The following is a 55,698-nucleotide window of genomic DNA, read 5'->3' on the forward strand; positions in this document are numbered from 1 at the left end:
GATCTGGCGATGGCGTCTTCAAAATCGCCATCGCCAGCAAGCCGGCTCCTACAAGGTGGTGGTGTTACTTCTTCAGGTGTTGCTTGAGTTCTTCGGAGGCTTGCAACATCGCGGAGCGTACTGCTGGAACCTGGCTCACCACATTCAACAAACCATAATCGTGAATCATGCCGTTGTAGCGCACCGACGTAACCGGCACACCGGCCTCGTCGAGTTTGCGGGCGTAGGCTTCACCCTCATCGCGCAACACATCGGCACCGGCCGTCTGCACCAGCGCAGGAGGCAAGCCCTTCAGTTGCGCAGTGGTAGCCCGCAGCGGTGAGGCGTAGATCTCGTTACGCTGCTTGGCATCGGTGGTGTAGTTGTCCCAGAACCACTTCATCATGTTTTTGGTGAGGAAGTGCCCCTCGGCAAACTGGTTGTAGGACGCGGTTTCGAAGTTGGCATCCGTCACCGGCCACAGCAGCACCTGGAACTTGATCGCCGGCGTGCCTTTGTCTTTGGCCATCAGCGCAACCACCGCCGCCATGTTGCCACCGACACTGTTGCCGGCCACGGCCAGGCGCTTGCCATCGACGTTGATCTCTTTACCGTGCTCGGCCACCCATTGGGTTGCGGCGTAAGCCTGGTTGATCGCCACCGGGTAATGCGCTTCCGGCGACGGGGTGTAATTGACGAACACAGCCGCCGCACCTGAACCCGTTACCAGGTCACGAACCAGGCGTTCGTGGGTCGGGAAGTCCCCGAGCACCCAGCCACCGCCGTGGAAGAACATGAACACCGGCAGCTCGCCTTTGACCCCGGCCGGCCGGACGATGGTCAGGCTGAGCGGTTGGCCGTCGACTTGAATGGTCTTCTCGCTGACATCGGCTTTTGGCAGTGTCAGTTTCACCGAGGATTGCGCACCCACCAGCACCGCACGGGCTTCTTTGGGGGTGAGTTGTTCCATCGGTTTGCCGGTGCCGGCATTCAGCACATCGAGGAACGCCTGGGTGTTGTGTTCAACCCCATCGCCTGCAAACGCGTTGCTAATGGACAAGGCGAGAAGGGTACCGGTCAATACTTTGCTGAAAGTGTTCATGTTCGTTTCCTGTTCGGGCCTGGAAGTCAGCTTAGACGGTCACGTGCAGACGCACATCGACATTGCCACGGGTCGCGTTCGAGTACGGGCAGACCTGGTGGGCAGCCTCGACCAGGCTTTGCGCGTCGGCTTGTTCATGACCCGGCAGGCTGATGTGCAAGTCGATGTCCAGACCGAAACCACCAGGAATCTGGCCGATGCCGACATGGGCGGTGATCGACGCATCGTTCGGGATGCTGCGTTTGGTCTGGCTGGCAACGAACTTCAGCGCGCCGATGAAGCAGGCGGAGTAGCCAGCGGCGAACAGTTGTTCAGGGTTGGACGCTGCGCCGCCGGCACCACCGAGTTCTTTTGGGGTAGCGAGTTTGACGTCGAGGATGTTGTCACTGGAAACCGCACGACCGTCACGGCCGCCGGTGGAGGTTGCGATTGCGGTGTAGAGAGTTTGCATGGTGTGAGCCTCGTGTGGATGTGATTGGTTCGCGCTAAATGTTTGCGCGCTAAGTAAGTGCGAGGTGAATGTATCGCGCAAATATTTAGTGCGCAAGATAAATTTTTGAGAAAGTCTTGGCTTGGACGTGGGCGTTGATTGGATGTGTTGAGTTAGAGCGGTCGCGGCAGGGTTTTTTAGGAGGGAAATTTTCGAGGGGGGGGGACGAGGTCGGCAGGGGCACCACAAAACAAATGTGGGAGCGAGCCTGCTCGCGATGACGGAGTGTCAGTCAGTATCAATGCTGAATGACACACTGCAATCGCGAGCAGGCTCGCTCCCACAGGGATTTGGGGTGGATTGAGGGATTAGAGGCTTTCTTGGAGGTTGGTGCGCAGCACTTGCAGCTCCGCTTGCAGTTTCTGCAATCGTTCAAGCGTCATGCCGCTGGCGCCGAGAATGCACTGGGGTACGCTGCGCGCCTTTTCTCGCAACGCGCGTCCCTGCTCGGTCAACTCGACAATCACCACCCGTTCATCCTCGCGGCTGCGGGTGCGGCTGAGCAGTCCTTCGACCTCCAGCCGTTTCAGCAAAGGTGTCAGTGAGCCGGGGTCGGTCAGCAGTCGCGTGCTGATTTCGCCGACGGTCAAGCCATCCCGTTCCCACAACACCATCATCGCCAGATACTGCGGATAGGTCAGGCCCAACGCTTGCAGCAGCGGCTTGTACACCTTGGTCATCAGCAGCGAGGTGGAATGCAGGGCAAAGCAAGCCTGATTGTCCAGCAGCAACTGGTCGCAGTTATCCTGGGTATTGCGCTCGGTGGTCATTTCAAAGCCTTGATCAGTGATCGTCATGAATCTAGCGGACGAATCTTTAATGCACCAGACAATTCTGGACTAGTGGCGGTCGAGGGTGTTTTGCAGTGCCAGATCCCACGGCGGAATTGGGCTAAAGCGGGTTTTCAGGTATTCCAGCAACAAGCGACTGCGGGAGTTGGGTTGCTGCGACAGGCGCAGCGCATAGATGCCGGTGGATTCCGCAGGTGGCAGGCCGTGTTCACAAAACAACGGCAGTAATTCGCCGCGCAACAGGTACTCGCTGGCCAGCCAGGTTGGCAAATGCGCGATGCCCAATCCCGCCAACGCACCACAGACCAGCGCCTCGGCATTGTTGGCGCTCATGCGGATGCGCGCAGGGCGATGCAGGTGCATGTGCCCGTCGCGTTCAAAGCGCCAGGCGAACGGTGGGGCCAGGCCGTCCCAGTCGAGACCGTCATGCTCGATCAATTGCGCCGGCTCGGTCGGGATGCCGCGACGTTTCAGGTATTCAGGGCTGGCACAGGCAATGCGCACCATACTCGCCAGCGGCGTGGCTACCAGCCGAGTGTCGGCCATTTGCCCGGCGCGCAGCACTAGGTCCACCTTGCCGAGGTTCAGCCCCTGCATGTCGACAAAGCTATCGATCAAGTGCAATTGCACATCGAGCCCGGGGTAGAGCATCAGAAAGTCGGCAATCACCGGCGCCAGGTGCCGTCGGCCGAATGCCGCTGGCGCATCGATGCGGATCAAGCCTTCCGGCGCGCTGCTCAGGGACACGGCTTCAGCCCGGGCCAGGCGCAATTCCGCCACGATTCGCCGCGCCCGTTCGGCGAACGCCAGGCCTGCCGGCGTTGCGCGCACAGCGTGGGTGCTGCGGATGAACAGCTGGCTACCGACGGCATTTTCCAGGCTGTCGATGCGCCGTGCTACCGCCGAAGGGGTCAATGGATGTCGTCGGGAGGCGGCGGAAAAGCTCCCGCTTTCCAACACATCAAGGAACAGACCGAGTTGTTCGGTCAATTGATTGGGGTTCATGTTCAGTCAGCGCTTGTGCGAAGTTGGCACAGCCATTGTGCGTTGCTTTGCGTTTCCCCGCCAGCGTCGACTGCGTAGGATGAATCACCTGAAAAAAGGAAATTCGCTTGTGATTGAGTTCGTGATGTATCTGGTCTTCGGCGCGGCCCTGGGAACCCTCGGCGGGCTATTCGGCATCGGCGGTGGCTTGATCGCGATTCCGTTGTTAGGCGTGCTGTTCGGTCTTGATCAGCAAATCGCCCAAGGCACGGCGTTGGTCATGGTCGTGCCCAATGTGATGCTGGCGCTGTGGCGTTATCACCAGCGCAACCGCATCGAAATGCGCCACGCGTTGCCATTGGCGGCGATGGGGTTTTGCTTTGCCTGGATCGGATCGATTTGGGCGGTGGGCATCGACGCGCAAACCATGCGTGTGGGATTTGTCGCATTCCTGATTGCCCTGTCGGCCTACAACCTGGTGCGCATGTTCACCGTTAATGCACCGGTCTCTGCACAGATGCGGTATTCCTGGCCATGGCTGGGCGTACTCGGTGCGGCATCCGGCACCATGGGCGGGTTGTTCGGAGTGGGCGGGGCTGTGGTGGCGACGCCGGTGTTGACCAGCCTGTTCGGCACTACTCAAGTGGTGGCCCAAGGCTTGTCGCTGGCCCTGGCATTGCCCAGCACCGGCGTCACACTGGTGACGTACGCGGTGCATCATCAAGTGGACTGGATGATCGGGTTGCCGTTGGCCGTCGGCGGGTTGATGAGCATCAGCTGGGGCGTGAAGATCGCCCACGCCATGCCTGAGCGACTATTGCGCGGGTTGTTCTGCGGTTTCCTGGTGCTGTGCGCGGTGATGCTCGCGTTTAAAGTTTGAAGCCTTCGACGATGTGCTCGGCCAGGCATTCGGTAATCGGGGAAGGGTTGTGCAGGTTGCGCACCAGCATGATGCTGGCTTCCGGCAACAGCGGCAGGTCTTCGGCGGCCCCGAGGATGCGCATGTCCGGTGTGATCAGGCTTTCCAGCTGCGCGGTCACCGCGAGGCCCGCACTGACCACCGCCATCAACGCCGACAGGCTCGAACTGTTGTAGGCAATGCGGTAATCGCGGCCCATGGCGTCCAGCGCATTGCACGCCCACAGCCTGCAGAAACAATCACTGTTGAACATTGCCAGTGGCAGCGGCGTCTGTTCGTGGGCGCTGTAGCACTGTGCTTCGGCCCAGACGAAGCGTTCCTTGCGCAACAACTGGCCGATCTCGCTGCCCGGCTCGCGGGTGACGATGGACAAGTCCAGGTCCTGGCGTTGCAACAATTGTTTTGATGATTCGCAGTGAACCTCGATCTGGATCAGCGGGTAAAACTTGGCGAAACGCGACAGGATTCCCGGCAGAAAACGCATCACGTAGTCATCGGGCGTGCCGATGCGCACGGTACCAACCATGTGCGGCTCGCGCAGGGTATTGAAGACTTCGCTGTGGAGTTTGAGGATGCGCCGCGCGTAACCCAGCAAAACCTGGCCTTCGGCGGTCAGCTTGACCTGGCGTCCGTCACGCTCGAACAGCTGGCGCTGCAACACGTCTTCTTCCAGACGCTTCATCTGCATGCTCACCGCTGACTGCGTGCGGTTGACCATTTCACCGGCACGGGTAAACCCGCCCTGGTCGGCGATGGCGACGAAGGTGCGCAGCACGTCAGTATCGATACTTGGGTACGCCGACATCCATCAATCTCCGAGATGGTTACCATCAGAAACATTCGTTGGATTGATCTTAGCGCTGAGGCGAGACTTGAGCCATCCCTAAGGAGGGCAACAAGATGAAAGGTCATAACGAGCATGTAACGGAAGAAAAATTCTCAATCCACGCGGTATCCGATCTGCTGCACAAGTTTAGTCGCTGGTACGAACTTCACCGTGAACGTGAGCTGCTGGCCAGCTTGAGCGACGAAGCACTGAAAGACATCGGCGTGAGTCGTGCGGATGTGGAACATGAATCGGTCAGGCCGTTCTGGGATGATCCGATGCATAAATGATGAGGCCATCGCTACACAACTCCCTTCCCGGTGAGGTAGGTTGCGAGCAGACAAGGAGATGCTCATGCCCGCAACAGTGTCCTTTACCCTCAAACAGGCTCGACGTCTGGCGCTGGCCGCCCAAGGGTTCAACGGGCGGCAACCGCCAGCGGCGATCAAACCGGTTCAGCTCAACCGGCTGATCGAACGCCTGGGCATCCTGCAGATCGATTCGGTCAATGCGTTGGTGCGTTCGCACTACCTTCCCTTGTTTTCCCGCCTCGGTAATTACTCACCCGACTTGCTCGATCAGGCTGCCTGGAGTCAGGGCCGGCGACGCACGTTGTTCGAATATTGGGGCCATGAAGCTTCGTTATTGCCCCTGTCGATGTACCCCTTGATGCGTTGGCGTATGCAGCGTGCGACGCGCGGCGAAGACATCTATCAACAATTGGCGCGATTCGGTCGCGAGCAGCAGGACACGATTCGCCGAGTGCTGGCCTCGGTTCAGACACTCGGCGCACTGGGTGCCGGAAGCTTGTCGACCCGTCAGGAACGGGCCGGGCCATGGTGGGACTGGAGCGCTGAAAAACATGCGCTGGAATGGTTGTTCGCCGCCGGTGAAGTGACGGTCGCCGGCCGCCGTGGATTCGAGCGACTTTATGACCTGCCTGAACGAGTGATTCCTTCGGCGATCCTGCAACAGCCTTTGCTCAGTGAGGCCGAGGCCCAGCGCGGGTTGTTGCTGCATGCCGCGACGGCATTGGGTGTCGGCACGGAAAAGGATCTGCGCGATTATTTTCGCTTGAACCCGGCAGACAGCCGGCCGCGTCTGGCGGAACTGGTAGAGGCGGGCGAATTGCTGGCTTGCGAGGTTCAGGGCTGGCGGCAACCGGCCTATTGCTTGCCCGAGCCGAAAGTGCCGCGCAAAGTCGAATCCAGTGCGCTGCTGTCACCGTTTGATTCGTTGATCTGGGAACGCAGCCGCACCGAGCGGTTGTTCGATTTTCGCTATCGGCTGGAGATTTATACGCCGCAGGACAAGCGGGTCTACGGCTATTACGTGTTGCCGTTTTTGCACAATGAGCGGATTGCCGCGCGGGTGGATTTGCGCGCCGAGCGAGCGTTGGGCCGGCTGGCGGTGCATGCCGTGCATGAAGAGGAACCGGGGCTGGACGAGGCGGGGATGCTGGCGTTGGCGGTCAATCTGCGGCAGATGGCGGATTGGCTCGGGCTTGAGCAGGTTCAGCTGAATTGCCCGCGGGCGAGTGCGGCGCGGTTGCGGGTGGCGTTGGCACAAGTTGGCGCTGACTGACCTGACGCCATCGCGAGCAAGCTCGCTCCCACAGGGCTCGCGCCGTTCACAAAATCTGTGATCAGCGCGGTTCTTGTGGGAGCGGGCTTGCCCGCGAAGAGGCCGGTTCAAACGATAAAGAGGTTACAGACCTCAGCGTCGGACTTGCTTCAAGGTCTCGGCAATCAGAAACGCCAACTCCAGCGACTGATCAGCATTCATCCGCGGATCGCAGTGGGTGTGATACCGATCCGACAACCCGTCTTCAGTAATCGGCCGCGCGCCACCAATGCACTCGGTCACGTTCTGCCCGGTCATCTCGATGTGGATACCGCCGGCATAAGTGCCTTCCGCTTCATGAACCTGGAAGAACTGCTTCACCTCACCGAGGATCTGCGCGAAGTCGCGGGTTTTGTAGCCGCTGCTGGCCTTGATGGTATTGCCGTGCATCGGGTCGGAACTCCAGAGCACCTGCTTGCCTTCACGCTGCACGGCGCGGATCAGCGCCGGCAAATGATCGCCGACCTTGTTTGCACCCATCCGCGCAATCAGGTTCAAGCGGCCCGGATCGTTATCCGGGTTGAGCACGTCGATCAGGCGAATCAGGTCTTCAGGGTTCATGCTCGGGCCGACCTTGACCCCGATCGGGTTGTTCACGCCACGCAGGAACTCGACGTGAGCGCCATCGAGCTGACGGGTGCGATCACCGATCCACAGCATGTGCGCCGAGCAATCGTAGTAATCGTTGGTCAGGCTGTCGCGGCGCACAAAGGCTTCTTCGTAATTCAGCAGCAATGCTTCGTGGGCGGTGAAGAAGCTGGTTTCGCGCAGTTGCGGCGAACTGTCCATGCCGCAGGCGCGCATGAAGGCCAGGGTTTCGTCGATGCGATCAGCCAGGTGGCTGTATTTCTCGGCCAGTGCCGAGTTGGCGATGAAATCCAGGTTCCACTTGTGCACTTGATGCAGGTCGGCGAATCCGCCTTGGGCGAAAGCTCGCAGCAGGTTCAGGGTCGCGGTGGACTGGTGGTAGGACTGGAGCAAGCGCTCCGGGTCCGGCACGCGGCTTTTTTCGTCGAAACCGATGCCGTTGACGATGTCGCCACGGTAGGCGGGCAGGGTCACGCCGTCGATGGTTTCGTCGTTGGCCGAGCGCGGCTTGGCGAACTGGCCGGCCATGCGCCCGACCTTGACCACCGGACAACCGGCGGCGAAGGTCATGACGATCGCCATTTGCAGCAGGACTTTAAAGGTGTCGCGAATTTTCGCGGCGGAGAACTCGGCGAAGCTTTCGGCGCAATCGCCACCTTGCAACAGAAACGCGCGGCCCTCAGTGACCTGGGCAAACTGACGGCGCAACTCTCGGGCCTCACCGGCAAACACCAGGGGCGGATAGCTCGCCAGGGTTTGCTCGACCTGCTGCAAATGCGCAGCGTCGGGGTAGTGGGGTTGTTGCTGGATCGGCAGGGCGCGCCAGCTGTCAGGGCTCCAGGGTTGGCTCATCACGGTCTCGGTTGTTTTACGCTCGGACGTTCATGTTATCAGCAAATTAGTGCGTGACCTGTTCCGCTTGCTTCGCGGACAATCGCGCCTTTGCCGCTTCATGTTGCGGCGGGCCGGCAACAATCTGGAGACGAAATGACTGAGGAGCGCGTCGAGCATCTGCTCGCCGAGGTACAGGATGAGTTCGGCGTGATTCGCGTGCTGGAAGTGGCCGATTACCGTTTTCTCGAGTTCGGTGATGCCATCGAGCAGAGTTGCGTGTTCACGGCTGACCCCAGCTGGCTCGAGTACGATTACACCCGCGCGATGCTGATTGGCGCGCTGTGCCACGAACAGCCTGAAAGCGCTCTGTTTCTTGGCCTTGGCGCCGGCACGCTGACCCAGGCGTGCCTCAAGTTCCTGCCGCTTGAAGATGTCGAAGCCATTGAACTGCGCCCTGACGTGCCGCGTCTGGCCATCGAATACCTGGGGCTGGATGACGATCCACGGCTGTATATCCGTGTCGGTGATGCGCTGGAATTGCTCGATACCGCTGAACCGGCGGACCTGATTTTCGTCGACCTTTACACCGATGTCGGGCCGGGCGTCGGGCATCTGGCGTGGAATTTCCTGGAAAACTGTCAGAAACGCCTGAATCCGGGCGGCTGGCTGGTGATCAATCAATGGGCGACCGACGACGGCAAGCCGTTGGGCGCTGCGTTGTTGCGTGGCCTCTATCACCGTCATTACTGGGAGCTGCCGGTGAAAGAGGGCAACGTGATTTTGCTCGTGCCTTCGGAGCTGGATCAGGAACTGGACATGGACGGGCTGATTACCCGGGCCGAAGGGCTGGCACCGCGGTTGGGGTATTCGTTGCAGTCGTTGATCAAGGCGATCCGCCCGGCGACCTGATGCGATGAGGTCTTGTGGCGAGGGAGCTTGCTCCCGTTTGAGTGCGCAGCACTTACAAGATTTGCATTGATTGCGAAGATTGTGGGGCCGCTTCGCAGCCCAGCGGGAGCAAGCTCCCTCGCCACAAAAGCAATTCTTTCAGCAGCCCTTGAAGATGCCCGGCCGCTTCTCGATCATCGACCGCACGCCTTCCTTTGCATCCTCACTCGCCAGCAACTTCTTCGCCAATGCCGGCAATCCCTGCGCCGCCGCCGTTTCCCCTTCGTAACGCGCCTGCCGGGCCGACATCAACGTTGCCTGAACCCCCAGCGGTGCCTGCCGGGCAATCCGTTCAGCCAATTCAATCGCGCGCGGCAGCAAATCCTCGCTGGCCATGACTTCCTGCACCAACCCCAGGTGCAACGCGTCATGCGCATCGAATTCATCGCCGGTCAGCAGCCAGCGCATGGCGTTGCCCCAGCCGGCGACTTGATGCAGACGCAACGTGGCGCCACCGAACGGGAAGATCCCACGCTGCACTTCCTTCTGGGCAAAACGGGTGTTGCTGGCGCAGAGGTTGATGTCGGCGGCCAGCATCAGCTCGATGCCGATGGTCAGGCAGTAGCCTTGCGCGGCGACGATCACCGGTTTGCTTACCCTCGGCCCGGCAAACACGCCCCACGGATCGCAACCGCCGGGCGGTGCCTGCCAGCCTTCGGCCAGGGCCGCGCTGGCATTGATCAAGTCGAGCCCGGCGGTGAAATGCTCACCATGAGCGAACACCACCGCCACCCGCGCTTCACTGTCGGCCTCGAACTCGCCGTAGGCCAGGCTCAGTTCGTTGAGCAGGTCAAGATCGAAGGCGTTGCGCTTGGCCACCCGATCCAGGCCAATCAGCAGGACATGGCCGTGTTTTTCACGGGTGACACGACTGGAGCCGGGCTGATTCATGGAGCATTTCCTCGGGCGGGAAGGGTGTGCCAGACCGAAGGTCTGCGTCACAGGGATGAACCGTTTTAGCGCCATCGCCAGCAGGGCCGGGCCTTTGAAAAATAGACCGTTGCACGATTATCCGCAAAGCCTGTGACACAACGGCGTTTACGTCAGTTTTCCGACAAATAATGCTCCCTTTTTGGGCGAATTCCGGTATAGTGCGCGCCGGCCTTTAACCGGGCCGCGTTTAGGTAGCGCAATTTCCCGAAGTCAGCTTCGGCTGCACGTCCGCACAGCGGACTCTCCCTTGACGAATCTTTTTCATTCATTCGTTTTCGCAAATCCCCGCCGACAAAGCAGCCAGGGCGACTCTTGAGTCTTACACGGCATGCGCAGCTTTGGAGCATGGGTCTTTGCGGATGCACTTAGAGGCAGACCCATGACCCAGGAAACCGGCGGCTTCGCCGCTTTTAATCTTAATCCGAATATTCTTGCAGCCGTCATTGCGACTGGCTACGAAGAGCCTTCGGCTATTCAGCAGCAATCGATCCCGATCATCATGGCCGGTCACGACATGATTGGTCAGGCGCAAACCGGTACGGGTAAAACCGCTGCGTTCGCCCTGCCGATCCTGCACCGCATCGATCCTGCCAAGCGCGAGCCGCAAGCCCTGATCCTGGCGCCAACCCGTGAGTTGGCGCTGCAAGTAGCAACCGCTTTCGAAACCTACGCCAAGCAAATGCCGGGCGTTACCGTTGTGGCCGTTTACGGCGGCGCCCCGATGGGCCCACAACTGAAAGCAATCCGTAATGGCGCACAGATCGTTGTCGCCACGCCGGGCCGTCTGTGCGACCACTTGCGTCGTGACGAAAAAGTCCTGTCGACCGTGAACCACCTGGTTCTCGACGAAGCGGACGAAATGCTCAAACTGGGTTTCATGGACGACCTCGAAGTTATCTTCAAGGCTCTGCCACCAACCCGTCAGACCGTATTGTTCTCGGCCACCCTGCCACAGTCGATCCGTGCCATTGCCGAACGCCATCTGCGCGATCCGCAACACGTGAAGATCCAGACCAAGACTCAGACCGTTACCGCGATCGAACAGGCTCACCTGTTGGTTCACGCTGACCAGAAGACCTCGGCTGTATTGAGCCTGCTGGAAGTGGAAGACTTCGACGCCCTGATCATGTTCGTGCGCACCAAACAAGCGACCCTGGACCTGGCCAGTGCCCTGGAAGCCAAAGGCTACAAAGCCGCTGCGCTGAACGGTGACATTGCTCAGAACCAGCGTGAGCGCGTAATCGAATCCCTCAAGGATGGCCGTCTGGACATCGTTGTGGCGACCGACGTTGCTGCTCGTGGCCTGGACGTTCCGCGTATCACTCACGTGTTCAACGTTGATATGCCTTACGATCCAGAGTCCTACGTTCACCGTATCGGCCGTACTGGCCGTGCCGGTCGCGAAGGTCGTGCATTGTTGCTGGTGACTCCACGTGAGCGCCGCATGCTGCAAGTGATCGAGCGTGTAACTGGTCAGAAAGTTGCCGAAGTCCGCCTGCCGGATGCTCAGGCTGTTCTCGATGCCCGCATCAAGAAACTGACCAACAGTCTGTCGCCGCTGGTGGCTGATGCCGAATCGACTCACGGTGATCTGCTGGATCGTCTGACCGCCGACATCGGTTGCACTCCGCGTGCACTGGCCGCTGCTCTGCTGCGCAAGGCAACCAACGCTCAGGCGTTGACCCTGGCTGCCATCGAGAAAGAACGTCCGCTGGTGCCGAACAATGCACCGCGTGGCGATCGTCCAGAGCGTACCGGTGATCGTCCGGACCGTGGTGATCGTGAGCGTCGTGCTCCGGTTCCATTGGCCGAAGGTCGTGCTCGTTGCCGTACCGCGCTGGGCGCGCGTGATGGTATCGCTGCCAAGAACCTGCTGGGCGCCATCCTCAACGAAGGTGGTCTGGCTCGCGAAGCAATCGGTCGCATCCAGGTGCGTGACAGCTTCAGCCTCGTCGAGCTGCCGGAAGATGGTCTGGAGCGTCTGCTGACCAAGCTGAAGGACACTCGCGTTGCCGGTAAGCAGTTGAAGCTGCGTCGCTATCGCGAAGATTGATCCGCTCTCGGGCTGATTGATCGAACATAAAAAATCCCCGACTGGTTCGGGGATTTTTTTGGCCTGCTGTTTGTGCCTGGCTTTTGGGTCGTGTCGCGGCTAATCGCGAGCAGGCTCGCTTCCACACTTGATCTTCAGTGAACACAATATTCGTGTATTTCACAGATCCTCTGTGGGAGCGAGCCTGCTCGCGATGGGGGCGACTCGGTCTTCTGTCAGCCAAAACGATAAATGTCCATGCCCAGCGCACCCATCGTAAATCCCTGGTGCGCAACACTGAACTCACCCCCAGCCCCGCGAGCAAAGTACAACGGCAGCAAATGCTCATCGCTGGGATGGTTGCGCACAGCGTTCGGCGCCTGCTGGCGATAGTCGTGCAGCGCGGCTTCATCGTTGACCGCGAGTTTTTCAATCATCCAGTCGCGGAAAGATCTGGCCCACGGCTCGACGCTTTCCGGGCCAGCGTGCCAGTCCAGTTCTCGCAGGTTGTGGGTGATGCTGCCAGAACCGATCAACAACACGCCGTGTTCGCGCAGGCTGGCCAGGGCACGACCGACCCGGGTTTGCAGGGCAGGACCGCCACGGGTGGGCAGCGAGACCTGCACCACCGGGATGTCGGCCTGCGGATACATCAATGACAACGGCACCCAGACCCCGTGATCGAACGGCCGCTTGGCATCGAGGCGCGAAGGCAGGCCATCGGCCTTCAGCAACTCGACAACCTCTGCCGCCAGCTGTGGGTCGCCAGGCGCCGGGTATTGCACCTCGAACAGGGCCTTGGGAAAGCCGCCGAAGTCATGCCAGGTTTCAGGCCGGGGATTGCCGCTGACCAGCAGTTCGTTGCTTTCCCAGTGCGCCGACACCATCACGATGGCTTTCGGCTTCGGCAATTCGGCGGCCAGGCGAGCGAGGGCGGGTCCGCTGGCGCCCGGTTCCAGTGCCAACATGGGTGAGCCATGGGATATGTACAGGCTGGGGAACATGAATGACCTCCTGAGGGGTAAGATGGCAGCATCTTCAGTCAGATCATTGATCTAAATCTAATATAAGTTTTAGAGTCTTTTGATCGAATTTTCGGGATTAATTATGCAGCCGGAGTTTTGGCACAAGCGGTGGACGTCGAATCAGATCGGCTTTCACCTGCCGGAAGTGAATCCATATCTGCAACGTTATTGGCCGCAGCTCGGCCTGGAGGAGGGCGCGCGCGTACTGGTGCCGTTATGTGGGAAAAGCCTGGATTTGCTGTGGCTGGCCAAATGCGGTCACGAGGTGCTGGGCATCGAGTTGTCGGAAAAGGCGGTGGAGGACTTTTTCCATGAGCATCAATTTGACCCGGACGTCAGCGATCAGGGTCCTTTCACGGTCTATCGGGCGGGTTCGATCGAGGTCTGGTGCGGCGACTTTTTCGCGCTGACAGCCGGCGATGTCGCCGATTGCAGCGCGCTGTACGACCGCGCAGCGTTGATTGCCTTGCCGCCGAAGATGCGTGAGCAATACGCCGAACATCTGAAGCGGATTCTGCCGAAGGATTCGCTTGGGCTTTTGATTACCCTGGATTATGACCAGTCGCAAATGGACGGCCCGCCTTTCTCCGTGCTGGACGACGAAGTGCAGCGCTTGTTCGGGGCGACCTGGGGGCTGAAGGTTCTGGAAGACCAGGACGTGTTGAGCGAGAGCGGGAAGTTCCTGGAGGCGGGAGTGACTCGGCTTGAGGAGCGGGTGTATCGGGTTTCCAGTCATTAAGGTGTGTTGATTTGCTGGCCCCATCGTCGGAACGCGGCCCGGAGCCAGCTCACTCCCACATTGGGTCTATGTCGATCATAAAATTGTGATTTAACTCGATCACCTGTGGGAGTGAGCCTGCTCGCGATGAGGGCCGAAAGAACACCGCATCAATCAGCAAGCCAAAAAAAGGCCCGCATTCACTGCGGGCCTTTTCTATTAGTGCGGAACCTCTCAGCCCCGACGACGCAACGCGTCAATACGCTCTTCCAGCGGCGGGTGGCTCATGAACATGCGAGCGAACCCTTGTTTGATGCCACCGTTGATGCCAAAGGCATTCAGCGTATCCGGCATGTGCACCGGCAGACCCTGTTCCGCGCGAAGGCGTTGCAAGGCGCCGATCATCGCGCTGGTACCCGCCAGGCGTGCACCGGCTTCGTCGGCACGGAACTCACGTTTGCGCGAGAACCACATGACGATGGAGCTGGCCAGGATGCCCAGGACCAGTTCGGCGAAGATGGTCGCCACGTAGTAGGCGATGCCTTGGCCTTCTTCGTTCTTGAAGATCACCTTGTCGACAAAGTTGCCGATGATCCGTGCGAAGAACATCACGAAGGTGTTCACCACGCCCTGGATCAACGCCAGGGTGACCATGTCGCCGTTGGCCACGTGGCCGATTTCGTGGGCCAGGACAGCCTTCACTTCGTCCGGCGAGAAACGCTCGAGCAAACCCTGGCTGACCGCAACCAGTGCGTCGTTCTTGTTCCAGCCCGTGGCGAACGCGTTGGCCTCGTAGGCGGGGAAAATCCCGACTTCGGGCATCTTGATCCCGGCTTCGCGGGACAGTTGCTCGACGGTTTGCAGCAGCCATTGCTCGTGACGTGTGCGCGGCTGGCTGATGATTTGGGTGCTGGTGCTCATCTTCGCCATCCATTTGGAGATGAACAGCGAGAACAGGGAACCGGCGAAACCAAAGACCGCACAGAATATCAGCAGCTGATTGAGGTTGAGATCAACCCCGTTGGCCGCCATGAACCCGTTGAAGCCAAAAAGGCTCAGGGTGATGCTGGCAATCAGCACGACCGCCAGGTTAGTGGCCAAAAACAGCAGGATGCGCATCATGGTTGTAGAAATCTCCTCATGCTAAAGATGTAGCGTACTGCGGGGTATATAAGGTGCTGCACCGGGCTATTCAACCGAGTGACTATTTCAAACTGTGTCCTACGGCAACAGTCTAGCTGCTTGCAGGGCATTTCCGACGGGGATGCAGGAAGCGTTTGACAGTCAATTCGCGTCGCAGGCCCCGTCGTTGTTAGGCGCGGCCACGAAGCGGGGCATCAATCAGCGCTAAGCGCAGTGATGTCTGGCGAGGTGCAAAGATATGTTGCTGAATTAATCACCGTGCGACAGATGCACACATCGCACGGTGATTATCAGTTTACTGGCGGTAGGATTTGAGGAAGTTGCCAATGCGGCCGATGGCCATGTCCAGGTCGTCGATCCGTGGCAAGGTCACGACACGGAAGTGATCCGGCCAAGGCCAGTTGAAGGCCGTGCCTTGTACCACCAGCAGCTTCTCGGAGAGCAGCAGGTCGAGCACGAACTTCTCGTCGTTGTGGATCGGGCAGACTTTCGGGTCGATCCGCGGGAACGCATACAGCGCGCCCATCGGCTTGACGCAGCTCACGCCCGGAATATCGTTGAGCAGTTCCCAGGTGCGATTGCGTTGTTCCAGCAAGCGACCTTGCGGTAACACCAGGTCATTGATGCTCTGGTAACCGCCCAGTGCGGTCTGGATCGCGTGTTGGCTCGGCACGTTGGCACACAGGCGCATGTTGGCCAGCATGTCGATGCCTTCGATGTAGCTCTGGGCGTGGTGTTTCGGGCCGGAAATGACGATCCAGCCGGAACGGAAACCGGCGACGCGATAGGACTTGGACAGACCATTGAACGTCAGGCACAGCAAGTCTGGCGCCAGGGATGCGGTGCAGATGTGCACGGCGTCGTCGTACAGGATCTTGTCGTAGATCTCGTCGGAGAACACCACCAGATTGTGCTGGCGAGCCAGTTCCAGCATGCCCAGCAGCACTTCTTTGGAGTACACGGCGCCTGTCGGGTTGTTCGGGTTGATGATCACCAGCGCCTTGGTGTTCGGGGTGATCTTGGCCTTGATATCGGCCAGGTCCGGCCACCAGTTGGCCTGCTCGTCGCACAGATAATGCACCGGGTTGCCGCCGGACAGGCTCACCGCGGCAGTCCACAGCGGATAGTCAGGCGCAGGTACCAACACTTCGTCGCCATTGTTCAGCAATGCCTGCATCGACATCACGATCAGCTCGGAAACACCGTTGCCCAGGTAGATGTCTTCAATGCCGACGCCTTCCACCTGCTTTTGCTGGTAGTACTGCATGACGGCCTTGCGCGCACTGAACAGGCCTTTGGAGTCGCTATAGCCTTGAGCGGTCGGCAGGTTGCGGATCACGTCCTGGAGGATTTCGTCCGGCGCTTCGAAACCAAAAGGCGCCGGATTGCCGATGTTCAGCTTGAGGATGCGATGACCTTCCTCTTCCAGGCGTTTGGCGTGCTTGAGCACTGGGCCGCGAATGTCGTAGCAGACGTTGGCGAGCTTGTTCGATTTGCTGACCTGCATGGCGATGTGTTCCCGAAAATGAACGATCCAGGCGGCGTATGAGCTACCGTACTGGGAATCCTGCGTATTCACACAGGCCTGACGCCTTGAGAGGCAGCACCCATAAATCCGTTTGAATGCGCGTGGTCTGGCTGCCAGACTGGCGTTTGACGAGGCGCAATCATACGTGCCGCCCGATCCGTGGAAAAGGTACAGATCGGGCTTTTTCAGCCGCTGAGGTGTGATGATGGAAAAGTTGGAAAAAACCCTGGAAGAATGGAAGGCGATGCTCGATCCAGAGCAGTACAACGTGTGCCGCCTCAAAGGCACCGAACGACCGTTTTCCGGCAAATACAACGACACCAAAACTGACGGCGTCTACAACTGCATCTGCTGCAGCGAGCCGCTGTTCGACTCCAGGACAAAATTCGACTCCGGCTGCGGCTGGCCGAGCTTCTACGCGCCAATCGGCGACAGCGCCATGGTCGAGATCCGAGATGTCAGCCACGGCATGATCCGCACCGAAGTGGTCTGCGCCAAATGCGAGGCGCACCTGGGGCACGTGTTCCCGGATGGCCCGCCGCCGACCGGCCTGCGCTATTGCATCAACTCGGTGTGCCTGGACCTGGTGCCGCGCGAGTAAGATTACCTCGATCCTCTGTAGGAGCCGGCTTGCTGGTGATAGCGGTGAGTTTGACACACCGCGCAGCGACGATCGCCAGCAAGCCGGCTCCTACAGGTTCAGGTTGCGCGTCAGGTGACTGAATTAAATTGCACACAATTCAATTGCTCGCTATGTTTGGTGCTTGATCCTTCATTGCGAGCCCGCCCCCATGAGCGACAACCTGCTGACCATCCCGGTGACCACCATCAAGGGTGAACAAAAGACCCTGGCCGATTTCGCCGGCAAAGCCGTGTTGGTGGTCAACACCGCCAGCAAATGCGGTTTCACCCCGCAATACAAAGGTCTCGAGGAGCTGTGGCAGACCTACAAGGATCAAGGCCTGGTGGTGCTCGGCTTTCCCTGCAATCAGTTCGGCAAGCAGGAGCCGGGTAACGAAGGGGCGATTTCCGAGTTTTGCGAATTGAACTTCGGTGTCAGCTTTCCGTTGTTCAAGAAGATCGACGTCAACGGTGCCGGCGCCCATCCGCTGTTCGTGCAGTTGAAAAAACGTGCACCGGGCGTGCTGGGCTCCCAGGGCATCAAGTGGAACTTCACCAAGTTCCTGATCGGCAAGGACGGTCAGTTGGTCAAGCGCTTCGCACCGGCGACCAAGCCGCAGGACCTGAGCCGCGAGATCGAAGCCCTGCTCAAATGAACACCTTGTCAGTCGATTCCCTGAAGCTCGACAGCCAGTTGTGCTTCAAGCTGTACGCCGCTTCCCGAGCGGTGATCCGCGCCTACAAGCCGATGCTTGATCAACTTGGCCTGACCTATCCGCAATATCTGGCGATGCTGGTGCTGTGGGAATGGCAGGAGGCGGAGCCGGAGCAGCCGACGGTCAAGGCGCTGGGCGAACGCCTGGCGCTGGATTCCGGCACCCTGACGCCGTTGCTCAAGCGCCTTGAGCAGCTGCAACTGGTGCAGCGCCAGCGGTCGGCGCGGGATGAACGTGAGGTTCACCTGAGCCTTTCGCCAACCGGCAAGGCTTTGCGTGATCAGGTCGGGCCGCTCAAGGCCCGGTTGCTGTGCGACAGCGGCGTCGATCTGGATCGCCTGAGTGATCTGCGCGAGGGGCTGGACCACCTGTTGGGACAAATCAAAGCGTTGTCGTAGTCGGTATCCACAGGTCGAGCAGGGCGGCCAGCTCTTCGCGACGAAAGGGCTTGGCCAGATAGTCGCTCATGCCCGCCACACGACAGCGTTCGCGTTCCTCGGACATTGCGTTGGCGGTCAAGGCAACGATAGGCAATTGTGGCCAGCGCCCACTGCGGCGGATTTGCCGGCTGGCTTCATAGCCATCCATCACCGGCATGTTGCAGTCCATCAACACCAGATCGAATTCGCTGTGCTCAAGCTGATCCAGGGCTTCGGCACCGTGAGCGGCGACGATCACCTCGCAACCGAGTTTGCCGAGCATACCCTTGGCCACCAATTGATTGACCGGGTTGTCTTCGACCAGCAGGACACGTCCACGCCGTTGGGGGGTAAGGGCTTCGACCCGGGCGCCGTTGATCATGTTGCTTTCAGGCTGCAGCACCCGACGCAACGTCTGGTAAAGCGCATTGCGCGCCAGCGGTCGTGCCTGTTGTTGCAGAGGCGCCAGGGCGCTCGCTTCTTCGCTGGGCATGAAGCTGCCATAGGCGGTCACCAGCAGAATAGGAGCGTCGAGGGTCGGGCGCAGGCCAAACAGGCATTCGGGGCAGTCGGTGATCAACACATCCGGGTCGAGACCGATCAATGAGTCATCGATAGAGCGTTGCTGATAATCGAGGCCCCAACCAGGCAACAGGTTTTTCAACAGTTCCGCCAGGCCACTGTTGGCCGCAGTGATCGCGATGACCTTGCCCGGCAAAGGCTTCTGGGGCATGGCCCGGGTGTGGCGGGGCAGTGGCAGGTCGGCGCAGAACTGGCTGCCGAAACCGGCTTCCGAGCTGATGGTCAGGCGCCCCTGCATGGCTTCGCAGAGATTGTAGGTCAACGCCAGGCCCAACCCGGTGCCGCCAAATTGTCGGGTAATGCCGGCACCGGCCTGCGTGAAGGGCTGGAAGATTTTGACCTGGGCATCCTGGGCAATGCCGATACCGGTGTCGCAGACTTCGATTCTGACCCCATCTTCGAACGTTGAAAGACGCACGTCGACCCGACCGAAACGGGTGAACTTGAGGGCGTTGGACAACAGGTTGCTGACGATCTGCCGGACCCGGGTCGGGTCCCCCAGCACCAATGCCGGAAAGTTCGGGTCGATCAGGCAGGTCAACTCGACGCTGGGCGCGGCGTTTTGCGACAGCAGGTTGGCGGTGTCTTCGATCAGCGACCCGAGGTCGAACGGAATGTGTTCGAGTTCGAGCTGGCCGGCATCGAATTTCGACAGGTCGAGAATATCGTTGAGCAGTTCCACCAGCACTTTGCCCGAGTCATGGGCGATGGACAGCTGTTGCTGTTGTTCGGCATTGAGCGGGCCGTCGAGCGAGAGCGCGATCATGCCCAGCAGGCCGTTGAGCGGCGTGCGGATTTCATGGCTCATATTGGCGAGGAATACCGAGCGTGCTTCGGCCATATCGAGGGCGGTGCTGCGCGCGACTTCCAGTTCCTGGTTGGACTGGCTGAGCCTGGCATTGATCGCCTTGAGCTCGGCGGTGCGTGCCGAGACGATGTTTTCCAGTTGTCCGAGGTAGTCGGTCAAGCGGTTTTCGGCGTTGCGTCGCTGCTGGATTTCGGTGGCGATGTTTTCGAATTGCTGGTTGGCAACCTTGACCAGTACGCCGATTTCATCGTTTTTATGGCCACTCGGATACTCCAGCCAGGTCGGTTCCGCGCTGCGCGGATCGCGCCCGCTTAGTTCACGGATAACCCGCACCAGCGGTTTCGTCAGCATCACGTAGAACAGCGCCAACAGGATGCCGGTCAGAAGCAGGCTGCGAGCGAAGCCGTTGAGCAGCGTCACCTCGGCCCGGCGCAGGAAACGGCTGCCGAACGCGTAGGTATCGACTTCCAGTCGCAAGGTGCCGAGGGATTCGTCCGGCAGGTGGTCAAGGTAGAGGCGGTCTTCAAACTGGCGGTTGGCGCCGAACAGGAAGTCGCTGATCATCCGATAGGTGTTCTGTTGGGTCGGTCGTTTGACGCTGGCCAGCACGGTCCCGTTGTTGTCAGTCAATTGCGCACCGACGATCGCCGGCGAGCGCAACAGGCCCATGGTCAGCTCCTGGGCGAGTTCGGCGTCAATGTTGTAGGCGATGCGGGACGCGGGGTTATGGCTGATTTCCAGCAAAGACAGTATTTCGCGGTTGATGGAGGCGTCTTCGCTGGCATAATCGATGCCTATTTGCAGCAGACTGAGCAGCGTGCCCAGAATGAAACCGACCAGCACAGTCAGCCGGGCTTGTTTGTATGAAAGCCGGTGGGTGAACTTGATATCCATGGGGTGTTGAACCACTTCCGTTTCCCTTCGCTGCTCAAGCATAGTCGATCATGCATGGATACCGATGTTCTCGCGAGCCCTTGTGCAACAAGGGGTGGACCGGACACCGTAGGCTGTGTTCCGTCGCTGTAATGCCATCATCACTGTGAACGTGCCCGAGGAGAAGACGTGGATTCCCGATTGAATGCTTTTCTTGAACGCGCCGATGCCGTCCTGGCCCGTATCGAACCGCTCTTGCCCGCACCTCGGCAAGCCATCGACTGGACGCAATGCCTGGCCGCGCGCTGGCAACGCGAGGGTCGCAGCGGTTTTCTGCTGCCGCTGCAAGTCAGCCTCGACACGCGGTTGTCCGACCTGATCGGTGTTGATCGACAAGTGGAGCAACTGGGGCGCAATACCCAACAATTCCTCGACGGCATGCCCGCCAACCACGCGTTGCTCTGGGGCTCGCGCGGCACCGGCAAGTCGTCGCTGGTGCGCGCCCTGCTGGCCGAGCACGCCAAGGCCGGCCTGCGACTGATCGAGATCGAACGCGATCACCTGGCGGACCTGCCGCGCGTGGTCGAACAGATCGCCAAATTGCCCCAGCGTTTCGTGTTGTTCTGCGATGACTTGTCGTTTGAATCGGGCGAGGGCGACTATCGCGTGCTCAAGAGCGTGCTCGACGGTTCGCTGGAACAGGCGCCGGACAACGTTTTGCTCTACGCCACCTCCAACCGTCGCCATCTGGTGCCGGAGAAGGAAAGCGATAACGAAAACTGGAAAAGGGTCGATGGCGAACTGCATCCCAGCGAGGCGGTGGAAGACAAGATCGCGTTGTCGGACCGTTTCGGGTTGTGGCTGTCGTTCTATCCGTTTACTCAAGAGCACTTCCTTAATGTCGTCGAGCACTGGATCGGTCAATTGGCCGAAAAATCCGGCCTGAAGTGGCAGCGTAACGAAGAACTGGACATCCTCGCCGTGCGTTGGGCCACGGGCCGAGGCAACCGCAATGGACGTTGCGCGTATCAATTTGCCCGCTACTGGGTGGGGCTGAAGCTGTTGGAGCACAAAGCATGATCGATTTACAGAAGAGCGGCCAAGGCCTGGACGGTTACGGCATGTTATGGGCGCAGCTGGAGTCGTTACTCGCGGACGAGCGCGACTTCATCGCCAACGCCGCGCAGTTTTCGGCGTTTCTGTACAGCCAGCTCGATGACCTGAACTGGGCCGGTTTCTACCTTAATCGCAACGAAGAACTGGTGCTTGGCCCGTTCCAGGGGCAAATCGCTTGCGTGCGCATTCCGTTCGGTCGCGGCGTGTGCGGGACGGCGGCGGCAACGTTGCAGACCCAGCTGGTCGAAGACGTTCACGCGTTCCCGGGGCACATTGCTTGCGACAGCGCATCGAACAGCGAGCTGGTCGTGCCACTGGTCAAGGACGGTCGCCTGATCGGCGTACTGGACCTCGACAGCCCGAGCCTGGCGCGGTTCAGCACTGAAGATCAGGCCGGTATCGAGCAATTGGCAGCGATTTTCCTGCGGCTGACCGATTGCTGATTACGCCCTCAAGCCGGCCTTGACCCGCAGGCTTGACGGGTCGACCGCATCGATCTGTCGTGGATCGAGGAATCGGTCGGCATACTGCAAATAGATCCGGGCATCGATGAACAGGCCGAACAGCTCTGGATCGATATGGGCGTCACGGCACATGGTGGCCATGATGCCCAGCGCTTCGCTCAGGGTTTTGGCCTTCTTGTAGGGGCGATCGGCGGCGGTCAGCGCCTCGAAAATATCGGCAATTGCCATCATCCGTGCCGGCAGACTCATTTCTTCGCGCTTCAACTGTTTGGGATAACCGGTGCCGTCCATTTTCTCGTGATGGCCGCCGGCGATTTCCGCGACGTTGTTGAGGTGGCCGGGGAAGGGCAGGTGGCTGAGCATCAGGATCGTCTGCACCATGTGGTGGTTGATGATGTAACGCTCCTCGCGGGTCAGCGTGCCTCGGGCGATGCTCAGGTTGTAGAGCTCGCCCCGGTTGTACTTGTAGCGCGGCACATCGAGTTTGAACCCCCAGGGGTTGTCCTCCGGGATCAGTTCGCTTTCGGCGCGTTCGAACAGGTGCTCGGTCTTGTCCGCCAACAGCGGCTCGCTGACCGGCAAGGTCGGCGCCGGGGTTCGTGCCTGGCGGCGGTTCTCTTCCCAGGACACGCCGAGTCGATCGTCCAGGGTTCGGGTCCAGTTGCGTTGGGCGATGCTGCGCAGACGTTGCAGATCGGCCTCGGCCATGGCCTCGGCGCCCAGATTGCAGCGGGCGACGAAGGCGAAATCATCATCCAGCCCGGCCAGATTTGCATTGCGCAATTCGGCCAGGTGCTGTTCGTCACCGCCAAGGGCGATGGCCTGCCAGTAATTGATCCAGGCATCGCGCTTGAGCACCTCGAAACGGGTGCGGATTTCGTGGATGCGGTCGTTCAGGGTCTCAAGCTTGGTGGCTTTGTCGACCACGTATTCAGGCGTCGTGACCTTTCCGCAGTCGTGCAACCAGGCTGCAATGTGCAGCGCTTCCCACTCATCCTCGGTGGGCTGGTAATCGCTGAAGGCCGGGGCCTGACTGTCAGCCGCTGCCTGGGCCAGCATCAGGGTCAGCTCCGGCACTCGCTGGCAGTGACCTCCGGTGTAGGGGCTCTTGGCATCGATTGCACCGGCCAGCAGTTGAATGAAAGCGTCCAGCAGTTGTTTCTGTTTGGCTTGCAGGCGCTGGCTTTCAATGCTCACGGCGGCAGCGCCGGAAACGGCCTGGAGAAAGGCAATACGATCCGGGCGAAGTTTTTCCAGGTCGCTTTGTGTGCCGCTGTCGGCCAGTAGCAGAATCAACAGACCCACGGTTTCGTTGTGCCGATTGTGCAACCGGATGCCGATCAGGTGAACCCGCGGGCATTCCAGCGCGAGCATTACTTTCTGCAAATCCCCCGCCTGTTCGAAACCCAGGTTGGTGACGACATTGTCGGCACTCGACAACTGTTGCAGCCATTGAGGGCTCTGCGGATCCTCAAGTCCGTGTCCTTGAACACCGAACGAGGGCAATGCCTGTGTCGTGTCATTGATGACCAGGCCTTGGGGTTCCATGCGATCGCTGTCACGTTCGCGCAGGTAAATCAGGCCGGCCTGGGCTTGCCCGATCTTCACGGTTTCAAACAACACGCGCTGCAGTAAGGGCGCGAAGCGGGTTTCGGCGCTCAGGCTATCGGTGATCTGGAAAAAACTGCCCAGGGTGTCTTTCATCCGTGCCATCGACACGCTCAGTTGATCAATTTCAAGCACCGGCGAACGACGGCCGATCGGAACGTTGAAATTGAAACTGCGAACAGCATCGGCCTCCTGCACCAGGGCGCGCAGCGGCTTGACCAGGACTCTTGAGGTCAACCATCCCACCGGCAGGCACAGCAACAATGTCGCAAGGGTAATCAGCGCGCCTTGCCAACGCATGCGGTAGGCATCGGCGAGCAGTTCGTCCTCGGGCACCAGCAACGCCAGTTGCAGCCCTTGGGGGCCGCCCTCGGTCATGGTGCTGCGCGCCACGATCCATTGACGACCGGCGGCGTCCAGACGATTGCCGGCGGGAGGATGGGTGAGCAGGGCACCGAGGCCGGGGCTCAGGTCGGCAGCCTTGGTCAGGTGAGCAGTCTGATCGTCAATGATCAGTTTGCTGCTGTCGGGGTAGGCGACCGCATTGCCCTGGGCATCGAACAGCACGATTTCGGTATGGGGCGTCACCACGTGTTTGGCCAGGGTCGCCGACAGTTCCGCCAGCGTCAGGTCGGCAGCCATCACCGCGTGTTCACCGCTGCGCCGGGCCAGGGTGGTGCCGACGTTGTGGGTGGAGAAAAAAACGTAGGGTTCGGTGGTGATCTGGTCCACGTCGCCGAGTGCGCTGGAAAACCAGGCGCGGGTACGAGGATCGAAGGTTTCGTCGGGATTGTCCTGACGGTTGATGAGTGCCAGTGACTGATCAAAAAACAGGGATTGGGAGCGGATCTGATCATCGCTGTGCTCGATGCTCCAGACCTGGAACGCCGCCGTGTCCGGGGCTTTCACGGCGGTTCTCAGGGCAGCGGTGCGCAGGGGGCGAACCATGAAAAAGTCGCCGTTGCCGTAGCCCAGGTATAGCGATGCGAGGTTGGGGTTGTCCTTGAGCGATTGGCTGAAGGGTTGAAGCAGCGCCAGGCGTTGCTCCAGATCCGGTGCCCGGGTCGCCGGGTAGTCAGCCAGCAGGCTCAGCAGATGGCGAATCGGTTCGTAGGTGCCTTGCAGGTCCAGTCGGACATCCTGCTCGATACGATTGAAGAGTTTTTCACTGCTGGAAAGAATGATCTGCGTGGTTTGCCCATAGTTGAAAATGCCCAGCACCACGCCGGTCAGCAATAACAGGAAGGTGAACATCACACTGATATGGATGTGCAGGGGAAACCGGCGTTGATCCGGGCGCAGTGGGCTGGGCATTGCGGGTCTCTCCATGATGGTTAACACACTGCTCAGCGTCCAAGCATAGTTAAAGCTCCATCATTTCGCTTTTGTTGCTGTGGCCCATCTGTTGTTGCAGTGCTTGCTCCAGTTCGAGCATGGCGCGCTCCATGGCTTTGATGCGGTTGACGACTTCCTCCGGGTGCAGCAACTCATGGCAGGCAGTTTCCAGCGCCTCGCAGCTGTCGATCAACCTGCACGCCTGGACGATTCGCGCGGCGCCCTTGATTTTGTGGGCAACATCGATAAAAGCCTGCCGGTCCTCCGAGGGCGATAAGGCCAGCAACTGTTGCCGGTCCAGACGGTTGCTGTTCAACAGTTCGGACAACAAGCGCTGATTCAGCGCCGGGCTGCCACCCGTTAACAGATGCAGCCCTTCAAGGCTGAAGGCCGGGTCCCGGACCCTCGGCACAATGCCTCCAACCCATTGACTCAAGGCTGTCAGGCTGAGGGGTTTGAACAGGCAATCGTCCATTCCGGCTTGTTTGCAGCGCTGAATTTCTTCCGGCTGCGCGTTGGCGGTGAACCCCAGCAGGGTGCAAGGCCGGTACTGCGTTTGCTGTTCATGTTGGCGAATGGTGCGAGCCAGCTCGTATCCATCCATGATCGGCATGTTGCAATCGACGATCACCAGATCGAACACTCCGTCCTTCCAGGCTCTCAACCCCGCTTCGCCATCCGGTACGGCGCTGGAGTGATGTCCAAGGAAATCAAGTTGCTGGCACATCAGCAAGCGATTGGCGGGATGGTCGTCGACCACCAGGACGTTGAGCGGTGCCTCGGTCACATGGATGGACGGCTCAATGGTTTTCGTCATCCGCTCGGGTGGCAGCGTTGCAAGTTCGAGCGAGACCTGGACCTGAGTGCCGATGCCCGCCTGGCTGCTCAATTGCAGGCTGCCGCCCATCATCTCGCACAGGCTGCGGCTGATCACCAGCCCCAGCCCCGCACCGCCTCTGACGGACTGCCCGGCATTATCGGCCTGGGCGAAAGGCTCGAACAGACGCCGTTGATCCTGTTCACTGATCCCGACACCGCTGTCTTGAACCTGCAACTGCAGCAGCATCCGGTCTGGTTCGTCGGTCGCATGCAGCGCGACCAAAATCCGCACCTGACCCTGTTCGGTGAACTTGATGGCGTTGCTCACCAGGTTGGACAACACCTGCTTGAAGCGCATCGGGTCCAGCAAGACGTCAGAGGGTGGTTCGGCAGGGTTGAAATCCAGCCGCAGACGAAGATTTTTCTGGCGAGCCAGTCCATCGAAGATCCGCACCACTGATGCCACGGTTTCTCTCAGGTTGACGCGTTCCGGACTCAGGCTCAGACGCCCGGATTCAATTCGCGCGATATCAAGAATGTCCCCGATCAGCTCCAGCAGGTCTTTCGCCGACTGGTAGGCCACGTCAATGGCCAGGCGATCCGGGTGGTTGTGATCGATACGCTTGAGGGTCAGTTCGAGCATGCCGATGATTGCGTTCATCGGCGTGCGGATTTCATGACTCATGGTCGCCAGAAAAGTACTTTTGGCGCGATTGGCTTCATCCGCACGTTCTTTCGCGGCACGCAGGTCATCGAACAGTTGTCGCCGCTCACTGATGTCGATCCAGCCGCCAATGACGCCTTGTACTTCACCGCTCGAATCCCGATAGGGAAGTATCCAATGATAAATCGTCAGCGTGCGGTCACCGATATGCAATGGCCGGTCGAGAATCAACGGCACACCTTCGGCCACGACGCGTTGGTAATCCGCTTGGTATTCCTGCGCTTCAAATGCGTTGCTCATGCTGCCCTGCATGACGTTTTTACCCATCACGTCTTCGCGTCTGGCGCAGAAGGTTTCCAGGTAACTGTCGTTGCAGCTTTGCAGCAAGCCCTGGCGATCACGCACGTAGAGGGGATGAGGCGTTCCGTTGACCAGCGACCGCATGAATTCGAGTTGGTCATTCAGGGCGAGCTCTGCGGCCAGGCGCTGATTGATCTGGCGACGCATGTAGGCGTTCCAGGTGACGGAAATCAGTAGCAGCACGCCGATACCGAGAACGACCTGATAGAACACCCGATGATAATTGCGCCAGGTGCTTTGCGAGCCAGACGAATAGCCTCGCCAGCGGCTGTTGATGATGCCCAGCTCTTCCGGTGCGATGCTCAGAAGCGCCTTGTCGAGGATCGAAACCAGTTCCTTGGCATCGCGGCCGGTCGCCAGGGAAAACGCGGCTTGTCGGGTGCCGATGGTGGTGGTGATTTGCAGTGCGTGTTCGAAAATTCGCGATGAGATGAAATAGTTGGCAATCACCAATGAGCTTACCGCACCTTCGGCCTGACCCTCGGCGAGCAGTTCCACGGCACTGAACGTGTCCGGCGTTTCGATCAGATGAATTCGCGGAAACTCGCGGCGCAGGTAATCCGCCATGGGGTTGCCTTGGGCGATGGCCAGACGCTTGTCCGACAGGTGTGTCAGGTTTGACGGGCTGTCGGCCGATTTGCGAGTCAACAGAACAACGGAGTTTTCCAGATAAGGGCGGCTGAAGTTCAACATCGATTCACGTTGCGCGCTTGGCAGGAGTGCGGCGATCAGGTCGGCCTGATGACTATTGACCTGCTCGATCATCTCGTCATCGTTGCGGCTGCGCCGGATCTCGAAGCGCAAACCGGTGCGCAATCTGATCAGCTCGAGCAAGTCGGCAGAGATACCCCTAAAGTCGCCGTTGCTGTCGAAAAAAGTCAGCGGGGCCAACGCCTCGTTGACCACCACGCGCACGACTGGATGTTGCGCCAGCCAGCGTTCTTCATGGTGGGTGAGTTGCAGTTTCTGATCAGTGAGAAGAATGTCACTGCCCGCACTCCAGCGTTTGGCGATGTTTTCTCGCTCGCCGGCAGGGGTCGCTTTGAGTATGGCGTTAATGATCCCAAGCAGCTGCGGGTTGTCCTTTTGCACGGCAAAGCTGAAACCGTGGGCTTCGTGTTTACCGAAATTGGCCATGCGGATGTTGTTCAGATACCCCTTGTTGATCATGTAGTGGGTTGAAATGGTGTCGCCCAGAAAAACATCGGCCTGGTCGAAGGCAACGGCGTTGATTGCATTCTGGTACGAGGGATAGGAGGTGATGATCGCCTGTGGATACAGGGCCTTGACTTCGTCCAGCGGCAGGTAGTGATACACCATGCTCAACCGCAGCCCGGCGAGGCCATCGCCCAGGGATCTGTTTTCTCCCTCTCGTGTCACCAGGACCGGTTGATCCACGGCATAGGGGGTAGACAGTGCAATGTCGGCGTTGCGGGCTTCAAAACCATTGGCGCTACCGAGCATATCGACCTCGCCTTTTTCCAATGCCTCGATCGCGTCTCCCCGTGAAGCGTAGCGCTGAACCTGGACCGGCAAACCGGTGGCCTTGCCCAGAATGCCCGCGTAATCAGCGGTGAAACCTTCGTAGTCCTGGCCGCTGATGGTCAGGTCGAAAGGGGGATAGTCGGGAGCAGAAGTGCCTAGAATCAGCTCACGCTTATTGTTAAGCCATTGTTGTTGCGATTTATCCAGCTGGACTTCCATGTGTCCGGTCATTGAACGGCTGAGCAGGGTGTAACGCTCGCTCGCAGTCTGTGCCGCGTGCACCGAGGTACTCAGGCATAAACACGCGGTCAGCAGTATCAGATAATCCTTTATATGACTGGGCATCCTGTCTCTCACACTAACGCGTTGCGTTTTGCCATATCAATGAGTTCAACAAGTGATTTGGCCTTGAGTTTTTGCATGAGGCGTTTCTTATAAGTGCTGACAGTCTTGTTGCTCAGGAACATGCCCTTGGCAATTTCCTTGTTAGTTCGGCCTTGGGCGAAAAGTTGCAGTACCATCAACTCTCGGTCGTTGACTGACTTGAACAGTTCCAGGTCGGAATATCGCTCATCGTCGGCACGAACAGGATTCAAGGCCTGGCTGGGGAAATAGTTGTAACCTGAAAGTACGGCTTTAATTGCGCTGACCAGTTCACTAAGGTCTTCCTGCTTGCATACATACCCCGATGCACCTGATTGCATGCAGCGAATACCGAAGAGCGTCGGGCACTGAGCAGTGAGCACCAGTGTTTTCAGGGGAGTACTCATTGCGTTGAAACGGGAAAGAACTTCCAGTCCATCCAGTTTGGGGATGCTGATGTCGAGAATGACCAGATCGGGCATGCATTCACGAACCATCTGCATGGCGTCGACCCCGTTATCGGTTTCACCGACGACTTTGTAACCCTCATGTTCGAGCAACACTCGGACGGCAAGACGGATGACAGGGTGATCGTCGACAATAAAAACGGAGTTCATAATCAAATCCCATATGCGCTCAAATAAAGCGCGCACCTTAGCTCAGATAGTTGAGGTGGGCATGAACTGACAGGCCTGTAGTTGCAATATAGGAAAATTCCTACGGCGGAAGAAGAAATGGACTACGAATCAACTAGGTTTCGCATATGGATCAGTGACGGTGTTGTATGTGTGTTTGGCGGAGCGGAATGGGTGGTTTGAAATATTTCAACAGGTGCTTTTAATGTTTTTCAAGTGTGTCTTTTTGGTTTGTTTTTATAGTGTGGCCAAGGTCAATAAGTTTCTAAAGTCGGATTGTTTCAGGGGCTTTATCAAGTAACCTAATAACGGCAGACCGTGTTCACCGGCTATTCTTTCAAGACCGTCCAGTTCAATGGATGTCAGACTGCTCAGCAGTATTGCCTGCTTGATCATTCCCCGCTGGCTGGCGAATTCGATCAAATCCAGACCGGGAAGGTCAGGCAGGCATTGGTCGCACAGAAGAATGTCGAAAGGTTGCGGCGCCTTGAGCATTTGCCGCAAGGCGGCTTCGGCGCTGTCAGTGGCCGTGAGTTGAGTGAAGCCGTAACTCTCCAGCAGGTATTGAGTCGCCCTGAGCTGAAAGGGATGGTCTTCCACCAGCAAGATGCGCCAATCGTGTTTGGACATAGAATTTTTCATGCTTCATCTGTGGAGCAAAGGGAGCGTGATTATTTCGCGATCTGACCGCTCAATCGATCAGTCGGCTCTGCACAAGGTGTAGGGCGATTCTGTTGACGCTGCAATCGAAGTGAAAAATGCGCAGAAAATCGATCAGCCGTTCAGGAGGCCCGGCGCGGCTGATCGATGCATGCTCATCCGTGGCTTGAGCGCCCCGTCATTTCCAGTGCCATTTGACTGGCATAGCTGTCGGTCATGCCAGCGATAAAGTCGATCATTCTCAGGAACGAGGTGTGCAAAGGCCCGTGAGGATCGGGCGCATTGTTGCCCAGCAAGTCGAGGATGCGCCGGCTCTTGAAGGACGGTGTTCGACCGTTGTGTTGTTCCAGTGCCGCGCCGCAGAACGCGTTGAGGAGGATTTCGAGGGTGGTGTAAGCGCCGATTTCATGCAGCGTCTTGCGCTTGTCCTGGAAGATCTTTTTGCGCGCCATGTCTTTGGCATTCAACACGCAGCGCTTGGCCGGACCATGCATGTGCTCCACCAGATCGCCAGGCAGCGTACCCGCCAGTAGCGAGTCCTGTTGCTCGACGAACGCCCGGGCGGCGGCATTGGTCAGGTGCTCGATGGCCTTGCCCCGCAGGATCGCCAGTTTGCGTCGACGCGAATCCAGTGGGCCCAGTTGGCGATAGGTTTCCGGCAGATCGTCGCCCACGAGGTCGAGCAGCAAAGACTCGACTTCGGCGTACTCCAGCAATTCCATTTCCAAGCCATCTTCCAGATCGATCAGTGCGTAACAGATGTCGTCCGCAGCCTCCATCAGGTAGACCAGCGGATGGCGCGCCCAGCGTTGGTCCTCCAATTGCGGCAGACCGAGTTTGAGCGCGATCTGCTCCAGTAGCGGGAGCTCACTCTGATAGCAGCCGAACTTGTGCTTCTTGTAGCCCAATGAATCGGCGTGCTTTGCCGTCCACGGGTACTTCAGATAGGTCCCCAACGTGGCGTACGTGAGCCGGGTGCCGCCGTCGAACTGGTGGTATTCAAGCTGGGTGAGCACCCGGAAGCCTTGGGCGTTGCCTTCGAAATTCAGAAAGTCATTGCGTTCGACTTCGCTCATGGCGTCCAGCCAGCCACGGCCTGCAGCCTGCTGGAACCAGTGACGGATCGCGTCTTCGCCCGAATGTCCGAAGGGCGGATTGCCGATGTCATGGGCCAGGCAAGCCGATTGCACCACCATGCCCAGGTCGCTCGGTTCGCACCAGTCGGGCAGGGCGCTGCGAATGGTTTCACCGACGCGCATGCCCAACGAGCGACCCACGCAGCTGACTTCCAGCGAGTGCGTCAGGCGGGTGTGGATGTGGTCGTTGCTGGTGACCGGATGGACCTGAGTCTTGCGCCCGAGGCGGCGAAAGGCACCGGAGAAAATGATGCGGTCGTGGTCTTTGTGAAAAGGGCTGCGGCCGAGTTCTTCCGGGCTGTGCAGAGGCTTTCCGAGGCGTTCGCGGGTAAGCAGGGTTTGCCAATCCAAGGCTGGACTCTCCGTCAGGTGACTGAGCCTCTAGCTTCCGGGTTCGTGTCGGCGCCTGCAAGCGGAACTAGAGCCCGGCGGCGTCGATGTCGATCAGCAGCAGTCGTTCGCCGTTGTCGAAAAACTGCCCGGCGGTGAGGCAGTACAGATTGCTGGTTGCATCGCGGTAGGTGGTGGACAGTGTCAGGCGTCGCTCTTCCCAGCCCTCGGCCAGCAAGTGATAAAAGTACGGCCGCCACGACCAGTTATGGCCCAGGTAGCGATTATCGGCTTCCCAGCCGTTGTTGCGCCATTCCAGATTGGGCGTCAACTGCGTGCCGTGCCGGTCGCATTGATAGAAACGCAACAGCCAGGGAAACGCCTGCAGTTGTGGCAACGCACTCAGTGGGGCACGGGCCAGGGCCCAGGCTTGCAGGATGGTCATCAGTTCGCAGAGTTGCTGGCGCATGATCATCAGTCGACCGCGTTCGCCGAGCTTCTGCTGGACATAACGCTGGCGCAGTTGCGCGAAACGCTCGACAAAGGCGTTGGTGGCAAAGAAGTCCTCCTGCGCCCGAGCGAACAAAAATCCCTGTACGTAACGCGAACCACATTCCAGGGCGAAATTGAGTTGAGCTTCGGTTTCCACACCTTCGGCGATGATCCAGCAACCGGTTTTCTCGGCCATTTGCGCCAGTGCCTTCACCACATCGCCACTGGGACCACCCAATGCCGCGGCCTGAAACAGACGCATGTCGAGCTTGAGAATATCCGGTTGCAGGGCCAGCACCCGATCAAGTTGCGAGTATCCGGCGCCGAAATCATCGATGGCGATCCGTGCCCCGGCCTGTCGGTAACGTGCCACGACCTCGGCCAGGCGCTGGATGTTGCCGCCCAGTTCGGTGATCTCGAAAACGATGCGTTGCGGGTCGACGTTGTGCCGGCTCAATTGCTTGAGGCTCGGCAGTGCCTGGTCCTGCCGCAGGCGGCTGATCCAGCGCGGTGAAATGTTCAGGCTCAGAAACCAGTCCGAAGGCGCTTCATGCAGGCGGCTCAGGGCATTGTCGCGAATCTGCCGATCAAGACGACGAAGGGCGATGGCAGGGGTTCGCGGGTCGGCGAACAGCGGTCCTACCGAAGCCAGTTGACCGTCGGCCTGGCGCAGTCGACCCAGCGCTTCCACCCCCGCGATACGACCCGTGGCGGTATCGATAAACGGCTGAAAGCAGGCGAGCGGTTGCCCGTCTATCACAAGGCCTCCTTAGTAAGGTGTTGTTATTGGATTAGCCCGTTCGCCGGGTAGGCACACAGGATTGAACCTCTCGATAAAGAAGTTAATCCTGGTGGTATTGCAAGAATGCAGCCAGATAGTGGCTATTCAGTCTTTACGCGAAGAGCCCTGCATGACCAGCTTGATCAGTGGCCCGAGGGTCGTGCTCAGGCGAACCAGCCGAGTCAGGCTGCTGGTCCCACCGCTTTTGGCGCCTTTACCGGTCAGAAAACCGAGCAGTGTCACGGCCGCCATGCCCCAGAGCGGGGCGTGCTTGATGCCGAAGCCGTCATGCAGGTTTTGCGTCATCCCGCGAACCCGCTGCAAGGGTTGCAGCAGCTGCGCGGATTCGTGACGAATTTCCTGGCGATGCATTTCCATGCGTAGGCGTATCAACGCCTTGCGCATTTCAGTGCGCGAGCTGTTATGGGGCAGTTCAGGCAGGTTCATGGCAGTAGACGCTCCCTATCGTTGGCCAATTCTTCCAGGGTGCCGTGGAAGGGTGAGGACTCGTCGAATACCGCCGCTTTCAGGCGCATGCCACAGAATATTGCGGCCAGGGTGTAGAACACGCAGAGCCCGATGATCGCTGGCAGACGGTAGGTGTCCCAAAACAGGATCAGCACCAGCGTCGACAATCCCACCAGCAACAGCAAGGCAAAAACCAGCGCCAGGCCTGCAAACAGCAACAGGCTTACGGTGCGCGCTTTTTGTTCCTGCAACTCGATGCCGAACAGTTCGACATGACTGTGCAACAGTCCAAGAAAAGCGGCACCCAGGCGCCGCGATGAGGAGCTTGTGCCCGTCGCGGACGAGCTGGATTCACCGATAGACATATCAGCGCCGAGTGGCCAGCAGGCCAATCAGGAAACCGACGCCGGCTGCGATCCCTACCGATTGCCATGGATTGGTCTGGACATAATCTTCGGCAGCGGTCACGGCGGCCTGGCCGCGTTCGCGCAGGGAATCTTCGGTCAGCTTCAGGGTTTCGCGGGCTCGCAGAAGACTGTCGTGGATCTGGCTGCGCAGTTCATCGGCCTGATCGCCGGCCAGGGTTGCGGTGTGTTCCAGCAACCGTTCGGTGTCGCTGACCAATGTCTGAAAATCGTTCATCAGGATTTCTTGAGCAGTCTTTGCTTTGATGCTGGCCATTGGTGATCTCCGTAAGTGGCTTCTGAAGCGTTCGAGTATGAGCCCTGTGTGAAGGTTCAGTACAAATGACTGGTACAACTTTTGCTATGTCGTGGTGCATCAGCCCGCGTCGTTGCGCTGTTGCCGGGCATGATTTCAGGAAAACCCTGATTCAAACAATCATAACTCGCGTGAAGGTTCCGGCCTTGTGCGCCAAAGCGGTTCATTGGAATCAACGCCTTGATCCCGGCGGGCCGCAACTTGGTGCATGGACGGCCTGCGCGAACCGCTTTGGTGCTTTTTCAGCCTTCAGGTCTGCCAACTCCATGGAAAATCTGCAAAGCGCTGTGGACAGTCTGGTCCACAGCTCCAATACATTGTTCATTCTGATCGGTGCAGTCATGGTTCTGGCCATGCACGCCGGTTTCGCCTTTCTTGAAGTCGGCACGGTTCGGCAAAAGAACCAGGTCAACGCCCTGTCGAAGATCCTCAGCGACTTCGCCATTTCGACCTTGGCCTACTTCTTTATAGGCTATTGGATTTCCTACGGGGTCACCTTCATGAAACCTGCGGCGGTGATCAATGCCGATCACGGTTACGGGCTGGTGAAGTTTTTCTTTCTGCTGACCTTTGCTGCGGCAATTCCCGCGATCATTTCCGGAGGCATTGCCGAGCGCGCCAGATTCGTGCCGCAGTTGTGTGCGACGGCGCTGATCGTGGCGTTCATCTATCCGTTCTTTGAAGGCATGATCTGGAACGGCAATTTCGGGCTGCAAGCCTGGTTGCTGGGGCGTTTTGGCGCCAGCTTCCATGACTTCGCAGGTTCCGTCGTGGTGCACGCCATGGGCGGGTGGCTGGCGCTTGCGGCGGTGTTGTTGCTCGGGCCAAGGCAAGGGCGTTATCGGGAAGGTCGACTGGTGGCTTTTGCACCGTCGAGCATTCCCTTCCTCGCATTGGGTTCGTGGATCCTGATCGTCGGCTGGTTCGGCTTCAACGTCATGAGCGCACAAACGCTGCAAGGTGTCAGCGGACTGGTGGCGGTGAACTCGCTGATGGTCATGGTCGGCGGCACCGTGGCGGCGTTGATCGTCGGACGCAATGACCCGGGTTTTTTGCATAACGGCCCACTGGCCGGGTTGGTGGCGATCTGCGCCGGGTCCGACCTGATGCATCCGGTGGGCGCACTGATCACGGGTGTGATCGCCGGGACATTGTTTGTCTGGTGCTTCACCGCGGCTCAGGTCAAATGGCGCATCGACGATGTGCTGGGTGTCTGGCCATTGCATGGTTTGTGCGGTGTGTGGGGTGGAATCGCCTGCGGCATCTTCGGCCAGAGCGCGTTGGGTGGTTTGGGCGGGGTGAGCCTGATCAGCCAGGTGATCGGCACTTCGTTGGGGGTGATCGTCGCGTTGCTCGGCGGTTTTGTGGTGTATGGCGTGATCAAGGCGTTGCATGGTCTGCGTTTGAGCCAGGAGGAGGAGTATTACGGCGCGGACTTGTCGGTGCACAAGATCGGCGCCGTAAGTCAGGACTGACTCACTTTTCTTCATCGTCGCTCCCGGGATAAAAACCGTGCAGCAGACGATAGCGGTCATGCCGTATCTGGTCGGCCCGCTCCTGTACCTGATGCGCGGGTAAACCGAGCATGATCAGGGCGTGGGAGGCGAGCATCAGGCTCGACTCCAGCAGTTCGGGCACGACTTCGCTGGCGCCGGCCGCTTTCAACTCGGCCAGTTGACTGTCGTCCCGAGTGCGTACCAGGACCGGAATCGTTGAGTTCAACCGGCGCGCCTCCTGGAGAATCAGGAGCGCGATGTCGGTCTGGTCCACGGCAATCACCAGCAGCCTGGCGCGCGCCAGGCCTACCGCGATCAGCAGTTCACCACGCCGCGAATCGCCGTAATGCACGCAGGTTTCACCGACGGCGGCTTCCTGGACACGCACCGGGTCGGTGTCCAGTGCCAGGTAAGGTTGCAACGCATTGCGTAGCGCGCGGCCGATGGACTGACCCACCCGACCATAACCACAGATCACAACGTGGTTGTGCAAATCGGCGTTGAGCGCACTGATTTCCGCCAGTTTGACTTCTTCGTTGGGGTTGCGATGCAGGCGTGTCGCAAGGTGGGGAGCGGCGCGCAGCAGCAACGGAGTGACCAGCATCGAGCAGAATGTCGCGGCGAGTAGAAGGCCGCCGAAGTCAGCGGGCATCAGTTTGTTTTGCTGCATCAATGCCATCAACGCAAAGCAGAATTCGCCCCCCTGAGCCAGTGCCAGGCCGCTGCGCCACGCAGTTTCGCCGTCGCTGCCGCGCCATTTGACCAGCAGCGCGACCACGGTGCCCTTGATCATTAGCAACCCAAGTGTCAGTCCGAGGATCAACAGGCCGTGGCTGGCAAACAGCTGCAAGTCGATCAGCATGCCGATACTGACGAAAAACAACCCGAGCAAGATGTCGCGGAATGGGCGGATGTCCGCCTCGATCTGATGCCGATAGTGGCTTTCTCCCAGTAGCATGCCGGCGAGAAATGCGCCGAGGGCAGGGGAGAGGCCGAGCAGGTGAGTCAGCCACGCTGTCAGCAAAACGATGACCAGTGCCAGCAGCACGAACAGCTCCGGTGAACGGGCGGCGGCGACTTCATGGAACAGGCGGGGCAGCAACCAGCGACTGGCCAGCAGCAGACCGCCGAACAGCACCAGGGTCTTGCCCAGTGTCAGCGGCAATGCCCAATACCAGGCTTGATCGCTATTACCGGCGAACACCGGCACCAGGGTCAGCAACAACACCGCCACGACGTCCTGGAACAGCAGCACGGCGATGGCGTTCTGGCCGTGGCTGCTGAAAATTTCGCCGAGGCTGCCGAGCTCCTTGCTGACAATGGCGGTGGAGGACAGCGACAGGCCGGCACCGAGTAACAGCGCAGGCGTTGTCGACATGCCGAGCAACATCAACAAGCCCCCCAGCACTATCCCCGTCCCCAGCACTTGCAGGCTGCCAAGGCCGAATACCACGCGTCGCAACGCAATCATTTTCGACAGGGAAAATTCCAGCCCGAGGGAGAACAGCAGGAACACAACGACCAGCTCCGCAAGGTCCGGCAGTTCTTCGCTTTCATTCACCCAGTCAAGCGCAGTCGGCCCGATCATCAGCCCCACGCACAGATAGCCCAGCACCGGTGGCAAACGCAGGCGCTGGAACAGTGCAATCACCACCAGGGAGGAGGCGAGGATGATCAAGAGGTTGGCGAACACGAAAAACTCCGGTGATGGGGCTGGCTATTCAAGCGTAGAAGTAAAAAAAACCTGAGCATCGCGTAAATGTCTTCTGAAGCGTCTGATATGCATCAGGGTTTTGCCGCCGCCATCGCCGTTCGTGTTCCAAGGGTAGACGCTCCAACGGCTCGACGGCTTTTCGAGGCAGGCCTAGAATGATTACTTAATTTCTTAGGTTGAGCACTCATGCTTCCTGAATGTCAGCTGTTCGGTACCTCAGGGTGCCATCTCTGCGAAGTGGCCGAAGCCATGCTGATGGAATTTGTCGAACGTGGCCTGCTGGTTGAACTGGTAGATATCGCTGAGGATGAAACGTGGTTTGAAGCTTACAGTTTGCGTATTCCGGTGCTACGGCGGCGTGATACCGGCGCTGAGCTGGGCTGGCCATTCAGTGCCGACCAGGTTGTAGCGTTCCTGCGTTAATCAGTTTTCCGGTAGCGATATCCCGTTTGTCGAACTTTGCGATCGATCCCCTTGGCTTAATCGATGCTCTTCGGATACTGTATGCGCATACAGTTATTCGTAATGCTGCCGCGCACTTCTGGTTTTCAGGGTTGAGCAGGCAGTTCAGGGCGTAAGAGGGATACATCGTGGTCAATGTCGAACAATTGAAAAACAGCGTGAACCGGATGGCGGTCGATGTTGTGCGCGAGGCTGTCCTCGAATTGCGTCTGGATGGTCTGGTCCTGGAAGGAAAAACCCCTTTCAATAAACTGCACTTCAATACCTGTTTTGCCGAAATCGAAGCGTTGTTCCAGCGTGCGGGTTATCACCGGCAGCTGGATGTCGTGGGTTATCAGGGGTTGTTGTATGCGCTTTATGATCCAGGTCGCTGGGAGGCGGTTGATGTGTTGCGCTGGCTGAAGGAGTTCACCGAGGCCGCGGCGCGCACGCAGATACCGGCGGCTTGAGGATTCTTTTCTAGGTCCGTTCCGGCCACTGTTGGATAATGCTGCCCTGTATTGAGGGTCAGAGCGTTCGTATGTCCACTTCGTCTTTTTCTGCTGCGCACAACCAGGCCAGCACGCTGTACTTGCCGCCGGGCCCGTGGCAGACCGTGCTCGATTGCCTGTGTGAACACTTCAGCGCTATCGGTCGTGACCAATGGCTGGACAGAATTGCTCGCGGTCGCGTGCTTGACGGGCATGGTCAGCCGATTGCTATTGATCTGCGTTACAAGGAAGGCCTGCGGATTCATTACTTCCGTGAGGTGCCGGACGAAAAACCGATCCCGGTGGTCGAGTCGATCCTGTACGCCGACGAACACCTGGTGGTGGCGGACAAGCCGCATTTTCTGCCAGTGACACCTGCTGGCGAATACGTGGAGCAGACGTTGCTGCGACGGTTGATCCGTCGACTGGATAACCCGCATCTGGTGCCTTTGCATCGCATTGACCGGCATACGGCGGGGTTGGTGCTGTTTTCCGCGAACCCTGAGAGCCGCTCGGCTTACCAGTCATTATTTCCTACGCGACAAATCGAAAAACGCTACGAAGCAATCGCCCGCGCGTTGCCTGAGCTTGCCTTCCCATTGGTTCACAAAAGTCGGCTGGTCGATGGCGAGCCGTTCTTTCGCATGCAGGAAGGTCCGGGCGTCAGTAACACCGAGACCGCAGTCGAGGTTCGTGAGAAGAACGGCGATCTCTGGCGTTATGGACTTTATCCGGTGACGGGGAAAAAACATCAGTTGCGGGTACACATGACCGCTTTGGGCGCCAGTATCTGCAACGACCCGTTCTACCCGCAGGTACTCAAGGATGTCGAGGATGACTATGCCAACCCCTTGAAGCTGCTGGCCCAGGGGTTGCGGTTTATCGACCCGGTCACTGGCCAGCAACGTGAATTCGAGAGCACCATCACCCTGCAGTGGTGATCACGGTACTCCAGGCACGAAAAAGCCCGCATCAAGCGGGCTTTTTTGTATCCGGTGTCATCGTCGCAAAGATTACAACTCTTTAACGGTACGAACCTGATCCTTGTTGATGCGGGTTTGCTTGCCATCCAGCTGTTCGAACTCGTAGAAACCCGATTCGTCATCGTATTTTGGCGCGTCGACGGCCTGGATTTCGCGACCGTCATTCAAGGTGATCACTGTAGGCGATGCGCAACCGGCGAGGGTAGCAAGGCCCAGTGCGAGCATGAAAGTGGCGAGGGTCCGTTGAGTCATGAGTGTGTCTCCGAATATGAATTCTTTTGGTTGCTGAGCTTGAGACGTATACAACGCGCGCAAGTTCCTTCTCGTGTCAGTCTGACACAGTGTTGTGTGTGCTTAACAGCTCCGGCGTGTTGAGGTTAGCCAGGCGAGGGTCGTCGTCAGGGCATTGCAGGGCGGTAGCACCCATTTTGCGCATTAGACGACCCGGGCTGCGTTCGCCGTTGTTCCAGGCACTTTCGAATTCTGCCGCGAGGGCCACGGGAATAATGCACAGCAACGGTTCCCAGTGTTCGTTATGGCGCAGCATCAGCGGTTTGTCCAGGTGCTGGCGGGCGGTTTCGCGCATGCTGTGGAGCAAGGCCGCATCGATGCGTGGCACGTCGCACGGCAACACCAGCAGATAGGGATGGCGGGCGGCCTTGAGGCCTGCGCGAATACCGGCCATGGGGCCCGGAAAGTCACCCTCGTCGTCATGGACCAGTTGATCGGCGTAAGGCGCGTATTTTTCCAGGTTCCTGTTGCAGGAGATGATCAGGTCGTCGCTCAGCGCACGGGTCTTGCGATGCAGATGCGCAATCAGCGGCTCGCCATGCCATTCCAGCAACCCTTTGTCCTGACCACCCATGCGTTGGCCTCGACCACCTGCCAGGAGCAGAATGGAGCAGGGTGGCAACTGTGTAGACGAGGTCATGGGAAGTCTCCATGGGGGCGGCGAAAAAACGGGGCGCTGTGATATAACACCGGGCTGTTTATCCTACAACTGGACGAGCCTATGAAAGCCAAGGCTGATGTACCTTTCGCACCGCTCAACATCGCGGTGTTGACTGTCAGTGATACCCGCACCCTGGAAACCGATACGTCAGGACAGGTCTTCGTCGACCGCTTGAGCGCTGCCGGTCATTACCTGGCCGCTCGGGTTCTGCTTAAAGATGACCTCTACAAAATTCGCGCGCAAGTCGCCAACTGGATTGCCGATGAGGTCGTGCAGGTGGTGTTGATCACCGGCGGCACCGGGTTCACCGGGCGCGACAGCACGCCGGAAGCGGTGAGTTGCCTGCTGGACAAGCAAGTCGACGGTTTCGGAGAGCTGTTCCGGCAGATTTCGGTCGCGGACATCGGCACTTCGACTGTCCAGTCCCGAGCCCTGGCGGGTTTGGCCAACGGCACGCTGGTTTGCTGTTTGCCGGGTTCGACCAACGCTGTGCGCACGGGTTGGGACGGCATCCTCGCCGAACAGCTGGATTCGCGGCACCGCCCCTGCAATTTTGTCGCTCACCTGAAACAGGCCGAACCCTGTGAATCCCGTGGGTAAGCCTGGCAAAACCGGCAGCTTGATGGCAGTCGAGGTGGCGTTGGCGCGTTTGCTGGAAATGGCTGAGGCATCAACGATACGCGAGCGTGAGCGCCTGCCGTTGGCACAGGTTGAAGGTCGCGTACTCGCCGAAGACCTGGTCTCGACGCTTGATCTGCCACCTTGGCCGAACAGTGCCATGGACGGCTATGCCTTGCGCATCGCTGACTGGACGGGAGAACCGTTGGTTGTCAGTCAGAAAATTTTTGCCGGTCAGGCACCGGAACCGTTGAGCCCAGGTACCTGCGCCCGGATTTTTACCGGCGCGCCTGTTCCGGCGGGTGCCGATTGCGTCGAGATGCAGGAGAACGCCGAGGTCCTGGCGGATGAGCGTGTTCGTTTAATCGAGCCAATGACGCCGGGTCAGAACATCCGGCCACAAGGCCAGGAAACCACCGTTGGTGAACTTGTGTTGCCGGCAGGCACGCGCCTCGGACCCATCGAGCAGGGCCTGTCGGCGTCGCTGGGGTGCGCTGAGCTGGACGTGGTTCGCAAGGTTCGTGTTGCGGTCCTGTCGACCGGCGATGAATTGGTAGAGCCAGGCCAGCCCCTTGGGCCGGGACAGATTTACAACAGTAATCGCGTATTGCTCTGCAGCTGGTTACAACGTCTGGGCTGTGAAGTGATCGATGCCGGCATTCTTCCAGATGATCTGGCGACCACTCGTGCCCGCCTGGGCGAGCTGAAGCATGTTGACCTGATCCTTTCTACCGGTGGTGTGTCTGTCGGCGAGGCCGATTTCCTGGGTATTGCCTTGCGCGAAGAGGGCGAGTTGACCCTGTGGAAGCTCGCCATCAAACCAGGCAAGCCGCTGACGTTCGGGCATTTTCGCGGCGTCCCTGTGATTGGTTTGCCCGGCAACCCTGCGTCGACACTGGTTACCTTTGCATTGTTGGCCAGGCCCTATCTCCTGCGCCGCCAAGGTGTGAAAGAAGTTGAACCGTTGAAGTTCCAGGTGCCGGCCGGATTCGACTGGCCCAAGGCAGGCAATCGCCGAGAGTATCTGCGCGGACGCCTGGAGAATGGTCGGGCAATCATCTACAAGAATCAGAGCTCCGGGGTGCTTCGCAGTGCCGCTTGGGCTGATGGCCTGGTCGAAGTGCTGGAAGACCGCACGCTGGTCGAAGGCGATTACGTGAACTTCATTCCGTTGAGCGAAGTCCTGAGCTGATTCCGGTCGACGCCCTTGCGACGCAAGCCCGGTTGCTCGTATCGAGGCTTGCGTGCATGGCTAGCGTTTAACGAGCCAGAAGTGATACGAGCTGATCAAAGCGGCTGTTGGCGACCCAGCCCAGCAGCCCCAGGACAACGGCTGCCCCACCCGCCGAGTAGGCCAGTCTGTGCTTGATGGATCTTACGTCACCACGGACCTCTTCCATGTCTCTTCGGATGTATTTGAGGTGAGTCTCGAGTTCAATGACGCGAGGTTCCATGTCAACTCCTCCGGTGTGCTTTGCGTTGTTATTGAATTCAGCCTGATGATGGGCGCGATTGTCTGCCAATGGCGACACCTGACTGATCGGTAATCTGATGTCATGACTTTGCATGGGCGAAAACGCTCCTTGCTTTAAAGCCCTTTGGCTGGCTGACACAGTTGTTGATTGCGCTTTGCGTGGCCCTTGGAGATGTTTTATTCATTGCTGCACGTCCCTGTGGTTTTAATGTTGAAGACTGATACCGCAGCCACCAAGTTGTACCAACCGCCAGGATTGGTCAATTGAGCCGATTCCGTACATCTTGTAAGAAAATTTCCCGCCCTGTAGGACCGAAAAGCTGCGCACGTCAAAAAAATTCAAATCCATGCGACTTTTATAGGGGCAGGTGAGGTCAACATCTCCCATAGGATTCCAATCAGGGGAGCGACAACAATGAGTGAGCGCAAGGCGCTGTTGATTCTGCATGGCAAGCAGGCACTCAACGAAGAGGTCCGCGCGGCCGTCGACGTTAAGCGCAAGCAGGGCTGGGAGTTGGCGGTCCGACTGACCTGGGAGGCGGGTGACGCGCAGCGGCTGGTGGAAGAAGCGCTGAACGCAGGCTATACGCAACTGATTGCCGGCGGCGGTGATGGCACCTTGCGAGATATCGCCGAAGCCATGGCCGCGCAGTCGACGCAGGCCAGTCTGGTGCTGATGCCGCTGGGCACCGCCAACGATTTTGCTCGCGCCGCCGGTGTGCCGCTGGAACCGGCCCTGGCGCTGGACCTTCTGGACGCAGCTCCGCACGCGATTGATCTGGGGGAGGTTGGCGGGCAGGTCTTCCTGAACATGGCCACCGGCGGCTTCGGTAGTCAGGTCACGGCGAATACCTCTGAGGACTTGAAAAAAGTCCTCGGGGGCGCAGCGTATCTTTTCACCGGGTTATCGCGCTTCAGCGAGTTGCATGCAGCCTACGGCGAGTTGCAGGGGCCGGACTTCCATTGGAGCGGTGAGCTATTGGCCTTAGGGATCGGCAATGGCCGGCAGGCTGGTGGCGGCCACATGCTGTGCCCGGAGGCGCTGGCTGACGATGGTCTACTGGATATCAGCATTTTGCCCGCCCCCCAGGAAGTGGTCAGTACATTGAAAACACTGCTGACCGATGGCTTCGGCATTGACAATATGTTTGTACGAGCTCGCCTGCCATGGGTCGAGATCAAGGTCTCGGAAGGCCTCTACATCAATCTGGATGGCGAACCTATTGAGGGCGAGAGCCTGCGTTTCTCGGCGCGCCCAGCGGCATTGCGCGTGCATTTGCCGGAAAACTCGCCACTGCTGAGCGCTTCGAAGACGGCTAATCGTCCAGACTGATGATTTGCTCGCGCACGGCAAACAGTACCAGGCCGGCCACGTCATAGATCTGCAGGCGCTTCATGATCTGCGAGCGGTGGGTTTCAACAGTTTTGATACTGAGGCCCAGGCCATTGGCGATTTCCCGGGTGGATTTGCCCCGGACGATCAATCGCAGGATTTCCAGCTGCCGGGCTGTCAGGTTGTGCGAGTCCGCAGGCTCGGGTTGATGTTTCTGATTGCGGATCAGCGCCTGGTTGATGACCGTGTGGGCAATGGCCGGGCTCAGGTAGCGTTCGTTATTGCGCAAGGCGTCCAGGGCGTGTTCCAGCTCGGTGGCCGTGGTGTCTTTGAGCAAGTAGCCATATGCACCGGACTCAAGCGCCTGCATGATGAGGGCCGGGTCGGTGTGCATCGACAGGATCAGCACCTTGCTGTGCGGACGGACGCGCTTGAGTCGTTGCAAGGCTTCAAGGCCGCCGGTCTCCTTCATGGAGATATCCAGCAGAACAATATCAGGCGACAGTTTCTCGACCATCTCGAGTAGCTGCGAACCGTCATTGGCCTCACCAATAACCGCGTAGCCGGGAATATCCAGCACCAGAGCGCGCACGCCTGCCCTGATAAGCGAGTGGTCATCCACCAGAAGTAAGTTACAAGTCAATGCATAACCTTATTCGTACTGGCCCGTTCAAGCGCTCGGGGCGCCCAGGGGAAGAGTGCTTCAATTTGAGTGCCTTTGCCCGGCTCGCTGATCACGGCGAGGGTACCGCCGAGCTGATCGATCCGTTCCACCATTCCGGCCATCCCGCGCTGTCCCTCTCGCCCGGGGTCTGCTGACGGCGCGAACCCAAGGCCATCGTCGCTGATCGACAGGGTCAGACCCTGGGGCGTGCGTTGCAGGCGGATCAGCAGGTTTTTCGCTTCGGCGTGACGCAGAATGTTGGTCACCGCTTCCTGGGCGATTCTAAAGGCGGCCACTGCCATTTCTTCCGGTATGCCGGTCAAGCGTTGATGGCATTCCAGGCTCCAGTGCACCGATGTATTGGCCAGGGTCTTTAGCAGATGCGCACGTAGACTGGCTTCCAGCCCGAGGCTGGTCAACTGCCTTGGATTGAGAATGGCCGAGACATCACGAACCTTGGCCAGGGTTTCTTCCAGCGTGTCGCAGAGCAACGAACACTGGCCTTGCATGTCTTCCGGCATCCGGCGTTTGAGCCATTCACTTTGAAGTTTTGAAGCGGTCAGTAACTGGCCGATGTCGTCATGCAGTTCTCGGCTGAGCCTGTGTCGTTCGTTTTCCTGTACTTCCAAAAGACGGTCGGCCAGCTCTTGTGGCTGGAATTTTATCGACTTGCGCGAAAGCAAATGTTGCACCCAGACGCAGGCCACTGCCGCCATATTGACTACCAGCAGGCTTGCCGGCAGCGGAGCTGACAGGCTGAAGGCCAGCAGGCTGCCAAATGCCGAGCCGGTGCACAGCAAAAGCGTGAACCGCCGCGCGGTTGCCTGGGAGGGTGGCCATAGGGTGAGTGACTTGAGGCTGGCGTACATAGCGGATGGAGCCAATGGATGTTCGCTGCGGGCAGACCGGCCAAAGTGCTTGACGGGTCTCTGTCTGAAAATCTGGTGACTCGTCTTGAGCAATGCAGTCCCGGGGAAATGACAGCCACAACTTCGGACTGTTTTCATCAAGGGTCACTTTGCCATTAAATGGCGTCAACTAATGGGCGGCATAATACCACTTAAGATACCGTCGGTCGCGTTTGGTATATATGTCTATTCGGTCAGGAATTAGAAGTTTTGGACGATAGTTCCATAATGGAAAAAGTTTTATGGCGGGAATAGTTATTTGTATTCGGCTGTCGTTGACAGATATGAAATATTCAATTGCGACATGGGCGCATTCAACTTAATGAGCTGCATCATGGCAATAAGAATACGCAATACCGCATCGTTATCTGGCGAATTAAGCCTGTCGCTCCGAATAAGAGACGAGCGTGAAGGGTTTGGAGTTAACCGGAAGCTGAAAATGACTTTGCCCGACCTGAAACGCAAAGGCTTCGATCAATGAAGTCTGTTCACTGTCGTCGAGGCTGAGTTGGCCGGTGGTCTGGTCGATGAGTTCAAGTTGCCAGGCCATCAATGTGAAACAGTCTTTCAGCGCACCCAGGGCCTGGTCGTGCAGGTCCATGTGGCTTTGGGCGTGGGTCAGCAACCCATGGATATGCAGCGAAAATTCGGACACCGCTTCCAGCGCCAGGGCATCGGCCTTGCTGGCCAATTTCAGGAGGCTGCTGAGCATGCAATCGATTGCGTCCTTGTCATTGCTGATCAATTGCAGATGGCTAAGGCATTCCTCCGATTTGGCCAGCAGTGTTTCTGCCTCGACGAGGAACTCCGGAAAGCGCTGAGCCCACTGCTTAGGGTCGTTCGGCATGCTTATCTCCACAACGTCATGTCAAATGAGGGGATGTCGTGTGTGTCGACGAAGACGCACTGCGTCCCGACGCTGCCATGCCGGCATGAGATCGCGCTCCGGCAGGCCTGGGCGCAGGCTGGGGAACTCGAGAGGGTGGATGGCCACTTACCTGCGATCGCACACAAAAGCCTGACTCCGTTCATGCAATGAGAATGGCGTCACATTAATGGCTATTGGATATGGCGAATATCAGGTTGGGCCTGATTGTTACTAGGGGAATCCCTTACACAGGGGAACCTTACGTGCAAACCGAGGTCGCGCCGCAGGGGATGGAGCAGATGAAATCACGGCGCCAGTAAAGCATGATGTTAATGTGACATCAATGCCCGATCGTGGCATTTTGTCTCGGGGTCAAGGTCTGCCAAAAACAGCCGATAACCCTCTTTAGTGAATTCATCAGTACAAGCCCAGGAGTCATTAATGGCCGGCATTCTCGACACGGTAGACCAACGCACGCAACTGGTGGGTGAGAATCGCCTGGAAATTCTCATGTTCCGGCTGGCCGGTCGGCAATTGTTTGCGATCAACGTCTTCAAAGTGCAGGAAGTGTTGCAACTGCCGAAGCTGACCCTGATGCCCCAGCGCCATCCGTTTGTCTGCGGTGTGGTCAACCTGCGTGGCCAGACGTTGCCGGTGATCGACCTGTCCCAGGCCATCGGCATGCGTCCTCTGGTGCCGAGCCCGACCAGTACAATCATTGTCACCGAGTACAACCGTTCGGTGCAGGCGTTCCTGGTTGGCGGCGTGGACCGCATCGTCAACATGAACTGGGAAGCCATTCTGCCGCCGCCAACCAGCGCCGGCCGCCAGCATTACCTGACCGCCATCAGCAAGGTCGACGATCAGTTGGTGGAAATCATCGACGTCGAAAAGGTCCTGGCTGAAATCGTGCCCTACAACGCCAAGGTCTCGCGCGAGAAACTTGACGACCCGGTGCTGGAGCGGGCTCGCGGTCGTGAAGTGCTGCTGGTTGACGACTCCAACGTAGCCTTGTCGCAACTGCGCGACACCCTGGGCCAGTTGGGCGTAAAGATGCACATCGCCAGCGACGGCTTGAAGGCGCTGAACATGCTCAAGGCCTGGGCCGATACGGGCGTGTCGATGACCGACAAACTGCTGATGGTCTTTACCGACGCGGAAATGCCGGAAATGGACGGCTATCGCTTGACCACCGAAATTCGTAACGATCCGCGTCTGCGTGGCCTGTACGTGGTGCTGCACACATCGTTGTCGGGCAGCTTCAACGACTCGATGGTCAAGAAGGTCGGCTGCGACAACTTCCTCTCCAAGTTCCAGCCGGACAAACTTGTCGATGTGGTTCGCCAGCGCCTGATGCTCGATGAAGTGCCGGCCTGATCTAAGGTTGCACACGATCAACCTGCAGGAGCGAGCCTGCTCGCGAAGGTGGCGGGACAGTCGACATAAAAGTTGAATGTTAAACCGCCATCGCGAGCAAGCTCGCTCCCACAGTTTTTTGGCCTTTGATTCGGCGATCAAGCTCGTATAGGGTGGCTTTTTTTGCCCACCAGGGAGCTGGCCATGTTGCGTCTGAGCGCGCTGTACCGTTATCCGTTGAAATCCGGCAAGGGCGAGACCCTGCAACAGGTCAGCCTCGACAAGCTGGGGCTGGACGGTGATCGACGCTGGATGCTCGTGGACGAGGCCAGCGGGCGCTTCCTGACCCAGCGCGCAGTGGGGCAGATGAGTCAGTTGTCGGCGCTGTGGAATGCCGACGGTGGCTTGACCCTCAGTGCTCCCGGGCGCTCACCCATCGACATTGCCTTGCCAAACAGCAACGCTGAGCTGCGGGGCGTGACGATATTCAAGGACAGTCTGCGGGTGCCCGATGCTGGTGATGAGGCCGGTGCCTGGCTCAGTGAATTCATTGGAAAACCGACGCGACTGGTGCAAATCCCCCTGGATCGTGCGCGCACTACGCAAGCGGGCTACGGCCGGGACGACGATCAAGTGGCCTTCGCCGATGGCTTCCCGCTGTTGCTGATCGGACAGGCGTCCCTGGAAGACCTCTCGCAAAAAGTCGGGCGCCCGCTGGAAATGCTGCGCTTTCGGCCGAATCTGGTGATCGAGGGCAGCGAGGCGTACGCCGAAGACAGCTGGAAGCGTATCCGCATTGGCGATGTCGAGTTCCGCGTGGTCAAGTCCTGTTCGCGCTGCATCCTGACTACCATCGATCCGCAAACCGGTCAGCGCAGCAATGATCGTGAACCGTTGGCCACCTTGCAGAAATACCGTTCCGAGGCTGATGGTGCGATGTTCGGGCAGAACCTGGTCAACGACAGCAACGGCAAACTTGAAGTTGGTATGCCGGTGACCATCCTGGAATAAACAGACTGAATGAAAAATGCCCGCGTCCAACAAGGAGGCGGGCATTTTTTTGTCGCTGTGAACCCTGCGGGTTTAGCCGCGGTATTCGCACAGGTAAGCGGTGTCGACGGCCACTTTCAGCTGGAACTTGCTGTTGGCAGGCACGTTGAATTGGCTGCCAGCGGCGAAGGTTTCCCAGTCGCTGCTGTCAGGCAGCTTGACGGTCAGGGCGCCGGTCACCACGTGCATGATTTCACGCTGGCTGGTGCCGAATTCGTATTCGCCCGGAGCCATGACGCCGATGGTCGCAGGACCTTCAGCGGTGCCAAAGGCGATCGACTTGACGGTGCCGTCGAAGTACTCGTTGACTTTAAACATGGGCGATTCCTCGATAAGGGCTAAAAAGGGCCGGCCAGTATGCACAAGGCCTCGAACGCCGTCACCTCTCCGGCGGGAGAACCTGTGGCAACAGCCGCGCCGTGTTGCGCGCATCTTCCAGCGCCCGATGCTGTTGGCCATTGAACTGCATGCCCGCCAGTTGCAGCGCGCCGTTGAGCCCCAGCGGGCGCTCCAGGCGTCGGGCCTTGGCGAAACGCTGCTTGAGATTCATATGCGGCACGCTGGCAAGAACGCTGGTCAGTTGCAGTCGCTGCCATTCCTGAAGCAGTTGCTTGCGATCGTAATCGCCCCAACTCGCCCAGCCCTCCAGCTTCGATTGATGGTGCACGAGCCATTGCTCGAATGACGGCCATACCTCGCTCAGCGGTTTTGCTGCGTCAACGTTAGCCTGAGTGATATGCGTCAGCTCCCGGCAAAACGGTGTCAGCAGCGGCCGCTGTAACGGCCGTACGAAGCACTGGAAATAATCCACTTCGCGACCTTTTCGGTCCACCAGAGTGGCACCAATTTCGATGATTTCCATCTCCGTAACTGGCCAGCCACCGTCATCGGTGGTGGCTTCCAGATCTATCACCAGCCAGTGAGGCATCGCAGGGTTCCTGGTATCCGCGTCCTGATAGGGCTTGAGCGTAGCCAAAGCCGGTGGATCCGCCTAGCGGCTTATTCGACCTCCAACAAAATCTGACGATTTTTGACCTGATCGCCGACCCGGACCTGCAACCGTTTAAGCACCCCGTCGATGCCTGATTTGAGCGGGTGTTCCATTTTCATCGCTTCGAGCACCACCAGCAGCTGACCTTTGCTGACCGGGCTGCCCTCACTGACCAGTACGTCGACGATCGCCCCGTCCATGGGCGCCTTGAGGGTGCCGGAGCTGGCGCTGGCCTGGCTACTGACCAACGCTTGGGTCCGATCGACCAGATGCAGGCTGCCGGGGCGGGTGAACAGCCAGAGTTGCCCGGCCGCGAGGCGATAGGCATGGCGTTGGCGGATCCCGTCGATCATCAGGGTGGCCCAGTGACCGTCGCACTGGATGACCTTCAGTTCGAGGGTTCGGCCGCCAACGTACAACCGATACGGTGCGTCAGGCGCTGCGTTCAGTTCCACTCGCCAGTCCTGATCCTCCAGACCGATTCGATAATGCAGGGGCACGCTGGCGTTATTCCGCCAACCCGCCAGCGGGGCGCGATGAACGTGCGCCGACGCGTGATAGAACAACGCCGCGGCAATGGCCAGTTCTTCGGCGCTCGGTACCGACGGATGCAGGCAAGGATGGTCGGCAAAACAGCTCGGGATGAAGCCGGTGCTGAATTCGCCGCTGATGAACTGCGGGTGTTGCAGCAGGCTGGCGAGCAAGCGCTGATTGCTTTGCACGCCCAGCAGCACGCTGTCCTGCACCGCCCGCAGCAGTTTTCGCCGGGCCTCTTCACGGGTCGCGCCATGGGCGATGATTTTACCCAGCAGCGGATCGTAGAACGGACTGATGTCCTGTCCTTCGAGCAAGCCATGATCGATCCGCACACCGTCTTGCAATGCCAGCTCCCACGCCTCGATTCGACCGGTTTGCGGCAAAAAGCCCTGGGCCGGATCTTCGGCGTACAAACGCACTTCCATGGCATGTCCGTTGAGTTGCACCTCCTCCTGTTTCAACGGCAGCGGCAGGCCCTCGGCGACATTCAACTGCCAGGCGACCAGATCGAGGCCGGTGATCAATTCAGTCACCGGGTGTTCCACCTGCAGCCGGGTGTTCATCTCCAGGAAGTAGAACTGCCCGCGCGCATCCAGCAGGAATTCCACGGTACCGGCGCCCACGTAATTCACCGCACGCCCGGCCTTCAGCGCCGCTTCGCCCATGCTTTGACGCAACTCGGCGGTCATCACCGGGCAGGGCGCTTCTTCGATGACTTTCTGGTGGCGGCGCTGGATCGAGCAGTCGCGTTCGCCGAGGTAGATCAGGTTGCCGTGCTGGTCGCCAAACACCTGGACCTCGACATGCCGCGGATCGATCAGTGCTTGTTCGAGGATCAGTTCGTCGCTGCCAAACCCGTGCAGGGCTTCGGAGCGAGCGGTTCGCAGCTGTTCCAGTAAATCGTCGGCGCTGTGCACCAAGCGCATGCCGCGTCCACCGCCGCCGGCGCTGGCCTTGATCATCAGCGGGTAACCGATGCGTTCGGCTTCGCGGCTCAGGGTCGCGTCATCCTGTTCAGCACCTTGATAGCCTTTGATGCACGGCACGCCGGCCGCGAGCATGGCGAGTTTCGACAGGCGCTTGCTGCCCATCAACTCGATTGCTTCGGGGCTCGGGCCGATGAAGGTGATGCCGGCGGTTTGGCAGGCGAGGGCGAATTCGGCGTTTTCCGAGAGGAAGCCGTAGCCGGGATGGATCGCGTCGGCACCGCTGCGCCGGGCGGCGTCGATGATCGCCGGGATATTCAGGTAGGACTGTTGCACCGGGGCCGGGCCGATGTTGACCGCTTCGTCGGCCATCTGGACGTGCAGGGCGTCGGCGTCGGCATCGCTGAATACGGCAACGGTGCGATAGCCCAGGGAGTGGGCGGTGCGCTGGATGCGGCAGGCGATTTCACCGCGGTTGGCGATGAGGATTTTGCTGAGTCCGGGCATGGGTGCTTCCCTTGGGTTTTGAAGTGAGTGTCAGGGCCTCATCGCGAGCAGGCTCGCTCCCACATTTGGTATGCATTTCAATGTGGGAGCTGGCTTGCCTGCGATGCTTTTAAAGGGCCCACCCCGGTTTACGCTTTTGCACGAAAGCCATCGTCCCCTCGATCCCTTCCGCCCCGGTCACCGCTACGCTGAACCACTCGGCCGCCTCATCCAGAAGCGCGTCCGACGGCTGTCCCGCACTCGCCAGCAACAGTTTTTTGGTCGTGGCATTCGCCCCCGGCGCGCAGCACAACACATGGGCGAGGATTTCATCGAGGCGCTCGGCCAGGGCTTGCGCGTCATGCTCGACAAAATGCACCAACCCCATGCGCCGCGCCTGGGTACCATCGAAACGCGCCGCTGTCAGTGCCAGTCGACGCGCCTGGGTCAGGCCGATGCGCTGGACCACGAACGGCGCAATCTGCGCGGGCAGCAGACCGAGGCTGGTCTCCGGCAGACCGAACTGCGCATTGTGATCGGCCAGGGCGACGTCACTGACGCAGGCCAGCCCCAAACCACCGCCGAGCACCGCGCCTTGCAGCACCGTAATCACCACTTGCGGCGCGTGTTGCACCTCTTGCAACAGCGCGCCAAATGCTCGGTTCAAATCACGATAGGCCTGGGAGCCTTGAGCCCGCGCATTGGCCATGTCCTTGATGTCGCCGCCTGCACAAAAATGCCCGCCGGCACCGCCAATCACCAGTGCACGAACGGCGCGATCATCACGCACCGCGGCCAGCACCGCACGCAGCTCGGCGACCATCTGCAAACTCATGGCGTTGCGGCTTTCCGGGCGATTGAGGGTGATGTGCAGCACGCCGTTATGGGATTCGAGCAGCAAGGTCTGGCAAACCGGCAGGGCGCTCATTTCTTTTTCCCCGGCAGGATGCCCATCAGTTTGCAGATGATCCCCAGCATGATTTCGTCGGCGCCGCCGCCGATCGACACCAGCCGCACGTCACGGTAAGCGCGGGCCACCGGGTTGTCCCACATGAAGCCCATGCCGCCCCAGTATTGCAGGCAGCTGTCGCTGACTTCGCGGCCCAGGCGCCCGGCCTTGAGTTTGGCCATTGATGCCAGGCGCGTGACGTCCTGACCTTTGATGTATTGCTCGGTGGCCTGATAGACCAGTGCGCGCAAGCATTCGATTTCGGTTTGCAGTTCGGCCAGGCGGAAGTGAATGACCTGATTGTCGATCAGCGCGCTGCCAAAGGTTTTGCGTTCCTTGCAGTACTCGATGGTGCTGTCGACGCAGTATTCCAGGCCCTTGATCATGTTCGCGGCGCCGAACAGGCGTTCCTCCTGGAACTGCAGCATCTGCATCATGAAGCCCGCGCCTTCGTGGCCGATGCGGTTGCGTTGCGGCACGCGCACGTTGTCGAAAAACACTTGGGCGGTTTCCGAACTGCGCATGCCGAGCTTGTCCAGGTGCGAGCTGAGGCTGATGCCCGGGGAGTTCATCGGCACCATGATCAGCGATTTGTTGACGTGCGGTTTGTCGTCCGAGGTGTTGGCCAGCAGGCAGATGAAATCGGCGCTCGGCGAGTTGGTGATCCACATTTTGCTGCCGTTGATCACGTAGTCGTCGCCGTCCTTGCGGGCGGTGGTTTTCAACCCGGCCACGTCGGAACCGGCGCCGACTTCGGAGACGCCAATGCAGCCGACCTGTTCGCCGGTGATTGCGGGACGAAGGAATTCTTCGCGCAATTCATCGGAGCCGAAGCGGGCGAGGGCAGGCGTGCACATGTCGGTCTGCACGCCGATGGACATCGGGATGCCGCCGCAGTGAATCGTGCCGAACTCTTCGGCGGCGACGATTGAATAGCTGTAGTCCAGGCCCATGCCGCCAAACTGTTCAGGTTTGGAAATCCCCAGCAGGCCGAGGTCGCCGGCCTTGCGGAAGATCTCGTGAATCGGGAAGCGTCCGGCCTTCTCCCATTCCTCGACATGAGGATTGATCTCGTGATCAACGAATTGGCGAACCGTGCGACGCAGTGCTTCGTGTTCCTGGGTGAAGATCATTTTTATTGTTCTCCTGTGATCCGCGATCAGAATCTCGCGACGCCAAAACTGTTGGTTTGCAGCGGCCGCACATCGGCCTCGTGACAGATGTCCAGCAAGTAACCGAGCAAGGTCCGGGTATCCCGCGGGTCGATCAACCCGTCGTCCCACAGGTTGGCGCTGCCATACAGCGCGGTGGACTGGCTGTCGAGTTTCTGCGCGGTGACCTGTTCCAGCATGTCGAGCATTTTCGGGTCGGGAACAAGACCGTCCTTGAGCTGTTTGGCTTCGGTGACGATGCGCAGCACCTTGCCGGCCTGGGCGCCGCCCATCACCGCCGTGCGACTGTTGGGCCAGGCGAAGATGAAACGCGGGTCGAGGCCGCGGCCGCACATCGCGTAGTTGCCGGCGCCATAGGAACCGCCGACAACGATGGTCAGTTTAGGTACCCGCGCGTTGGCCACCGCCTGGATCATCTTCGCGCCGTGCTTGATCACGCCTTGCTGTTCCGATTCGGTGCCGACCATGAACCCGGTGGTGTTGTGGAAAAACAGCAACGGTGTGCGGCTCTGGTCACACAGCTGAATGAATTGCGCCGCCTTGCTCGCGCCCTTGGGCGTGATCGGGCCGTTGTTGCCGATGAACCCGCAGGCGCGGCCCTGAATGTGCAAATGGCCGCAAATGGTCTGCTGATCGAACTCGCCCTTGAATTCGAGGAAGCTCGAACCGTCGGCAATCCGCGCGATGATCTCGCGCACGTCATAGGGCTTTTTCGGATCGTCCGGGATCAGTCCCAGCAGCTCATCAATAGGGTAGAGAGGTTCTTTCCACTGCCGTTCGGGCAACCATTGCAACTGTTCGTTCCATGACAACAGGCTGACAATCTCGCGTACCTGACGCACGCCATCGGCATCATTCTCGGCCAGGTATTCGGCGGTGCCGGCGGTTTGCGCGTGCATCTCGGCGCCGCCCAGTTCTTCATCGGTGGCGACTTCGCCTGTGGCGGCCTTAAGCAGCGGCGGGCCGGCCAGGAACAGCTTCGCCTTGCCGCGCACCACCACCACGTAATCGGAGAGCCCAGGCTGATAGGCCCCGCCGGCCGTGGCCGAGCCGTGGACCACGGTGATCTGCGGCAGCCCCATGGCCGACATCCTCGCCTGATTGGCAAAGCTGCGTGCGCCTTCGACGAAAATCTCTGCCGCGTAATTGAGGTTGGCGCCGCCGCTCTCGGCGAGGGTGATCACTGGCAGTTTGTTTTCCATGGCGATCTGTTGCAGGCGCAGGGACTTTTTCAGGCCGCTGGGGGAAATGGTCCCGCCCTTGATTGCGCTGTTGTTCGCCACCACCAGCACCCGCACGCCGGACACGTAGCCGATGCCAGCGATCAAGCCGCCGCCGGCAGAGCTGCCGTCCTTGTCGTCGTGCAATTTGTAGCCGGCCAGGCTCGCCAGTTCGAGGAATGGCGCACCGGGGTCGAGCAACAGATTGAGGCGTTCACGGGGCAACAGTTGGCCGCGCTTGTCGAATTTTGGCTTGGCTTCGGCTGCCTTGTTCAGCAGGTTTTGTTCGAGCTGGCGGACCTGCTCGATGCCGACCAGCATCGCAGTGCGATTCTGCCCAAACTGTTCACTGAACGGGTCCACCTGTGACTGGATCACCGGCATGGCTTATTCCTTTTCCTTGAGTACATCGGGACTGAGCACTTCTGGTAAGTACGCGCGATGGAAGCCGTTGTACGACTCACTGTTTTGCGCCTTGTGAATCGGCCATGCCCGGCCGCCAAGGCTCGCCGCACCGTCGATGCGCAGCGTGCTCCCACTGATGAACCCCGCCGCCGGACTGAGCAGGAAAACAATCGCCGCGCTGACTTCGGATTCGGTACCGATGCGTTTGAGCGGCACGTGCTCGCGCAAGGTGGGGATCACCGCTTTGAACGCGCCTTCGTAGGTGTCCATGCCGCTCGATGCGATCCAGCCCGGTGCCACGGCGTTGACCCGCACACCGGCATGGCCCCATTCGAACGCGGCGGTCTTGGTCAGGTTGTCCATCCCCGAACGCGCCGCGCCCGAGTGGCCCATGCCGGGCATGCCGCCCCACATGTCGGCGAGCATGTTGACGATGGCGCCACCGTGTTGGCTCATCGACTGGTTGAACACTTCCCGAGCCATCAGGAAACCGCCCACCAGGTTGGTGCGCATCACGGTTTCGAAACCTTTTTGATTGATCGAGGCCAGCGGCGACGGGTATTGACCGCCGGCATTGTTGACCAGCCCGTGAACCGGGCCGTGCTTGCGAATCAACTCGCTGACCAGCTGCTTGACCGCTTCCTCTTCACGAATATCGCAGGTGGCCCAATCCGCCTTGCCGCCGTCTTCGGCAATCTCGGCGGCGACGCTTTTCAGCTTGTCAGCCTTGCGCCCGACCAGCAGCA

At 59.2% G+C, this 55,698-nt stretch carries 54 protein-coding genes (1 of these 54 only partly in view); 20 read left to right on the forward strand and 34 right to left on the reverse strand.

Annotated elements, in window-relative coordinates:
• Positions 1–64: 64 nt before the first annotated feature.
• From ACRC4F_RS10695 to ACRC4F_RS10710, 4 genes are all read right to left on the reverse strand, one after another.
• On the reverse strand, positions 65–1,081 hold the full coding sequence (locus ACRC4F_RS10695) for an alpha/beta hydrolase fold domain-containing protein (protein WP_438659287.1): 1,017 nt from the start codon (positions 1,079–1,081) through the stop codon (positions 65–67).
• 31 nt (positions 1,082–1,112) lie between these two features.
• Entirely contained in the window at positions 1,113–1,532 is a 420-nt protein-coding gene (locus tag ACRC4F_RS10700) for an organic hydroperoxide resistance protein (protein ID WP_438659288.1), read from the reverse strand.
• A gap of 347 nt (positions 1,533–1,879) precedes the next feature.
• The gene (locus tag ACRC4F_RS10705) at positions 1,880–2,341 is read right to left on the reverse strand and encodes a MarR family winged helix-turn-helix transcriptional regulator (protein ID WP_438659361.1); all 462 of its coding nucleotides are present in this window, start codon (positions 2,339–2,341) and stop codon (positions 1,880–1,882) included.
• A gap of 69 nt (positions 2,342–2,410) precedes the next feature.
• Positions 2,411–3,367, reverse strand: a complete 957-nt coding sequence (locus ACRC4F_RS10710; RefSeq protein WP_438659289.1) for a LysR family transcriptional regulator — start codon at positions 3,365–3,367, stop codon at positions 2,411–2,413.
• 124 nt (positions 3,368–3,491) lie between these two features.
• Between ACRC4F_RS10710 and ACRC4F_RS10715 the strand changes: the two genes are divergently transcribed.
• Positions 3,492–4,226, forward strand: coding sequence for a sulfite exporter TauE/SafE family protein (locus ACRC4F_RS10715; RefSeq protein ID WP_438659362.1), 735 nt, complete (start codon positions 3,492–3,494; stop codon positions 4,224–4,226).
• On the opposite strand, the gene ACRC4F_RS10720 is transcribed toward ACRC4F_RS10715, so the two are convergent.
• The gene (locus tag ACRC4F_RS10720) at positions 4,216–5,070 is read right to left on the reverse strand and encodes a LysR substrate-binding domain-containing protein (RefSeq protein WP_438659290.1); all 855 of its coding nucleotides are present in this window, start codon (positions 5,068–5,070) and stop codon (positions 4,216–4,218) included. The two genes, ACRC4F_RS10715 and ACRC4F_RS10720, sit on opposite strands and share 11 nt — an antisense overlap.
• 95 nt (positions 5,071–5,165) lie before the next feature.
• Here ACRC4F_RS10720 and ACRC4F_RS10725 point away from each other — a divergent pair, with 95 nt between their 5' ends.
• Together ACRC4F_RS10725 and ACRC4F_RS10730 are read left to right on the forward strand one after the other, a co-directional pair.
• A complete protein-coding gene (locus ACRC4F_RS10725; RefSeq protein WP_010461302.1) occupies positions 5,166–5,381 on the forward strand; it encodes a DUF1127 domain-containing protein in 216 nt (71 codons plus the stop codon).
• Between the two features lie 64 nt (positions 5,382–5,445).
• Positions 5,446–6,675, forward strand: coding sequence for a winged helix-turn-helix domain-containing protein (locus ACRC4F_RS10730; RefSeq protein WP_438659291.1), 1,230 nt, complete (start codon positions 5,446–5,448; stop codon positions 6,673–6,675).
• Between the two features lie 132 nt (positions 6,676–6,807).
• Here ACRC4F_RS10730 and ACRC4F_RS10735 read toward each other — a convergent pair whose 3' ends face one another.
• Positions 6,808–8,154 carry a class II 3-deoxy-7-phosphoheptulonate synthase gene (locus tag ACRC4F_RS10735; RefSeq protein ID WP_438659292.1) on the reverse strand — a complete coding sequence of 449 codons (1,347 nt, stop codon included), beginning with the start codon at positions 8,152–8,154 and terminating at the stop codon, positions 6,808–6,810.
• A 135-nt stretch (positions 8,155–8,289) separates the two neighbouring features.
• On the opposite strand from ACRC4F_RS10735, the gene ACRC4F_RS10740 reads away from it, so the two are divergent.
• Positions 8,290–9,045, forward strand: a complete 756-nt coding sequence (locus ACRC4F_RS10740; protein WP_438659293.1) for a spermidine synthase — start codon at positions 8,290–8,292, stop codon at positions 9,043–9,045.
• Between the two features lie 138 nt (positions 9,046–9,183).
• Here ACRC4F_RS10740 and ACRC4F_RS10745 read toward each other — a convergent pair whose 3' ends face one another.
• Positions 9,184–9,975, reverse strand: a complete 792-nt coding sequence (locus ACRC4F_RS10745) for a crotonase/enoyl-CoA hydratase family protein (protein WP_438659294.1) — start codon at positions 9,973–9,975, stop codon at positions 9,184–9,186.
• A gap of 421 nt (positions 9,976–10,396) precedes the next feature.
• On the opposite strand from ACRC4F_RS10745, the gene ACRC4F_RS10750 reads away from it, so the two are divergent.
• Positions 10,397–12,070, forward strand: a complete 1,674-nt coding sequence (locus tag ACRC4F_RS10750; protein WP_008146183.1) for a DEAD/DEAH box helicase — start codon at positions 10,397–10,399, stop codon at positions 12,068–12,070.
• A gap of 215 nt (positions 12,071–12,285) precedes the next feature.
• On the opposite strand, the gene ACRC4F_RS10755 is transcribed toward ACRC4F_RS10750, so the two are convergent.
• Positions 12,286–13,053 carry a DODA-type extradiol aromatic ring-opening family dioxygenase gene (locus ACRC4F_RS10755; protein WP_438659295.1) on the reverse strand — a complete coding sequence of 256 codons (768 nt, stop codon included), beginning with the start codon at positions 13,051–13,053 and terminating at the stop codon, positions 12,286–12,288.
• Positions 13,054–13,156: 103 nt separating this feature from the next.
• Between ACRC4F_RS10755 and ACRC4F_RS10760 the strand changes: the two genes are divergently transcribed.
• The gene (locus tag ACRC4F_RS10760) at positions 13,157–13,813 is read left to right on the forward strand and encodes a thiopurine S-methyltransferase (RefSeq protein ID WP_438659296.1); all 657 of its coding nucleotides are present in this window, start codon (positions 13,157–13,159) and stop codon (positions 13,811–13,813) included.
• Between the two features lie 213 nt (positions 13,814–14,026).
• On the opposite strand, the gene htpX is transcribed toward ACRC4F_RS10760, so the two are convergent.
• Positions 14,027–14,914 carry a protease HtpX gene (gene htpX, locus ACRC4F_RS10765; protein ID WP_059403635.1) on the reverse strand — a complete coding sequence of 296 codons (888 nt, stop codon included), beginning with the start codon at positions 14,912–14,914 and terminating at the stop codon, positions 14,027–14,029.
• 316 nt (positions 14,915–15,230) lie between these two features.
• On the reverse strand, positions 15,231–16,442 hold the full coding sequence (locus ACRC4F_RS10770) for a pyridoxal phosphate-dependent aminotransferase (protein ID WP_438659297.1): 1,212 nt from the start codon (positions 16,440–16,442) through the stop codon (positions 15,231–15,233).
• A gap of 226 nt (positions 16,443–16,668) precedes the next feature.
• Between ACRC4F_RS10770 and msrB the strand changes: the two genes are divergently transcribed.
• The 3 genes from msrB to ACRC4F_RS10785 all read left to right on the forward strand — a co-directional run bounded on the left by msrB (position 16,669) and on the right by ACRC4F_RS10785 (position 18,198).
• Entirely contained in the window at positions 16,669–17,064 is a 396-nt protein-coding gene (gene msrB, locus ACRC4F_RS10775) for a peptide-methionine (R)-S-oxide reductase MsrB (protein WP_438659298.1), read from the forward strand.
• 190 nt (positions 17,065–17,254) lie between these two features.
• Positions 17,255–17,740 (forward strand): glutathione peroxidase, encoded by a 486-nt coding sequence (locus ACRC4F_RS10780; RefSeq protein WP_438659299.1) that lies wholly within the window; start codon positions 17,255–17,257, stop codon positions 17,738–17,740.
• Entirely contained in the window at positions 17,737–18,198 is a 462-nt protein-coding gene (locus ACRC4F_RS10785; RefSeq protein ID WP_438659300.1) for a MarR family winged helix-turn-helix transcriptional regulator, read from the forward strand. The genes ACRC4F_RS10780 and ACRC4F_RS10785 overlap by 4 nt, the downstream gene beginning before the upstream one ends.
• Here ACRC4F_RS10785 and ACRC4F_RS10790 read toward each other — a convergent pair.
• Complete coding sequence (locus tag ACRC4F_RS10790; RefSeq protein WP_438659301.1) at positions 18,182–20,503, reverse strand: response regulator; 2,322 nt, start codon at positions 20,501–20,503, stop codon at positions 18,182–18,184. The genes ACRC4F_RS10785 and ACRC4F_RS10790 overlap by 17 nt on opposite strands.
• 168 nt (positions 20,504–20,671) lie before the next feature.
• On the opposite strand from ACRC4F_RS10790, the gene ACRC4F_RS10795 reads away from it, so the two are divergent.
• Entirely contained in the window at positions 20,672–21,562 is an 891-nt protein-coding gene (locus tag ACRC4F_RS10795; RefSeq protein ID WP_438659302.1) for an ATP-binding protein, read from the forward strand.
• Positions 21,559–22,041, forward strand: a complete 483-nt coding sequence (locus ACRC4F_RS10800) for a GAF domain-containing protein (protein ID WP_438659303.1) — start codon at positions 21,559–21,561, stop codon at positions 22,039–22,041. The genes ACRC4F_RS10795 and ACRC4F_RS10800 overlap by 4 nt, the downstream gene beginning before the upstream one ends.
• Here ACRC4F_RS10800 and ACRC4F_RS10805 read toward each other — a convergent pair whose 3' ends face one another.
• The 9 genes from ACRC4F_RS10805 to ACRC4F_RS10845 all read right to left on the reverse strand — a co-directional run bounded on the left by ACRC4F_RS10805 (position 22,042) and on the right by ACRC4F_RS10845 (position 33,879).
• The gene (locus tag ACRC4F_RS10805; protein WP_438659304.1) at positions 22,042–24,984 is read right to left on the reverse strand and encodes an HD domain-containing phosphohydrolase; all 2,943 of its coding nucleotides are present in this window, start codon (positions 24,982–24,984) and stop codon (positions 22,042–22,044) included.
• A gap of 49 nt (positions 24,985–25,033) precedes the next feature.
• Complete coding sequence (locus tag ACRC4F_RS10810) at positions 25,034–28,678, reverse strand: transporter substrate-binding domain-containing protein (RefSeq protein WP_438659305.1); 3,645 nt, start codon at positions 28,676–28,678, stop codon at positions 25,034–25,036.
• 8 nt (positions 28,679–28,686) lie between these two features.
• Positions 28,687–29,313, reverse strand: a complete 627-nt coding sequence (locus ACRC4F_RS10815; RefSeq protein WP_438659306.1) for a response regulator — start codon at positions 29,311–29,313, stop codon at positions 28,687–28,689.
• 255 nt (positions 29,314–29,568) lie between these two features.
• Positions 29,569–29,973, reverse strand: a complete 405-nt coding sequence (locus ACRC4F_RS10820; RefSeq protein ID WP_438659307.1) for a response regulator — start codon at positions 29,971–29,973, stop codon at positions 29,569–29,571.
• Between the two features lie 173 nt (positions 29,974–30,146).
• On the reverse strand, positions 30,147–31,478 hold the full coding sequence (locus ACRC4F_RS10825) for a deoxyguanosinetriphosphate triphosphohydrolase (RefSeq protein ID WP_438659308.1): 1,332 nt from the start codon (positions 31,476–31,478) through the stop codon (positions 30,147–30,149).
• 67 nt (positions 31,479–31,545) lie between these two features.
• Entirely contained in the window at positions 31,546–32,709 is a 1,164-nt protein-coding gene (locus ACRC4F_RS10830) for an EAL domain-containing protein (protein WP_438659309.1), read from the reverse strand.
• Between the two features lie 126 nt (positions 32,710–32,835).
• Positions 32,836–33,177, reverse strand: a complete 342-nt coding sequence (locus ACRC4F_RS10835) for a hypothetical protein (protein WP_438659310.1) — start codon at positions 33,175–33,177, stop codon at positions 32,836–32,838.
• On the reverse strand, positions 33,174–33,563 hold the full coding sequence (locus ACRC4F_RS10840; protein ID WP_438659311.1) for a phage holin family protein: 390 nt from the start codon (positions 33,561–33,563) through the stop codon (positions 33,174–33,176). Before ACRC4F_RS10840 ends, ACRC4F_RS10835 begins: the two co-directional genes overlap by 4 nt.
• Position 33,564: 1 nt before the next feature.
• Positions 33,565–33,879 carry a DUF883 family protein gene (locus tag ACRC4F_RS10845; protein ID WP_109633587.1) on the reverse strand — a complete coding sequence of 105 codons (315 nt, stop codon included), beginning with the start codon at positions 33,877–33,879 and terminating at the stop codon, positions 33,565–33,567.
• 305 nt (positions 33,880–34,184) lie between these two features.
• Between ACRC4F_RS10845 and ACRC4F_RS10850 the strand changes: the two genes are divergently transcribed.
• Positions 34,185–35,393: an ammonium transporter gene (locus ACRC4F_RS10850; RefSeq protein ID WP_438659312.1), complete on the forward strand. Its 1,209-nt coding sequence runs from the start codon at positions 34,185–34,187 to the stop codon at positions 35,391–35,393.
• A gap of 1 nt (position 35,394) precedes the next feature.
• Here the strand turns inward: ACRC4F_RS10850 and ACRC4F_RS10855 are convergent, their stop codons facing one another.
• Complete coding sequence (locus tag ACRC4F_RS10855) at positions 35,395–37,107, reverse strand: cation:proton antiporter (RefSeq protein WP_438659313.1); 1,713 nt, start codon at positions 37,105–37,107, stop codon at positions 35,395–35,397.
• A gap of 207 nt (positions 37,108–37,314) precedes the next feature.
• Between ACRC4F_RS10855 and ACRC4F_RS10860 the strand changes: the two genes are divergently transcribed.
• The 3 genes from ACRC4F_RS10860 (at position 37,315) to ACRC4F_RS10870 (ending at position 39,001) form a co-directional block, all read left to right on the forward strand.
• Positions 37,315–37,551 carry a glutaredoxin family protein gene (locus tag ACRC4F_RS10860; protein WP_438659314.1) on the forward strand — a complete coding sequence of 79 codons (237 nt, stop codon included), beginning with the start codon at positions 37,315–37,317 and terminating at the stop codon, positions 37,549–37,551.
• Between the two features lie 167 nt (positions 37,552–37,718).
• On the forward strand, positions 37,719–38,039 hold the full coding sequence (locus tag ACRC4F_RS10865; RefSeq protein ID WP_438659315.1) for a transcriptional regulator: 321 nt from the start codon (positions 37,719–37,721) through the stop codon (positions 38,037–38,039).
• Between the two features lie 71 nt (positions 38,040–38,110).
• Positions 38,111–39,001, forward strand: coding sequence for a pseudouridine synthase (locus tag ACRC4F_RS10870; RefSeq protein ID WP_438659316.1), 891 nt, complete (start codon positions 38,111–38,113; stop codon positions 38,999–39,001).
• 72 nt (positions 39,002–39,073) lie between these two features.
• Here ACRC4F_RS10870 and ACRC4F_RS10875 read toward each other — a convergent pair whose 3' ends face one another.
• Together ACRC4F_RS10875 and mobA are read right to left on the reverse strand one after the other, a co-directional pair.
• The gene (locus ACRC4F_RS10875) at positions 39,074–39,295 is read right to left on the reverse strand and encodes a YgdI/YgdR family lipoprotein (protein WP_109633577.1); all 222 of its coding nucleotides are present in this window, start codon (positions 39,293–39,295) and stop codon (positions 39,074–39,076) included.
• A 76-nt stretch (positions 39,296–39,371) separates the two neighbouring features.
• Complete coding sequence (mobA, locus tag ACRC4F_RS10880; RefSeq protein WP_438659317.1) at positions 39,372–39,974, reverse strand: molybdenum cofactor guanylyltransferase MobA; 603 nt, start codon at positions 39,972–39,974, stop codon at positions 39,372–39,374.
• Between the two features lie 81 nt (positions 39,975–40,055).
• On the opposite strand from mobA, the gene moaB reads away from it, so the two are divergent.
• On the forward strand, positions 40,056–40,595 hold the full coding sequence (moaB, locus tag ACRC4F_RS10885) for a molybdenum cofactor biosynthesis protein B (RefSeq protein WP_438659318.1): 540 nt from the start codon (positions 40,056–40,058) through the stop codon (positions 40,593–40,595).
• A 22-nt stretch (positions 40,596–40,617) separates the two neighbouring features.
• Positions 40,618–41,805, forward strand: coding sequence for a molybdopterin molybdotransferase MoeA (locus tag ACRC4F_RS10890; protein ID WP_438659363.1), 1,188 nt, complete (start codon positions 40,618–40,620; stop codon positions 41,803–41,805).
• 67 nt (positions 41,806–41,872) lie between these two features.
• Here the strand turns inward: ACRC4F_RS10890 and ACRC4F_RS10895 are convergent, their stop codons facing one another.
• Positions 41,873–42,181: a hypothetical protein gene (locus ACRC4F_RS10895; protein WP_438659319.1), complete on the reverse strand. Its 309-nt coding sequence runs from the start codon at positions 42,179–42,181 to the stop codon at positions 41,873–41,875.
• A gap of 321 nt (positions 42,182–42,502) precedes the next feature.
• Here ACRC4F_RS10895 and yegS point away from each other — a divergent pair, with 321 nt between their 5' ends.
• Complete coding sequence (gene yegS / locus ACRC4F_RS10900; RefSeq protein ID WP_438659320.1) at positions 42,503–43,420, forward strand: lipid kinase YegS; 918 nt, start codon at positions 42,503–42,505, stop codon at positions 43,418–43,420.
• Here the strand turns inward: yegS and ACRC4F_RS10905 are convergent.
• From ACRC4F_RS10905 to ACRC4F_RS10915, 3 genes are all read right to left on the reverse strand, one after another.
• Positions 43,404–44,063 carry a response regulator gene (locus ACRC4F_RS10905; RefSeq protein ID WP_438659321.1) on the reverse strand — a complete coding sequence of 220 codons (660 nt, stop codon included), beginning with the start codon at positions 44,061–44,063 and terminating at the stop codon, positions 43,404–43,406. The genes yegS and ACRC4F_RS10905 overlap by 17 nt on opposite strands.
• Positions 44,060–44,953, reverse strand: a complete 894-nt coding sequence (locus tag ACRC4F_RS10910; RefSeq protein WP_438659364.1) for a sensor histidine kinase — start codon at positions 44,951–44,953, stop codon at positions 44,060–44,062. Before ACRC4F_RS10910 ends, ACRC4F_RS10905 begins: the two co-directional genes overlap by 4 nt.
• 415 nt (positions 44,954–45,368) lie before the next feature.
• On the reverse strand, positions 45,369–45,839 hold the full coding sequence (locus ACRC4F_RS10915; protein WP_438659322.1) for a hypothetical protein: 471 nt from the start codon (positions 45,837–45,839) through the stop codon (positions 45,369–45,371).
• Positions 45,840–46,301: 462 nt separating this feature from the next.
• Here ACRC4F_RS10915 and ACRC4F_RS10920 point away from each other — a divergent pair, with 462 nt between their 5' ends.
• Positions 46,302–47,237 carry a chemotaxis protein CheV gene (locus tag ACRC4F_RS10920; protein WP_131060074.1) on the forward strand — a complete coding sequence of 312 codons (936 nt, stop codon included), beginning with the start codon at positions 46,302–46,304 and terminating at the stop codon, positions 47,235–47,237.
• Between the two features lie 183 nt (positions 47,238–47,420).
• Positions 47,421–48,227, forward strand: coding sequence for an MOSC domain-containing protein (locus ACRC4F_RS10925; RefSeq protein ID WP_438659323.1), 807 nt, complete (start codon positions 47,421–47,423; stop codon positions 48,225–48,227).
• A 72-nt stretch (positions 48,228–48,299) separates the two neighbouring features.
• Here ACRC4F_RS10925 and ACRC4F_RS10930 read toward each other — a convergent pair whose 3' ends face one another.
• The 7 genes from ACRC4F_RS10930 to ACRC4F_RS10960 all read right to left on the reverse strand — a co-directional run.
• Positions 48,300–48,584 carry a pyrimidine/purine nucleoside phosphorylase gene (locus tag ACRC4F_RS10930; protein WP_054614024.1) on the reverse strand — a complete coding sequence of 95 codons (285 nt, stop codon included), beginning with the start codon at positions 48,582–48,584 and terminating at the stop codon, positions 48,300–48,302.
• A 61-nt stretch (positions 48,585–48,645) separates the two neighbouring features.
• Positions 48,646–49,194: an exonuclease domain-containing protein gene (locus ACRC4F_RS10935; RefSeq protein ID WP_438659324.1), complete on the reverse strand. Its 549-nt coding sequence runs from the start codon at positions 49,192–49,194 to the stop codon at positions 48,646–48,648.
• 71 nt (positions 49,195–49,265) lie between these two features.
• Positions 49,266–51,227 (reverse strand): acetyl/propionyl/methylcrotonyl-CoA carboxylase subunit alpha, encoded by a 1,962-nt coding sequence (locus ACRC4F_RS10940; RefSeq protein WP_438659325.1) that lies wholly within the window; start codon positions 51,225–51,227, stop codon positions 49,266–49,268.
• 109 nt (positions 51,228–51,336) lie between these two features.
• The gene (locus ACRC4F_RS10945) at positions 51,337–52,134 is read right to left on the reverse strand and encodes an enoyl-CoA hydratase/isomerase family protein (protein WP_438659326.1); all 798 of its coding nucleotides are present in this window, start codon (positions 52,132–52,134) and stop codon (positions 51,337–51,339) included.
• The gene (gene atuD, locus ACRC4F_RS10950) at positions 52,131–53,288 is read right to left on the reverse strand and encodes a citronellyl-CoA dehydrogenase (RefSeq protein WP_438659327.1); all 1,158 of its coding nucleotides are present in this window, start codon (positions 53,286–53,288) and stop codon (positions 52,131–52,133) included. The genes ACRC4F_RS10945 and atuD overlap by 4 nt, the downstream gene beginning before the upstream one ends.
• Positions 53,289–53,314: 26 nt before the next feature.
• On the reverse strand, positions 53,315–54,931 hold the full coding sequence (gene atuC / locus ACRC4F_RS10955; protein ID WP_438659328.1) for a geranyl-CoA carboxylase subunit beta: 1,617 nt from the start codon (positions 54,929–54,931) through the stop codon (positions 53,315–53,317).
• Positions 54,932–54,934: 3 nt separating this feature from the next.
• Positions 54,935–55,698 carry the 3' portion of an SDR family oxidoreductase gene (locus ACRC4F_RS10960; protein ID WP_438659329.1) on the reverse strand. 121 nt of this gene lie beyond the right edge of the window, so only the last 764 of its 885 coding nucleotides appear in the window; the start codon falls outside the window, past its right edge; its stop codon occupies positions 54,935–54,937.

The organism is Pseudomonas sp. (assembly GCF_051660785.1).
In the GTDB taxonomy this organism is placed as follows: domain Bacteria; phylum Pseudomonadota; class Gammaproteobacteria; order Pseudomonadales; family Pseudomonadaceae; genus Aquipseudomonas.

Coding starts and splice junctions, on each gene's coding strand:
- ACRC4F_RS10845 (WP_109633587.1), bottom strand. CDS start 33,879: ATGGCCAGCATCAAAGCAAAGACTGCTCAAGAAATCCTGATGAACGAT.
- ACRC4F_RS10735 (WP_438659292.1), bottom strand. CDS start 8,154: ATGAGCCAACCCTGGAGCCCTGACAGCTGGCGCGCCCTGCCGATCCAG.
- ACRC4F_RS10785 (WP_438659300.1), top strand. CDS start 17,737: ATGAACACCTTGTCAGTCGATTCCCTGAAGCTCGACAGCCAGTTGTGC.
- ACRC4F_RS10725 (WP_010461302.1), top strand. CDS start 5,166: ATGAAAGGTCATAACGAGCATGTAACGGAAGAAAAATTCTCAATCCAC.
- ACRC4F_RS10875 (WP_109633577.1), bottom strand. CDS start 39,295: ATGACTCAACGGACCCTCGCCACTTTCATGCTCGCACTGGGCCTTGCT.
- ACRC4F_RS10870 (WP_438659316.1), top strand. CDS start 38,111: ATGTCCACTTCGTCTTTTTCTGCTGCGCACAACCAGGCCAGCACGCTG.
- ACRC4F_RS10815 (WP_438659306.1), bottom strand. CDS start 29,313: ATGAACTCCGTTTTTATTGTCGACGATCACCCTGTCATCCGTCTTGCC.
- ACRC4F_RS10895 (WP_438659319.1), bottom strand. CDS start 42,181: ATGCAAAGTCATGACATCAGATTACCGATCAGTCAGGTGTCGCCATTG.
- msrB (WP_438659298.1), top strand. CDS start 16,669: ATGGAAAAGTTGGAAAAAACCCTGGAAGAATGGAAGGCGATGCTCGAT.
- atuC (WP_438659328.1), bottom strand. CDS start 54,931: ATGCCGGTGATCCAGTCACAGGTGGACCCGTTCAGTGAACAGTTTGGG.
- ACRC4F_RS10835 (WP_438659310.1), bottom strand. CDS start 33,177: ATGAACCTGCCTGAACTGCCCCATAACAGCTCGCGCACTGAAATGCGC.
- ACRC4F_RS10930 (WP_054614024.1), bottom strand. CDS start 48,584: ATGTTTAAAGTCAACGAGTACTTCGACGGCACCGTCAAGTCGATCGCC.
- ACRC4F_RS10940 (WP_438659325.1), bottom strand. CDS start 51,227: ATGCCCGGACTCAGCAAAATCCTCATCGCCAACCGCGGTGAAATCGCC.
- ACRC4F_RS10840 (WP_438659311.1), bottom strand. CDS start 33,563: ATGTCTATCGGTGAATCCAGCTCGTCCGCGACGGGCACAAGCTCCTCA.
- htpX (WP_059403635.1), bottom strand. CDS start 14,914: ATGATGCGCATCCTGCTGTTTTTGGCCACTAACCTGGCGGTCGTGCTG.
- ACRC4F_RS10820 (WP_438659307.1), bottom strand. CDS start 29,973: ATGAAAAATTCTATGTCCAAACACGATTGGCGCATCTTGCTGGTGGAA.
- ACRC4F_RS10750 (WP_008146183.1), top strand. CDS start 10,397: ATGACCCAGGAAACCGGCGGCTTCGCCGCTTTTAATCTTAATCCGAAT.
- moaB (WP_438659318.1), top strand. CDS start 40,056: ATGAAAGCCAAGGCTGATGTACCTTTCGCACCGCTCAACATCGCGGTG.
- ACRC4F_RS10715 (WP_438659362.1), top strand. CDS start 3,492: ATGTATCTGGTCTTCGGCGCGGCCCTGGGAACCCTCGGCGGGCTATTC.
- ACRC4F_RS10910 (WP_438659364.1), bottom strand. CDS start 44,953: ATGTACGCCAGCCTCAAGTCACTCACCCTATGGCCACCCTCCCAGGCA.
- ACRC4F_RS10860 (WP_438659314.1), top strand. CDS start 37,315: ATGCTTCCTGAATGTCAGCTGTTCGGTACCTCAGGGTGCCATCTCTGC.
- ACRC4F_RS10935 (WP_438659324.1), bottom strand. CDS start 49,194: ATGCCTCACTGGCTGGTGATAGATCTGGAAGCCACCACCGATGACGGT.
- ACRC4F_RS10710 (WP_438659289.1), bottom strand. CDS start 3,367: ATGAACCCCAATCAATTGACCGAACAACTCGGTCTGTTCCTTGATGTG.
- ACRC4F_RS10720 (WP_438659290.1), bottom strand. CDS start 5,070: ATGTCGGCGTACCCAAGTATCGATACTGACGTGCTGCGCACCTTCGTC.
- ACRC4F_RS10890 (WP_438659363.1), top strand. CDS start 40,618: ATGGCAGTCGAGGTGGCGTTGGCGCGTTTGCTGGAAATGGCTGAGGCA.
- atuD (WP_438659327.1), bottom strand. CDS start 53,288: ATGATCTTCACCCAGGAACACGAAGCACTGCGTCGCACGGTTCGCCAA.
- ACRC4F_RS10805 (WP_438659304.1), bottom strand. CDS start 24,984: ATGCCCAGCCCACTGCGCCCGGATCAACGCCGGTTTCCCCTGCACATC.
- ACRC4F_RS10705 (WP_438659361.1), bottom strand. CDS start 2,341: ATGACCACCGAGCGCAATACCCAGGATAACTGCGACCAGTTGCTGCTG.
- ACRC4F_RS10770 (WP_438659297.1), bottom strand. CDS start 16,442: ATGCAGGTCAGCAAATCGAACAAGCTCGCCAACGTCTGCTACGACATT.
- ACRC4F_RS10700 (WP_438659288.1), bottom strand. CDS start 1,532: ATGCAAACTCTCTACACCGCAATCGCAACCTCCACCGGCGGCCGTGAC.
- yegS (WP_438659320.1), top strand. CDS start 42,503: ATGAGTGAGCGCAAGGCGCTGTTGATTCTGCATGGCAAGCAGGCACTC.
- ACRC4F_RS10925 (WP_438659323.1), top strand. CDS start 47,421: ATGTTGCGTCTGAGCGCGCTGTACCGTTATCCGTTGAAATCCGGCAAG.
- mobA (WP_438659317.1), bottom strand. CDS start 39,974: ATGACCTCGTCTACACAGTTGCCACCCTGCTCCATTCTGCTCCTGGCA.
- ACRC4F_RS10760 (WP_438659296.1), top strand. CDS start 13,157: ATGCAGCCGGAGTTTTGGCACAAGCGGTGGACGTCGAATCAGATCGGC.
- ACRC4F_RS10730 (WP_438659291.1), top strand. CDS start 5,446: ATGCCCGCAACAGTGTCCTTTACCCTCAAACAGGCTCGACGTCTGGCG.
- ACRC4F_RS10695 (WP_438659287.1), bottom strand. CDS start 1,081: ATGAACACTTTCAGCAAAGTATTGACCGGTACCCTTCTCGCCTTGTCC.
- ACRC4F_RS10915 (WP_438659322.1), bottom strand. CDS start 45,839: ATGCCGAACGACCCTAAGCAGTGGGCTCAGCGCTTTCCGGAGTTCCTC.
- ACRC4F_RS10810 (WP_438659305.1), bottom strand. CDS start 28,678: ATGCCCAGTCATATAAAGGATTATCTGATACTGCTGACCGCGTGTTTA.
- ACRC4F_RS10850 (WP_438659312.1), top strand. CDS start 34,185: ATGGAAAATCTGCAAAGCGCTGTGGACAGTCTGGTCCACAGCTCCAAT.
- ACRC4F_RS10780 (WP_438659299.1), top strand. CDS start 17,255: ATGAGCGACAACCTGCTGACCATCCCGGTGACCACCATCAAGGGTGAA.
- ACRC4F_RS10740 (WP_438659293.1), top strand. CDS start 8,290: ATGACTGAGGAGCGCGTCGAGCATCTGCTCGCCGAGGTACAGGATGAG.
- ACRC4F_RS10945 (WP_438659326.1), bottom strand. CDS start 52,134: ATGAGCGCCCTGCCGGTTTGCCAGACCTTGCTGCTCGAATCCCATAAC.
- ACRC4F_RS10790 (WP_438659301.1), bottom strand. CDS start 20,503: ATGGATATCAAGTTCACCCACCGGCTTTCATACAAACAAGCCCGGCTG.
- ACRC4F_RS10745 (WP_438659294.1), bottom strand. CDS start 9,975: ATGAATCAGCCCGGCTCCAGTCGTGTCACCCGTGAAAAACACGGCCAT.
- ACRC4F_RS10920 (WP_131060074.1), top strand. CDS start 46,302: ATGGCCGGCATTCTCGACACGGTAGACCAACGCACGCAACTGGTGGGT.
- ACRC4F_RS10755 (WP_438659295.1), bottom strand. CDS start 13,053: ATGTTCCCCAGCCTGTACATATCCCATGGCTCACCCATGTTGGCACTG.
- ACRC4F_RS10800 (WP_438659303.1), top strand. CDS start 21,559: ATGATCGATTTACAGAAGAGCGGCCAAGGCCTGGACGGTTACGGCATG.